At 58.1% G+C, this 56,460-nt stretch carries 57 protein-coding genes (1 of these 57 only partly in view); 27 read left to right on the forward strand and 30 right to left on the reverse strand.

Translation table 11 applies throughout. The annotated features are described in order from the left end of the window. A partial coding sequence (locus AC2FD9_RS19315; protein ID WP_211198660.1) for an EF-Tu C-terminal domain-related protein occupies positions 1–77 on the forward strand: 77 nt, incomplete at its 5' end. A 95-nt stretch (positions 78–172) separates the two neighbouring features. Here the strand turns inward: AC2FD9_RS19315 and AC2FD9_RS19320 are convergent. Beyond that, positions 173–514, reverse strand: coding sequence for a RidA family protein (locus AC2FD9_RS19320; RefSeq protein WP_058273105.1), 342 nt, complete (start codon positions 512–514; stop codon positions 173–175). Between the two features lie 431 nt (positions 515–945). On the opposite strand from AC2FD9_RS19320, the gene AC2FD9_RS19325 reads away from it, so the two are divergent. Beyond that, positions 946–2,298 (forward strand): tetratricopeptide repeat protein, encoded by a 1,353-nt coding sequence (locus tag AC2FD9_RS19325; protein ID WP_496838444.1) that lies wholly within the window; start codon positions 946–948, stop codon positions 2,296–2,298. A 25-nt stretch (positions 2,299–2,323) separates the two neighbouring features. Here the strand turns inward: AC2FD9_RS19325 and rpe are convergent, their stop codons facing one another. Continuing rightward, entirely contained in the window at positions 2,324–3,013 is a 690-nt protein-coding gene (gene rpe / locus AC2FD9_RS19330; protein ID WP_496838445.1) for a ribulose-phosphate 3-epimerase, read from the reverse strand. 164 nt (positions 3,014–3,177) lie between these two features. Between rpe and phnC the strand changes: the two genes are divergently transcribed. The 5 genes from phnC to AC2FD9_RS19355 all read left to right on the forward strand — a co-directional run bounded on the left by phnC (position 3,178) and on the right by AC2FD9_RS19355 (position 7,925). After that, positions 3,178–3,999 (forward strand): phosphonate ABC transporter ATP-binding protein, encoded by an 822-nt coding sequence (phnC, locus tag AC2FD9_RS19335; RefSeq protein WP_496838447.1) that lies wholly within the window; start codon positions 3,178–3,180, stop codon positions 3,997–3,999. 65 nt (positions 4,000–4,064) lie between these two features. Next, entirely contained in the window at positions 4,065–4,967 is a 903-nt protein-coding gene (gene phnD / locus AC2FD9_RS19340; RefSeq protein ID WP_496838449.1) for a phosphonate ABC transporter substrate-binding protein, read from the forward strand. 67 nt (positions 4,968–5,034) lie between these two features. After that, positions 5,035–5,916, forward strand: coding sequence for a phosphonate ABC transporter, permease protein PhnE (gene phnE / locus AC2FD9_RS19345; RefSeq protein ID WP_496838450.1), 882 nt, complete (start codon positions 5,035–5,037; stop codon positions 5,914–5,916). Beyond that, positions 5,913–7,280 carry a phosphonate ABC transporter, permease protein PhnE gene (phnE, locus tag AC2FD9_RS19350; protein WP_496838451.1) on the forward strand — a complete coding sequence of 456 codons (1,368 nt, stop codon included), beginning with the start codon at positions 5,913–5,915 and terminating at the stop codon, positions 7,278–7,280. The genes phnE (AC2FD9_RS19345) and phnE (AC2FD9_RS19350) overlap by 4 nt, the downstream gene beginning before the upstream one ends. Positions 7,281–7,304: 24 nt before the next feature. Further along, complete coding sequence (locus AC2FD9_RS19355) at positions 7,305–7,925, forward strand: LbetaH domain-containing protein (RefSeq protein WP_496838453.1); 621 nt, start codon at positions 7,305–7,307, stop codon at positions 7,923–7,925. Positions 7,926–8,029: 104 nt separating this feature from the next. On the opposite strand, the gene phnF is transcribed toward AC2FD9_RS19355, so the two are convergent. Beyond that, a complete protein-coding gene (gene phnF / locus AC2FD9_RS19360; RefSeq protein ID WP_496838454.1) occupies positions 8,030–8,740 on the reverse strand; it encodes a phosphonate metabolism transcriptional regulator PhnF in 711 nt (236 codons plus the stop codon). Between the two features lie 103 nt (positions 8,741–8,843). Between phnF and phnG the strand changes: the two genes are divergently transcribed. The 8 genes from phnG to AC2FD9_RS19400 are packed head-to-tail and all read left to right on the forward strand — an operon-like array spanning position 8,844 to position 14,150. Beyond that, a complete protein-coding gene (phnG, locus tag AC2FD9_RS19365; protein WP_496838455.1) occupies positions 8,844–9,305 on the forward strand; it encodes a phosphonate C-P lyase system protein PhnG in 462 nt (153 codons plus the stop codon). Next, a complete protein-coding gene (phnH, locus tag AC2FD9_RS19370; RefSeq protein WP_496838456.1) occupies positions 9,302–9,877 on the forward strand; it encodes a phosphonate C-P lyase system protein PhnH in 576 nt (191 codons plus the stop codon). The genes phnG and phnH overlap by 4 nt, the downstream gene beginning before the upstream one ends. Positions 9,878–9,880: 3 nt before the next feature. Continuing rightward, on the forward strand, positions 9,881–10,972 hold the full coding sequence (locus tag AC2FD9_RS19375; protein ID WP_496838458.1) for a carbon-phosphorus lyase complex subunit: 1,092 nt from the start codon (positions 9,881–9,883) through the stop codon (positions 10,970–10,972). 28 nt (positions 10,973–11,000) lie between these two features. After that, on the forward strand, positions 11,001–11,273 hold the full coding sequence (locus AC2FD9_RS19380) for a hypothetical protein (protein WP_496699741.1): 273 nt from the start codon (positions 11,001–11,003) through the stop codon (positions 11,271–11,273). After that, positions 11,270–12,130 carry an alpha-D-ribose 1-methylphosphonate 5-phosphate C-P-lyase PhnJ gene (locus tag AC2FD9_RS19385; RefSeq protein ID WP_058279424.1) on the forward strand — a complete coding sequence of 287 codons (861 nt, stop codon included), beginning with the start codon at positions 11,270–11,272 and terminating at the stop codon, positions 12,128–12,130. Before AC2FD9_RS19380 ends, AC2FD9_RS19385 begins: the two co-directional genes overlap by 4 nt. After that, complete coding sequence (gene phnK, locus AC2FD9_RS19390) at positions 12,127–12,897, forward strand: phosphonate C-P lyase system protein PhnK (protein ID WP_496706870.1); 771 nt, start codon at positions 12,127–12,129, stop codon at positions 12,895–12,897. The genes AC2FD9_RS19385 and phnK overlap by 4 nt, the downstream gene beginning before the upstream one ends. Before the next feature lie 24 nt (positions 12,898–12,921). Next, on the forward strand, positions 12,922–13,605 hold the full coding sequence (phnL, locus tag AC2FD9_RS19395) for a phosphonate C-P lyase system protein PhnL (RefSeq protein WP_496838461.1): 684 nt from the start codon (positions 12,922–12,924) through the stop codon (positions 13,603–13,605). Beyond that, positions 13,602–14,150 (forward strand): ribose 1,5-bisphosphate phosphokinase PhnN, encoded by a 549-nt coding sequence (locus tag AC2FD9_RS19400; protein WP_472724321.1) that lies wholly within the window; start codon positions 13,602–13,604, stop codon positions 14,148–14,150. The genes phnL and AC2FD9_RS19400 overlap by 4 nt, the downstream gene beginning before the upstream one ends. On the opposite strand, the gene AC2FD9_RS19405 is transcribed toward AC2FD9_RS19400, so the two are convergent. Then, positions 14,132–14,815, reverse strand: a complete 684-nt coding sequence (locus AC2FD9_RS19405; protein WP_496838463.1) for a DUF1045 domain-containing protein — start codon at positions 14,813–14,815, stop codon at positions 14,132–14,134. The two genes, AC2FD9_RS19400 and AC2FD9_RS19405, sit on opposite strands and share 19 nt — an antisense overlap. A 52-nt stretch (positions 14,816–14,867) precedes the next feature. Between AC2FD9_RS19405 and AC2FD9_RS19410 the strand changes: the two genes are divergently transcribed. Continuing rightward, complete coding sequence (locus AC2FD9_RS19410) at positions 14,868–16,007, forward strand: alpha-D-ribose 1-methylphosphonate 5-triphosphate diphosphatase (protein ID WP_496838464.1); 1,140 nt, start codon at positions 14,868–14,870, stop codon at positions 16,005–16,007. Here AC2FD9_RS19410 and AC2FD9_RS19415 read toward each other — a convergent pair whose 3' ends face one another. The 7 genes from AC2FD9_RS19415 to AC2FD9_RS19445 are packed head-to-tail and all read right to left on the reverse strand — an operon-like array spanning position 16,008 to position 22,505. Next, positions 16,008–16,484 (reverse strand): class I SAM-dependent methyltransferase, encoded by a 477-nt coding sequence (locus AC2FD9_RS19415; RefSeq protein WP_282152660.1) that lies wholly within the window; start codon positions 16,482–16,484, stop codon positions 16,008–16,010. A 14-nt stretch (positions 16,485–16,498) separates the two neighbouring features. Then, on the reverse strand, positions 16,499–17,254 hold the full coding sequence (locus AC2FD9_RS19420; RefSeq protein WP_496838465.1) for a polysaccharide deacetylase family protein: 756 nt from the start codon (positions 17,252–17,254) through the stop codon (positions 16,499–16,501). Next, complete coding sequence (locus tag AC2FD9_RS19425; RefSeq protein WP_496838467.1) at positions 17,251–18,393, reverse strand: glycosyltransferase family protein; 1,143 nt, start codon at positions 18,391–18,393, stop codon at positions 17,251–17,253. The genes AC2FD9_RS19420 and AC2FD9_RS19425 overlap by 4 nt, the downstream gene beginning before the upstream one ends. Continuing rightward, the gene (locus AC2FD9_RS19430) at positions 18,390–18,974 is read right to left on the reverse strand and encodes a histidine phosphatase family protein (RefSeq protein ID WP_282152657.1); all 585 of its coding nucleotides are present in this window, start codon (positions 18,972–18,974) and stop codon (positions 18,390–18,392) included. Before AC2FD9_RS19430 ends, AC2FD9_RS19425 begins: the two co-directional genes overlap by 4 nt. Further along, positions 18,971–20,047, reverse strand: a complete 1,077-nt coding sequence (locus AC2FD9_RS19435; protein WP_282152656.1) for a glycosyltransferase family 4 protein — start codon at positions 20,045–20,047, stop codon at positions 18,971–18,973. The genes AC2FD9_RS19430 and AC2FD9_RS19435 overlap by 4 nt, the downstream gene beginning before the upstream one ends. After that, positions 20,047–21,294 carry a glycosyltransferase family 4 protein gene (locus AC2FD9_RS19440; RefSeq protein ID WP_282152655.1) on the reverse strand — a complete coding sequence of 416 codons (1,248 nt, stop codon included), beginning with the start codon at positions 21,292–21,294 and terminating at the stop codon, positions 20,047–20,049. Before AC2FD9_RS19440 ends, AC2FD9_RS19435 begins: the two co-directional genes overlap by 1 nt. Then, a complete protein-coding gene (locus AC2FD9_RS19445; RefSeq protein WP_496838471.1) occupies positions 21,291–22,505 on the reverse strand; it encodes a glycosyltransferase family protein in 1,215 nt (404 codons plus the stop codon). The genes AC2FD9_RS19440 and AC2FD9_RS19445 overlap by 4 nt, the downstream gene beginning before the upstream one ends. 357 nt (positions 22,506–22,862) lie before the next feature. On the opposite strand from AC2FD9_RS19445, the gene AC2FD9_RS19450 reads away from it, so the two are divergent. Further along, positions 22,863–25,238, forward strand: coding sequence for a mechanosensitive ion channel domain-containing protein (locus AC2FD9_RS19450; protein WP_496761298.1), 2,376 nt, complete (start codon positions 22,863–22,865; stop codon positions 25,236–25,238). 88 nt (positions 25,239–25,326) lie between these two features. Here the strand turns inward: AC2FD9_RS19450 and AC2FD9_RS19455 are convergent, their stop codons facing one another. Genes AC2FD9_RS19455 through AC2FD9_RS19475 form a run of 5 tightly spaced genes read right to left on the reverse strand, consistent with a single transcriptional unit; the run spans position 25,327 to position 32,548 of the window. Then, a complete protein-coding gene (locus tag AC2FD9_RS19455) occupies positions 25,327–26,682 on the reverse strand; it encodes a CoA transferase (RefSeq protein WP_496838473.1) in 1,356 nt (451 codons plus the stop codon). Next, on the reverse strand, positions 26,679–27,833 hold the full coding sequence (locus AC2FD9_RS19460) for an ABC transporter permease (protein ID WP_058279438.1): 1,155 nt from the start codon (positions 27,831–27,833) through the stop codon (positions 26,679–26,681). The genes AC2FD9_RS19455 and AC2FD9_RS19460 overlap by 4 nt, the downstream gene beginning before the upstream one ends. Next, positions 27,830–28,858: an ABC transporter permease gene (locus AC2FD9_RS19465; protein WP_108860926.1), complete on the reverse strand. Its 1,029-nt coding sequence runs from the start codon at positions 28,856–28,858 to the stop codon at positions 27,830–27,832. The genes AC2FD9_RS19460 and AC2FD9_RS19465 overlap by 4 nt, the downstream gene beginning before the upstream one ends. A 14-nt stretch (positions 28,859–28,872) precedes the next feature. Further along, entirely contained in the window at positions 28,873–30,783 is a 1,911-nt protein-coding gene (locus AC2FD9_RS19470) for an ABC transporter substrate-binding protein (RefSeq protein ID WP_282170719.1), read from the reverse strand. After that, the gene (locus AC2FD9_RS19475) at positions 30,776–32,548 is read right to left on the reverse strand and encodes an ABC transporter ATP-binding protein (RefSeq protein WP_282170720.1); all 1,773 of its coding nucleotides are present in this window, start codon (positions 32,546–32,548) and stop codon (positions 30,776–30,778) included. Before AC2FD9_RS19475 ends, AC2FD9_RS19470 begins: the two co-directional genes overlap by 8 nt. A gap of 233 nt (positions 32,549–32,781) precedes the next feature. On the opposite strand from AC2FD9_RS19475, the gene AC2FD9_RS19480 reads away from it, so the two are divergent. The 7 genes from AC2FD9_RS19480 to AC2FD9_RS19510 all read left to right on the forward strand — a co-directional run bounded on the left by AC2FD9_RS19480 (position 32,782) and on the right by AC2FD9_RS19510 (position 40,759). Beyond that, entirely contained in the window at positions 32,782–33,279 is a 498-nt protein-coding gene (locus AC2FD9_RS19480; protein WP_282170721.1) for a class I SAM-dependent methyltransferase, read from the forward strand. Between the two features lie 17 nt (positions 33,280–33,296). Beyond that, a complete protein-coding gene (locus AC2FD9_RS19485; protein ID WP_282170722.1) occupies positions 33,297–33,926 on the forward strand; it encodes a glutathione S-transferase family protein in 630 nt (209 codons plus the stop codon). Positions 33,927–34,038: 112 nt separating this feature from the next. Next, positions 34,039–36,441 (forward strand): GcvT family protein, encoded by a 2,403-nt coding sequence (locus tag AC2FD9_RS19490; protein WP_496838476.1) that lies wholly within the window; start codon positions 34,039–34,041, stop codon positions 36,439–36,441. Positions 36,442–36,443: 2 nt separating this feature from the next. Continuing rightward, entirely contained in the window at positions 36,444–37,994 is a 1,551-nt protein-coding gene (locus AC2FD9_RS19495) for a trimethylamine methyltransferase family protein (RefSeq protein ID WP_496838477.1), read from the forward strand. Beyond that, positions 37,995–38,669: a TetR/AcrR family transcriptional regulator gene (locus AC2FD9_RS19500; RefSeq protein WP_108860933.1), complete on the forward strand. Its 675-nt coding sequence runs from the start codon at positions 37,995–37,997 to the stop codon at positions 38,667–38,669. Continuing rightward, entirely contained in the window at positions 38,666–39,970 is a 1,305-nt protein-coding gene (locus AC2FD9_RS19505; RefSeq protein WP_282170726.1) for an NAD(P)/FAD-dependent oxidoreductase, read from the forward strand. The genes AC2FD9_RS19500 and AC2FD9_RS19505 overlap by 4 nt, the downstream gene beginning before the upstream one ends. 57 nt (positions 39,971–40,027) lie before the next feature. Next, complete coding sequence (locus AC2FD9_RS19510) at positions 40,028–40,759, forward strand: hypothetical protein (protein ID WP_282170727.1); 732 nt, start codon at positions 40,028–40,030, stop codon at positions 40,757–40,759. Positions 40,760–40,771: 12 nt separating this feature from the next. Here AC2FD9_RS19510 and AC2FD9_RS19515 read toward each other — a convergent pair whose 3' ends face one another. Beyond that, positions 40,772–41,131 carry a DUF3307 domain-containing protein gene (locus AC2FD9_RS19515; protein ID WP_432653534.1) on the reverse strand — a complete coding sequence of 120 codons (360 nt, stop codon included), beginning with the start codon at positions 41,129–41,131 and terminating at the stop codon, positions 40,772–40,774. A 243-nt stretch (positions 41,132–41,374) separates the two neighbouring features. On the opposite strand from AC2FD9_RS19515, the gene AC2FD9_RS19520 reads away from it, so the two are divergent. After that, on the forward strand, positions 41,375–44,371 hold the full coding sequence (locus AC2FD9_RS19520) for a cyclic nucleotide-binding domain-containing protein (RefSeq protein WP_496838562.1): 2,997 nt from the start codon (positions 41,375–41,377) through the stop codon (positions 44,369–44,371). A 3-nt stretch (positions 44,372–44,374) separates the two neighbouring features. Here the strand turns inward: AC2FD9_RS19520 and AC2FD9_RS19525 are convergent, their stop codons facing one another. From AC2FD9_RS19525 to AC2FD9_RS19565, 9 genes are all read right to left on the reverse strand, one after another. Further along, a complete protein-coding gene (locus AC2FD9_RS19525; RefSeq protein ID WP_282170800.1) occupies positions 44,375–44,665 on the reverse strand; it encodes an ArsR/SmtB family transcription factor in 291 nt (96 codons plus the stop codon). A gap of 109 nt (positions 44,666–44,774) precedes the next feature. Then, positions 44,775–46,007 (reverse strand): mandelate racemase/muconate lactonizing enzyme family protein, encoded by a 1,233-nt coding sequence (locus AC2FD9_RS19530; RefSeq protein WP_496838479.1) that lies wholly within the window; start codon positions 46,005–46,007, stop codon positions 44,775–44,777. Between the two features lie 24 nt (positions 46,008–46,031). Further along, positions 46,032–47,126: a Zn-dependent alcohol dehydrogenase gene (locus AC2FD9_RS19535; RefSeq protein WP_058273144.1), complete on the reverse strand. Its 1,095-nt coding sequence runs from the start codon at positions 47,124–47,126 to the stop codon at positions 46,032–46,034. An 81-nt stretch (positions 47,127–47,207) separates the two neighbouring features. Then, entirely contained in the window at positions 47,208–48,407 is a 1,200-nt protein-coding gene (locus AC2FD9_RS19540) for a TCR/Tet family MFS transporter (RefSeq protein WP_058273145.1), read from the reverse strand. A 67-nt stretch (positions 48,408–48,474) separates the two neighbouring features. Beyond that, positions 48,475–49,203, reverse strand: coding sequence for an alpha/beta fold hydrolase (locus AC2FD9_RS19545; protein WP_496838244.1), 729 nt, complete (start codon positions 49,201–49,203; stop codon positions 48,475–48,477). 12 nt (positions 49,204–49,215) lie between these two features. Further along, positions 49,216–50,004: a 3-oxoadipate enol-lactonase gene (pcaD, locus tag AC2FD9_RS19550; RefSeq protein ID WP_496757636.1), complete on the reverse strand. Its 789-nt coding sequence runs from the start codon at positions 50,002–50,004 to the stop codon at positions 49,216–49,218. Positions 50,005–50,063: 59 nt separating this feature from the next. Further along, entirely contained in the window at positions 50,064–51,038 is a 975-nt protein-coding gene (locus AC2FD9_RS19555) for a threonine ammonia-lyase (protein ID WP_496838246.1), read from the reverse strand. After that, on the reverse strand, positions 51,035–51,862 hold the full coding sequence (locus AC2FD9_RS19560; protein WP_496838248.1) for an alpha/beta fold hydrolase: 828 nt from the start codon (positions 51,860–51,862) through the stop codon (positions 51,035–51,037). The genes AC2FD9_RS19555 and AC2FD9_RS19560 overlap by 4 nt, the downstream gene beginning before the upstream one ends. After that, positions 51,862–52,548 carry a haloacid dehalogenase type II gene (locus tag AC2FD9_RS19565; protein WP_496838483.1) on the reverse strand — a complete coding sequence of 229 codons (687 nt, stop codon included), beginning with the start codon at positions 52,546–52,548 and terminating at the stop codon, positions 51,862–51,864. The genes AC2FD9_RS19560 and AC2FD9_RS19565 overlap by 1 nt, the downstream gene beginning before the upstream one ends. Positions 52,549–52,676: 128 nt before the next feature. On the opposite strand from AC2FD9_RS19565, the gene AC2FD9_RS19570 reads away from it, so the two are divergent. After that, positions 52,677–53,105 carry an FKBP-type peptidyl-prolyl cis-trans isomerase gene (locus tag AC2FD9_RS19570; protein WP_058273150.1) on the forward strand — a complete coding sequence of 143 codons (429 nt, stop codon included), beginning with the start codon at positions 52,677–52,679 and terminating at the stop codon, positions 53,103–53,105. 18 nt (positions 53,106–53,123) lie between these two features. On the opposite strand, the gene AC2FD9_RS19575 is transcribed toward AC2FD9_RS19570, so the two are convergent. Genes AC2FD9_RS19575 through fabA form a run of 4 tightly spaced genes read right to left on the reverse strand, consistent with a single transcriptional unit; the run spans position 53,124 to position 55,939 of the window. Next, the gene (locus tag AC2FD9_RS19575; RefSeq protein WP_058273151.1) at positions 53,124–53,312 is read right to left on the reverse strand and encodes a hypothetical protein; all 189 of its coding nucleotides are present in this window, start codon (positions 53,310–53,312) and stop codon (positions 53,124–53,126) included. Positions 53,313–53,371: 59 nt separating this feature from the next. After that, the gene (locus AC2FD9_RS19580; RefSeq protein ID WP_282120727.1) at positions 53,372–54,163 is read right to left on the reverse strand and encodes an enoyl-ACP reductase FabI; all 792 of its coding nucleotides are present in this window, start codon (positions 54,161–54,163) and stop codon (positions 53,372–53,374) included. A 5-nt stretch (positions 54,164–54,168) separates the two neighbouring features. Next, positions 54,169–55,398, reverse strand: coding sequence for a beta-ketoacyl-ACP synthase I (gene fabB / locus AC2FD9_RS19585; protein ID WP_496838486.1), 1,230 nt, complete (start codon positions 55,396–55,398; stop codon positions 54,169–54,171). A gap of 31 nt (positions 55,399–55,429) precedes the next feature. Further along, a complete protein-coding gene (gene fabA, locus AC2FD9_RS19590) occupies positions 55,430–55,939 on the reverse strand; it encodes a bifunctional 3-hydroxydecanoyl-ACP dehydratase/trans-2-decenoyl-ACP isomerase (RefSeq protein WP_058279458.1) in 510 nt (169 codons plus the stop codon). A 188-nt stretch (positions 55,940–56,127) separates the two neighbouring features. Here fabA and irrA point away from each other — a divergent pair, with 188 nt between their 5' ends. After that, a protein-coding gene (irrA, locus tag AC2FD9_RS19595) for an iron response transcriptional regulator IrrA (protein WP_058273233.1) crosses the window boundary here: on the forward strand, positions 56,128–56,460 show its 5' portion. It continues 84 nt past the right edge of the window; only the first 333 of its 417 coding nucleotides appear in the window; the start codon lies at positions 56,128–56,130; its stop codon lies beyond the right edge, outside the window.

The following is a 56,460-nucleotide window of genomic DNA, read 5'->3' on the forward strand; positions in this document are numbered from 1 at the left end:
AAAACGGCCTGCGTTTCGCCATCCGCGAAGGCGGCCGCACCGTCGGCGCCGGCGTCGTGTCGAAAATCGTCGAGTAATCGCTCTCGAGATATCAAACGAAAAGGGCGTCCCTCGGGACGCCCTTTCTTGTTTGCATTCCTGCTGTGGTCAGCACGCGTTGCGCAGAAAGGAATTAATCGTAGGCCGCGTCGACGATGAATTCCACCTTCAGCTCGGCGCGTGCCAATTTGGCTTCGCCGCAAGCCCGCGCGGGGGCATGGCCCTTTGGAACCCAGGCATTCCAGACCTCGTTCAATCCGGCAAAATCCTTCATGTCCGCTAGCCAGATCGTCACGCGCAACATCTTTTCGCGTGATGAGCCAGCCTGTTTGAGAAGGGCGTCAATTTTTTCGAGGCAAATCCGGACCTGTTCCTGAATTGTCTCGCCCTCGGCGACTTGCCCGGTCAGATAGGCCACGCCGTTGTGTTTTACAATTTTTGAGGACCGTTCGCCGGTATCTATGCGTTCAATCATGGGGGTATTCTCGTTTTTTGGTGTCGGATACGTTCGTTCATGGTCACAATCCACCAGTATGGCAAACGGAAACCGTTTGAGTGCGTTTCAGAGAAATTTAATACACAGGAAACAAACGTGATCTGAAAGCGCGTGGATCTATCACGCAGTCGTACCGGCTCGATTGCTTGTTTTTGCCACCTTCCGTTCAAACGCGAACGGGCTTTTCCATCCCGGCGCTGAGTGGCCTCGGCGTGGATTGTAGGAGCTGTTGATACCTACAACAAAACAGCCACCGCCAACCCCACAGCCCATCCGTAAAATCTCTGAAAGATTTGCAGCGGGGTTTCTTCCGGCACACAGGCGAATTATTTGGCCGCTTCAATTGGGGCGGTCTTTTTCTTTTCACAATTGTCAGTATTCTTGCGGCAGACATTCAGGTTTTCGGCAGCATGATCAAATTGTTAACTAAATTATCGGGAATTTCCCTAACGGCAGCGATTGCGGTGGCTGGCGTAGGACAAGCCAAGCCTCTCCTTACGAACTCTCAGGAAACCTATGTTTCCGCCTGTTTGGATCAGAGCGACACCCCAGAGCGTATCATCGAAATCTGCCAGCACGGGCTGGGTGATGTCGGCGCGTCTGATCGGCAGCGTATTGAGATGTTGGATAAGCTGGCATGGGCCTATTATGATCTCGATGATATGGATCAGGCCGATGACGCATTTGCCGAAATTCTGGCCTTGAATCCCGACGCCGAGCTTGGGCTGCAGGGGCGGGCGTGGGTTCATTATCATCGTGACGAGTATGAAGCCGCGACCGGGTTGTTTCGGCAGGCCGTGTCTCGCAAACCGAATGCCAGCAACATGGCCGGTCTGGCCGCCAGCGCGCGCCGGGCCGGAGAGATCGATTTTGCCGAATTCGAAGAGATGATGCAAACCGCTTTGGCCCTGAACCCTGAATACACTTGGGCGATGCGGGAGCTTGCCTGGATATTGGAGGATCATAACCGGCAGGACGAAGCGCTTAGCCTGTTCAGAGCCGCCAGCGAACTCGATCCATATGATCCATATGCGGAATACGGTGTCGGCTTTCTGTTGTCCGAGCAGAACGATTGGGAAGCCGCGTTTGACCACGTAAGCAGGGCGTTGGAACTGAAGCCTGATTTCGTGACCGCATTGTCGCGCCGGTCCCTTATCCTGCTGATGCTGGATCGGCCCAAACAGGCATTGAAAGATGCCGAAGCGGTGATTGAGGCCGAACCTGATGACACGGACGGCTACGTGCGAAAGGCGCGGGCGCTGTCAGACTTAGGCCAAAGATCACAGGCGCATGAGGTATTGGAGCTGGCGGAAAGCCGGGTGGGGCCGGGCAGCTATCTGCTTTATTGGCGGGCCAGTCTGTTGGCGGACGACCTCGAGTATGAAGCCGCTCTTTTCCACATTCGACGCAGTGTTGCGCTTGAGGGTGCCGACCGCTTTGACCACCGCCTGCATGCGGATATCGCGTTAGGGCTGGGGTACACGGATGAAGCCCGTGATGCCATTGATCAGGCGCTTGGTCTCTATCCCGATGGAGAGTTTGAGCGGTATACGAATGCGCTGGTGCTGCTGGCCGAGGACAGGTTCGATGCAGCAGAAAGCATGTTCGATTCTGCCACCGCCGCAGGCCTGCACCAGGACTATCTTGGCGACTTTCTGGCCGCTTTGGTGGCCGAGGGGCGGTTCATGCAAGCGATCAAGATGCGTGCTCGGTACAAAAACCGTCAACCGGATGCGGCAAGTGACGCGCAAGTTTCGAACTAGCGCGTCACTTCGAATGCAGTGATATTTACGACGTCGCCGATTCCGCCGCGCTACGCACCGCTTTGATGTTTGCGCCGTAGACGTCCGGGTTATCGACCGAACCGCCCTTGAATACGGCTGAACCTGCGACCAGTACATCCGCACCGGCTGCGGCCACCAACGGGGCCGTCTTGGGGTCGACGCCACCGTCAATCTCGATATGGATTGGACGGTCTCCGATCATCGACCGCAGTTTGCGAATCTTGTTGGTCATGTCGATGAATTTCTGGCCGCCAAAACCGGGGTTCACTGTCATGACGCAAACCAGATCGGTCAGGTCCAGCAAGTGTTCAACCGCGTCGGTCGGGGTGCCGGGGTTCAACGCAACGCCCGCCTTCATGCCAGCGGCGCGAATCGCCTGCAAAGTACGGTGGGTATGGGCCCCAGCCTCGACATGTGCAGTCAGGATATCGGCGCCTGCATCCGCGTAGGCCTGAATGTAGGGATCAACCGGCGTGATCATCAGATGCACGTCCATGACCGTTTTGACATGGGGGCGGAACGCTTTGACGGCGGGCGGGCCAAAGGTCAGGTTGGGCACAAAATGGCCGTCCATTACGTCGATATGGACCCAATCCGCCCCCTGGGCTTCGATGGCCTGAATCTCGGCACCGAAATTGGCGAAATCTGCGGACAGGATCGACGGGGCGATCTTGATGCTGCGGTCAAAGCTCATGAATGGCCTCATATGGATAGCGTGTTGGCACAGCGTATAGCGGCGATATGCGCCAATGGGTAGGCCCTCGGTGCGCAGGGGTGTTTACAAAACTTTCACTGTGCCGACACAAAGCCGTTGAATCCCGCCTGTAGCTGGTCGCCAACACGAATTGGGGGTGGCACGTGCTGCGGATAGAAAAACTGACCAAGCGCTTTGGCGACAACGTGGCCGTTGATGCAGCGACGCTGGATGTAGACAAGCCATGCATGATTGGCATCATCGGGCGGTCCGGCGCGGGCAAGTCGACGTTGTTGCGGATGATCAATCGTCTGACGGATGCAAGCGACGGCGAGATCCTGTTTCAAGGTCGTGATATCACCAAGCTGAAAGGCCGTGATAAACGCGCATGGCAGGCTGATTGCGCGATGATCTTTCAGCAGTTCAATCTGGTGCCGCGCATGGATGTGGTGTCGAACGTGCTTCATGGCACGTTAAACCGCCACTCGACGCTGGCGACCATGTTTAACCTGTTCCCGATGGAAGACATCCACCGGGCGATTGATATTCTGGATCGCCTCGGCATCGCCGCGCACGCGCCCAAACGCGCCGAAGCGCTGTCGGGCGGTCAGCAACAGCGCGTTGCCATAGCGCGCGCGCTGATGCAGGACCCTAAGATCATTCTGGCCGACGAACCCATCGCCTCGCTGGACCCGATGAATGCTCAGGTCGTGATGCAGGCGCTGCGGCGCATCCATGAAGAAGACGGCCGTACCGTCATCGCCAACCTGCACACGCTGGATACCGCCCGCCGTTATTGTGACCGCGTCGTCGGTATGCGCGATGGACGTATCGTTTTCGACGGGTTACCCGAGCAACTGACAACTGGCGTGGCCCGCGAAATTTACGGTGCCGACGCCAGCTTCTCGGAAGAGGCAACTTCGACTGAGATTGAAACACTCGACGCGACCCAAATTGCGCTGATGGAAGCCGAGGCGACCATCTAAGCCAGACCCAACCCTTTCATCGACCGGCCGATGAAAGGCCGGCATATCAAACCGGAGAGAGACAGATGAAAAAACTGATTGCCGCCTTGGTGGCCACAACTGCGATAGCCGCGCCAGCCATGGCGCAAGAGATTTCTGAATTCCGCATTGGTATTCTTGGTGGAGAAAACGCACAGGACCGTCTGAGCAAGCAGGAATGCCTGCGCGAGCAGACCCAGGAATTGCTGGGCGTTGAAACCAAACTGTTTGCACCGGCGGACTATAACGGCGTCATTCAAGGGCTGCTCGGCGGCACCATCGACATGGCCTGGCTGGGTGCATCAGGGTACGCCAAAACCTACCTGAGCGATCCTGAGGCGGTCGAGCCTGTTCTGGTCAAGGTCAACACCGATGGCAGCTATGGCTACTATTCGATTGGATTTGCCCGCAAGGACAGTGGCATTGCCTCGTTGGAAGACATGAAGGACAAGACCTTTGGCTTCGGCGATCCCAACTCGACCTCAGGCTTCCTGATCCCGTCAATCGAAATTCCGCAGGCCACCGGTGCAACCATGACCTCGGGTGACTATTTTGGTGAAGTCAAATTCACCGGTGGTCATGAGCAGACCATTGTGGCCGTAAACAACGGTGACGTCGACGGTGGCGTGACATGGGCCGACGGCCTTGGGGACTGGGAAGACGGCTATCAGTCCGGCGCGCTGCGCCGTGCCGTGGATGCTGGCCTGGTCGACATGAACGATCTGGTCGAGATTTGGAAATCCGCTCCGATCCCTGAAGGCCCGTTTGTTCTGCGCACCGAACTGCCCGAGGATGTCAAAATCAAGATGACCGGTATGCTGGCCTCGATGAATTCGATTGATCCGGACTGCATGTACAACGTTCTGGGCGGTGAATCCAAAGGCCTTATGCCGATCACCCACGACGCCTACGAAATCATTATCGAAGCGCGCAAGCTGAAGTCCAACTAAGTCCGTAAGCACAATGATCGGGGTCCGGCGCACAACCGGACCCCGTTTTTCCACTCAGGAGCATTCCATGACAGACCTGACCGTAGGGTCCCCCAGCGTCGACCAGATCCGGGCCGACTATTCTGAGATGACACGACGCAAGCGGGTCTATGGTGGTATCCTTCTGATCGTATTCGTGGCCATGATGGCTGCGGGTTTTCGCACTGCCGACGACCGAAATGCCGGCAGCTTTGTCGACGGCTGGCACCGTATCCTCGACTACCCGACCGAGGTTCTGTCGGAAGCATGGGAAAAGATCGGCGCGATGCCGGAGAACCTTGTGAAGTTTTTCCCGGCTTTGGTCGAGACACTCAATATCGCTGCGGCTTCGACGTTGATAGGGGCCATCGCCGGGACGTTTCTGGCGCTGATGTCCACGCGTGGCATGGCATTGTGGCCCTCGCTTATCCCGCTGTTTCGTCGCATCTCTGATATCTTTCGCGCTGTGCCTGAAATCGTTATCGCCTTGGTTTTGATCTTTGTGTTGGGCGGTGGTCCGGTGCCCGCAATGATTGCCATTGCCATTCATACGGCGGGTGCGCTTGGCAAGCTGTTCTCGGAAGTGAACGAAAATGCCTCGCTGAAACCGGTCGAAGGGCTGCATTCGGTCGGCGCAAACTGGTCTCAGCGGATGTATCTGGGCGTGATCCCGCAGGTCGGACCGAACTATGTCAGCTATGCGCTGCTGCGGTTCGAGATCAACATTCGCGCCTCGGCCATTCTTGGTTTTGTTGGCGCCGGCGGCTTGGGTTACGAGCTGCGCAACGCGATGTCCTGGGGGCAGGGGCGTTATGACGAAGCTGCTGCTATTTTCCTTCTGCTGTTCGTCACGATTGTTGTTGTCGATCAGATGTCGGGTCTGTTGCGTGCGCGTCTGACCCACGGTTCCGAGAAAGGAGCGCGGGCATGAGCACTTTTGCCACCGACCTGACCATCGATGAGTTGAAGGCCGAGGCTGATCGTTTGTTCAACCGCAAACGGCTGACCAACTTTGGATTGCCCGCGCTTGTTTTTGTCTATCTGATTTACGTGTTCTTTGCTTTCGACGTGTCTGGAATGGCCGAGCGTGCGAACTGGGAGAACGGCAAAACGCTGATTGCAGACAGCTACAGCTACAAAACGCATGTTTCGCGTGACAATCGCACCGGTGAGGTTTCCACCGCCATCGAAGGTGAACGCAAGGGCCGCTACCCCGACGGTGAGGCTCCGGGCTGGGTGAGTTTAGGCGAGACTACGGTCATTGATCTGGAAGACGGCCACATCGTCCGCTTTGGTCCCGAGACAGTGGAATACGATATCCCCGGCTATGGCATCGTCCGCGCGACACCGACCCGCTCTGCTGGTGTTCAGGCTGAACTGCCCGCGGGCGAGGCGCCGGATTGGATCAACGTTTCAAAAAACCGCATGGCGATTACAACGGATGCGGGGCGCCTGACCGTGACCCGCAACCGGTCCGAGGTCTTCCGCTATTTCAATGGGTGGGAGCTGTTCTGGTTCACGCTTGATAGCCCTTACTATGGTAAGTCGTTCCCTGAATTGGCCGGTCTGGCTGCGCAAGGCGAGGCCAGAGCGATCTTGAATGACTTCTGGACCAACAAGATGTGGCGGCATCAGGATGTTGTCTGGGCCATTTTTGAAACCATCCTGATGGCATTTCTCGGCACGTTAGGCGCAGGTATGATCGCATTGCCTTTGGCGTTTCTCGCCACGCGAAATTTCAACCCGCTCAAATCCGTCCGGTTTCTGACACGGCGTATGTTCGACTTTGTACGCGGCGTAGACGCGCTGATCTGGACGGTTGTTCTGGCTCGCGCTTTTGGACCCGGCCCGCTGACGGGAGCGCTGGCAATTCTGGTGACCGATACCGGCACGTTCGGCAAGATCTTCTCGGAAGCGCTAGAAAACGTCGACGAAAAGCAGATCGAAGGTGTGCAATCCACCGGGGCGAATGCACCGCAACGCTATCGCTATGGTGTGATCCCACAGGTGACGCCGGTGCTGCTAAGTCAGTTGCTCTACTTCCTTGAATCAAACACCCGCAGCGCAACTGTGATCGGTGCGATCACCGGCGGTGGCATCGGTCTGTTGCTGACCCAAGCGATCATCACCCAGAAGGATTGGGAAGAGGTCGCCTATTACATCGTTCTGATCATTCTGATGGTGATGCTGATGGACTGGTTCTCGGGCTGGCTGCGCCGCCGGCTTATCCAGGGTGAGACAGGCAAGATACGCAAAGCCAGGGACACAAAGGCAAAGTCGTTCTTTTTGCCGTGACTCATGACTAAGGACTACAAAACAATGGCACGACTGCGTTCCGACCAACCGTTTATCCATCCTGATTGCCAAATCTCGGGTAGTTCCTTCGGCGAATTTGTCGAAATTGGTGCGGGAAGCCGCGTTGTGAATTCTGCTTTCGGCGACTATTCGTATTGCGACCGGACCTGTGACATTGCGAATGCCGAGATCGGGAAGTTCGCCAATATCGCCAGTTTCACTCGGATCGGCGCGACAGATCATCCGATGGAGAAGGCTTCATTGCATCACTTCCTGTATCGTTCGGCAGATTACTGGGATGATGCCGAGGATGACGCGGATTGGTTCAAACATCGCGCCAGTCGCGTCGCCCAGATCGGCCATGATACTTGGATTGGGCATGCGGCAATTATCAAACCTGAAGTGACCATCGGGCACGGCGCGGTGGTTGCCTCGGGGTCTGTCGTCACTAAGGATGTAGCGCCCTATACAATTGTAGGCGGCGTGACCGCCAAACCGATCCGTACCCGGTATCCGGTTGGCGTGGCCGAGCGCATGATGGACCTGGCCTGGTGGGATTGGGACAATGCCCGTCTACGTGCGGCTCTGCCGGATTTCCGAACATTGGGCGCCGAGGCATTCCTGGAAAAATACGAGCCGACTTAAATAGGCATGAACCGAAACCTCCTGTGCCCGCACCCGCATCGGCTATGACCAACGGGATGAGACCTCAGTCAGGAGATCGAGACGGGCGGGAGGGTCGTTACGGATTAGTCCTCGTTCAGGGTCAGGGTGACCCGATCTCCGGCAAATACGGTTCGCCCGAATTCAATCGGCAGACCATTAGGATCTGCGTTTATGCCGACGGAATACAGTACAGGCGCACCTTCTGTCAGTCGCAGGTGCAGGGCCTGTGTTGCCGTCGCCGCGCGCGCATTCAGGCGGGTTGAGATGCGGGTGTAATCCTTAACACCGCAGTGCTGCAAAGCCTTCGTTACCGATTCTGTCTCGGATAGCGCCTCAAGAATGCCGGGCAAGCGGTCCGCGGGAAAGACACTTTGGAACAGCCCGATTGGCTGCCCATCCGCCAGAGACAGTCCGTCATATACGTGTACCTGGTCGCCTGAAGCGATCTCCAAGGCCTCTGCTTCTGTTTCATCTGCGGCGCGCGTTGTGAGCGTAAGTATCTTTTTGCCGGGAATCTTACCGCTGGCCGAGATGCTCTTGTGGTATCGGACGCGCTTGCCGATGGCATAATCGGTCGGACGGGCCGCGACAAAGACACCGGCGCCGCGACGGGCATGCACCAGACCTTGTTCCGCCAGATCCGACAACGCGCGCCGTACCGTATGGCGGTTGACCCCGTGTTTTGCGGCCAGTTGTGCCTCGGTCGGCAGCCGGTCGCCGGTGTTGTACCGACCTTCCGCAATGTCAGATGTCAGGTTCAGGGCGATGCTTTTCCAGACAGGTGTTTTTCTCATGTCATCAAATCTTCACAAGGTTGCGGATTGCCAGCTACAGCAGCGGGATGTAGTATTTGTCTAGTTGTATAGATCACGTAGACAACCCGGCCAAGAGGCTTTGATGACAGATCAATCATATAATTCTAAGGCAACGCGACAGGACTGGATGGGCCTGCTGGCGCGTGCGCCTGAAAGCGCGCTGATGCCCCTTTGGGACAAGTACGAATTACGCCCGAATTTTGAATGGCTGCGCAGCCCCGAAGTGGGCGGCGTCATGGTGCGCGGGCGCACTGGTGGCACTGGCGCTCGGTTCAACCTTGGCGAAATGACCGTCACGCGGTGTTCTCTGGTGCTGCAGGATGGAACGGTTGGGCATGGATACGTGCAGGGCCGGTCCAAGCCCAAGGCCCAGGCGGCCGCGTTGATTGATGCCTTGATGCAGACCTCGGCTGCGGGTGCGGTTCATGACCAAGTGATCGCGCCGCTCAAGGGTCAGATGCAGTCCGCCAGAACAGATCGCGCCTCCAAAGCCGCAGCGACGAAGGTTGAGTTTTTCACCATGGTAAGGGGAGAGGACACATGACGGCGCAGACCCAATTTTCCGGGGGTTTTCAGAATGCACCGGTCCAGGCCGCGCATGCATTCCGCGCCGCCATGACCGTAATGGCCCGACCCGGAGAAATCCGTGACCTGAAGGGTTCGCAACCGCCAAAGCCCCTGTCGACCGCAGCAGGAACCTTGCTGCTGACTTTGTGTGACCCCGAGACAAAGGTCCACCTGGCGGGTGCGTTCAACACCAATGCAGTACGCGAGTGGCTGACCTTTCACACAGGTGCGCCCATTTCACAGGCTACCGTCGCAGATTTCGCCGTAGGGAGTTGGGCCGAGCTCAGCCCACTGGGATCATTTCGTATCGGTACCGCAGAATACCCAGATCGCTCGGCCACCTTGATTGTTGAATGTGACGCGCTGCAACAAGCAGGTGCTATTCTAAGTGGTCCGGGGATCAAAGACACTGCGCGGCTATCCTTACCGGACGCCCCGGCATTGCAGGCCAACGCGGCTTTGTACCCGTTTGGATGTGACTTCTTTTTTACCTGCGGCGACCGGGTGGCGGCCCTGCCTCGCAGTACCCAAATCAGTGTGGAGGCCTAGGCAATGTATGTTGCAGTCAAGGGTGGCGAGACGGCCATCGAAAACGCACATGCCTGGTTGGCGGAAGAAAGACGCGGCGCAACCGACATTGACGAACTGAGCATCGCCCAAATCCGGGAACAGCTGGGTCTGGCGGTCAATCGGGTGATGGCCGAGGGGTCCTTGTACGACCCCGATTTGGCGGCCCTGGCCATCAAGCAGTCGCGCGGTGATTTGATCGAAGCGATCTTTCTGATCCGAGCCTACCGGACGACATTGCCGCGATTTGGCTATTCGAACCCCGTCAAGACTGATGAGATGGCGTGTGATCGCCGGATTTCGGCCACGTTCAAGGATGCGCCGGGCGGGCAGGTGCTGGGGCCAACCTTTGATTACACACACCGCTTGCTGGACTTCAAACTGGCCGCAGAAGGTGAGGTTCCGGCTGCGCCTACGGCGCAACCCCGCACCGAGGCGACGCCGCATATCACTGAGTTCCTGAAGGGCGAGGACATCATTCAGGATGAACCCGCCAGTGACACCACCCCGGGTGATCTGACCCGCGAACCGATGGAGTTTCCGTCGAACCGCCCCCTGCGTCTGCAATCCCTGACCCGCGGGGATGAGGGGTTTGTACTGGGCATGGCCTATTCAACGCAACGCGGTTACGCCCGTAACCACGCATTCGTCGGTGAGTTGCGGATCGGTAAGGTCGCAGTGGAAATGGACATCCCGGAACTGGGTTTCGCCATCGACATCGGCGAAATCGAATTGACCGAATGCGAGACGGTGAACCAGTTCAAAGGTTCCAAGACGGAACCCCCGCAATTCACCCGTGGCTATGGTTTGGTGTTTGGTCAGTCTGAACGGAAATCCATCGCGATGGCTTTGGTGGATCGCGCCCTGCGTTGGGAAGAGTTGGGCGAAGACAATCTGGGCGCACCCGCGCAGGACGAGGAATTCGTGCTCAGCCACGCGGACAACATTCAGGCGACGGGTTTCCTCGAGCATATCAAGCTGCCGCACTACGTGGATTTCCAGTCCGAGCTGGAACTGGTTCGCAAACTACGACGCGAAGCCGAAGAACGGATGCAGCCGAAAGAAGCTGCGGAATGAAGGTCGAGCCAAAGGAAAGGGGGCATCAATGAACTGGATAGCGCCCGCATATGCGCGGCGACAAGCCAAGCTGGGGATTTTACCAACCTGCCTTATTGGCGTCGCAGGTTTCTACCGGGTGGCGAGTCCGTGCGCGCGCCAACCGAACTCCATTCGCCATTTGGATCCCTCTTTTGCGCACGACGTCGTCGCTTCGCATGACGAGAGTGAAAGAAAAGATACACCAATAGCGCCAATAACAATGCGCCCAACAGAAATACGTCCACAAAAACACCAAAAACAAAGTGATACATCAAAATGAATGAGTATAACTTCGCATATTTGGACGAACAAACCAAGCGAATGATCCGGCGCGCCATTCTGAAAGGTCTGGCTGTGCCCGGTTATCAGGTGCCATTCGCCAGCCGTGAAATGCCGATGCCATATGGCTGGGGCACCGGTGGCGTGCAGGTTTCAGCTGCTACATTGACGCCCGAGGACACGTTTAAAGTGATCGATCAGGGTGCCGATGACACCACCAACGCCGTGTCGATCCGCAAGTTTTTTGAGAACACGGCAGGTGTGGAAACGACCGAGGAAACCGAAAAGGCCACAGTCATCCAGACCCGCCACCGCATCCCCGAGGCGAAGCTGCGCAAGGACCAGATCATCGTTTATCAGGTGCCGATCCCGGAACCTCTGCGCTTTCTGGAACCGCGTGAGACCGAGACCCGCAAGATGCACAGCCTCGAAGAATATGGGCTGATGCATGTGAAGCTTTACGAGGACATCAGCCAGCACGGGGCGATTTCGACCGCATATGCCTATCCGGTGAAAGTGTCGGACCGCTACGTGATGGATCCGTCGCCGATCCCGAAATTCGACAATCCAAAACTTGAGATGGACGCGATCCAGCTGTTTGGTGCGGGACGTGAACAGCGGATTTACGCGGTTCCGCCGCATACCAAGGTCGTCAGTCTGGATTTCGAGGATTACCCGTTTGAGGCCACCAAGGCCGATCACCCATGCGATCTTTGTGGGGCAGAGGATAGCTATCTCGACGAAGTGATCATGGATGATGCAGGCAACCGGATGTTCGTCTGTTCCGACACCGATTATTGCCGGTCACGCCGCGAAGCGGGCCACAAGGGCCGATTGGCCGAGGAGAATGCGGCATGACCCCCTTATTGCAGGTCAAAGGCATCGAAAAGCGCTATGGCGCGCGGATCGGGTGCTCGGATGTGAGTTTTGATCTCTTCCCTGGAGAAGTAATGGGGATCGTGGGTGAAAGCGGATCGGGCAAGTCGACGCTGTTGAATTGCATGGCCGGTCATCTGGAACCCGATGCGGGGCAGGTGATTTTTGACACACGCGCTGATGGTCCAGTGGATACGGTCACCATGTCCGAACCGGAACGTCGGATGCTAAGCCGTACGGACTGGGCCTTTGTACATCAGCATGCGCGCGATGGCCTGCGGATGTCGGTCAGTGCTGGCGGCAATATTGGTGAGCGTCTGATGGCGGTGGGGGATCGCCACTATGGCGACATCCGGGACCGTGCGATCGACTGGCTGGGCCGGGTTGAGATTGAGGAATCTCGTGTGGATGACCGTCCGTCCGCCTTTTCTGGCGGGATGCAGCAGCGATTGCAGATTGCCCGCAATCTGGTCACAGGGCCGCGCCTCGTGTTCATGGATGAACCAACGGGCGGGCTGGATGTTTCCGTTCAGGCGCGTCTGCTGGATCTGCTGCGCGGGTTGGTGCGTGAGATGGGGTTGAGCGCGATCATCGTCACCCATGACCTCGCCGTCGTGCGCCTGCTGGCGGATCGACTGATGGTGATGAAAAGCGGTCAAGTGGTTGAGGCCGGGTTGACCGATCAGGTTCTGGACGATCCGCAACATGCCTACACGCAGTTGCTCGTGTCCAGCGTTCTGCAGGTTTGAGTATTTGGAAAAAGATGAAGTGCTATGATTGAGCTTATCAATGTCAGCAAGAGCTTTACCCTGCACAATCAGGGTAGTGCCGTAATTCCGGTGATGCAGGGTGCATCTCTGAATGTCGCCGCAGGTGAATGCGTCGCCCTGACCGGGGCTTCAGGCGCAGGGAAATCAACACTGATGCGGGTGGTCTATGGAAATTATCTGGCCGCATCAGGCCGGGTCCTTGTCGGTGGTCTGGACGTCGCCAAGGCCGAACCGCGCGAAATTCTGGCTTTGCGGCGCGAGACGCTCGGCTATGTCAGTCAGTTTTTGCGCGTGGTCCCCAGGGTTCCGACGGTTGAGGTGGTGGCCGAACCGCTGTTGGCCGTCGGATGTGCCCGGCAGGCAGCGCTGGATAAGGCGGCGGGTTTGTTGGGGCGGTTGAACATTCCCGAAAGACTGTGGAGCCTGAGCCCGACCACTTTTTCGGGTGGTGAGCAGCAACGGGTGAACATCGCACGTGGATTTGCGCATGATTACCCTGCGATGCTGTTGGACGAACCGACTGCCTCACTGGATGCGCAAAATCGCGAAACGGTGCTGTCTTTGATCGAAGAGGCCAAAGCACGCGGCGCGGCGATTGTTGGCATTTTCCACGATATCGAAGCGCGCAGCCGGGTCTGTGATCGCGAGATCAACTTGTCTGAATTCACCCCGGGGATGGTCGCGTGAGCCTTGCGCCGGTCATAGCCGTTGTTGGTCCGTCAGGTGTCGGCAAAGACAGCGTCATGGAGGCGTTGGTCGCGGCGTCGCCAGGTATCCTGCGGGTTCGCCGGGTGATAACCCGCCCCGAAGGCGAAGAAGGCGAAGATTTTGATCGCGTTTCGATTGAAATCTTCGAGCAGATGGTGCTGGACGGAGCCTTTGCGTTGCACTGGAACGCGCATGGGCTGCACTACGGCATCCCGATTGAAATCGAAGACCAACGGCAAACGGCGAATGCGCTGTTGGTCAATCTATCCCGTTCGGTTTTGTTGAACGCGCAGGTGGTTTTTGGCGACCTGATCGTGATTTCGCTGACAGCGGACCCTGAGGTGCTGGCGCAGCGCCTCTTTGTACGCGGGCGGGAAAGCACCTCTGATCAGGCGCGTCGTTTGGGACGGGCTGGTATGCCCTTGCCCGACGGGCTGAACCGCGTGATCGAAATTGATAACTCCGGGCCGCTGGAAGTCACGATTGATGCGATCCTTGCCGGGCTTCAACCGGAAAGGGCGTAGCGATGAATCAGATGAAACCTCCCATCTTCGGCTTCGCCCATAAGCGCCAGATCCTTGATCTGACAGGGGGCGGGCAGCAGGGGAACCAGATGGTTCTCCAATACGACCTGCACGGTTTTCAGCGTTGGTTTGTCCAGTTTTCCGCTGAGGGTGATGTGAAAGCGAAACGTGTCCAACACGTAAGGGTAACCCCAACGCAGCAGGTTGGCGTCCTGTTTCGGCGTCAGACCCGAGGCACGTCGGCGGTCCAGTTCCGCGGCGGACGCGGGGGCGCGAAAGCTGTCAAGTTCGCGGACGCAAGCCGCTGCAAGCGCGTTCAGCGAGTCGGTATTACCTACCGGCCGCAGGGCCAGAAAACGACCCAGCCGGGCGATCTCGAACCCGTCCAGCGTGACGGGCGGTTGCGTTCCGGCCAACCGTTTGCAGGCATCTTGCAAGTCGGTCAGAGATTGCCCCTTGTTCAGGCGAAACGGCGGCTTCAACGTCGCGTGAAGACCGTATTTGCGCGGAACATCGGTCGAGGCTGCGACGTCCACGCCGTCAATGACAGGATGCGCAACTTCAGTTCCGGCTTCCATGTCCCAGCCCAACCATTGGGTCGCAAAGATTGTCCATTCGGCCTGAGCCGGTGGCGCAAAATAGATCGCGTATCGCGTGAATGTCACATTGGCCTCCTATGCGTGGCCTTTCCAATAGCTCAAACCTTGTGAAGTTCAGATGACAGAAGAAATGATACTTGCCAATGCCACGCTTGTTCTTCCCGATGAGACGGTTGTGGGCAGCCTTCGGATTGTGGGGGATACGATTGCTGAGGTCGCGACCGGCGCAACTGTTCCCGCTGGCGCAATTGACTGCGAAGGGGATTATGTCTGCCCTGGTCTGGTCGAACTTCACACGGACAACCTTGAGCGCCACATCCAGCCGCGGCCCAAGGTCGACTGGCCTCATGCAGCCGCTATTCTGGCCCATGATGCCGAACTGGCCAGTACCGGGATCACGACCGTGTTCGACGCGATGCGGATAGGCTCGATCCCGTCCGGGCAACGCTATGTCAAATACGCGCGCGGTCTGTCGCGTGAACTGTGGCAATTGCGGGAACAGGATGCGCTGAAGATCAGCCATTTTCTGCATTTGCGGGCCGAGGTCTGCTCGGAAACCCTGGCCGAAGAATTAAACGAATTTGGGCCCGAAGACCGTGTTGGCCTAGTCTCACTCATGGACCACACGCCCGGACAACGGCAGTTCCGCGATTTGTCGAAACTGGAAGCGTATCTGAAAGGCAAGCTGGGGCTGGAGGGCGATGGATTTCTGCAACATGTGGCCGACCTTAAGGCGATGCGCGACCGCTATGGTGATCTGCACGAGGTTGAGACGGTAAAAGCAGCCAAACGGTTTGGTGCGATGCTGGCCAGCCATGATGACACGACGGACGAACAGGTGCGCGTATCGGCCGGTCACGGGATCACCCTTGCCGAGTTCCCGACTACGGTCGAGGCTGCGCAGTCCTGTCATGATCATGGTATCAAGGTGATGATGGGCGCACCCAATGTGATCCGAGGCGGGTCGCATTCCGGCAATGTCGCTGCGCATGAATTGGCGCAGCTGGGTCATCTCGACATACTGTCCTCGGACTATGTGCCATCCGCATTGTTGCTGTCTGCTGTGAAACTGGGCGAGATGTGGGGTGATTTTGCCCGCGGATTGAAAACCGTGACAAAGACACCGGCAGAGGTCGTTGGGCTGGATGATCGTGGTGAGCTGCGGGCGGGCACCCGGGCGGACGTCATCCGGTTCCAGATGCGCGAAGGAACCCCTGCATTGAATGGTGTTTGGTCGCGCGGACGACGCGTGGCCTGATCAGGCCCTGTAGAACAAGTATCGGTCCGGCGCGATGGTGTCCGGGCCGCTTATCTGTTCAAAGCCAACCAAAGGTTGGCCCGAGATTAGCAGACCACCGGGCAACATCACCTGCGCAATCAGTGGGCTAAGGCGCGCCGCTTCGGCAACGTCCTCTTCCTTGACACCCCGCCCGAAATCGTAGTGACCGAAAGCGATCCTGGGTCCACCTTCTGCCAGCTTCTGCAGCATCGGCTCGGCCTCACCCTGCAAAAAATCTTCCGCTGGCGGTGTGCTGGACGGATGGCACTGCAGCACGCGGTCCATGACCCAGATCCTCCGATCCGGCAGAATTTCCCGCAGGTGATCATAAGTGCGCCCGTTTCCAAGGCCCATATCCAGCACGTCGCCTGCCATACCCGAGATCTGATCTACCGCCCAATTCAAACCGTCACGTTGTGCGGTCAGGCGGCGCAGCATGGAATCCAGTCGGCTCATTCAGATCTCCGTTTTCAATCGGCTTGGGGGGCTGACCAGACAAAGCCCGGCCCGTTCAGCAGCCGGTTTAGCAGGTCGTGGGTAAAGGCCCAGATGTCCTCATCATGAACCAGATGGTGGGTCAAGATGCCAAAGGGCTCGGTGTTGTCTGCGCGACCTTCGCGGCGATTTTGCAGCAGCTGAGTGGTCTTTGTGATCAACATGTCCGGGTCGGCCAGTCCGCGTGATCCGCGCCAGTCTATTGGATCCAGATGCGTGTTGATCTGAGCCAATCCGGGCGCTGCCTGCGGGCTGGACCGTGGCGTGGCGGTCGATAAGATGCGATACCCCGCTGCGGGCAATTCCTGCACCACCTCTGGCGCTATGCGGTTCCATGGCGGCACGAACATCGGGCACAATTGATCTGCAAACAGGGTGCGCAGCCGCGATATCCCCGAGCCGATATCCCCAGTGATATCGTCCATGGGCCGGTGCAGGCGGAATTCGGATTTCTTTTCATCCGGTGGTGCTTGGTTCTGATGGGCCCAACCGTGCACGACCGGGATCAGGTTTGGCTGGGCAGTTACATACTCGATCAGCGTGTCTTGGACATCACGGGGGATGATGGCCAGATGAACAGGCACCCCAAGGTGGTCTGACATCGCGGTCAAGCGATCAAGCTGCGGCGTTGTGGAAACCGCATCATCGTCGCGCCACCACAAAGGCAGCGCCAGTTCTTGTTGACGCCAGAGTTCCAGCTCATCCGTCAAAACGCGCCAGTCGACACTCATCCGCGGCGCTCCAAAAGTTCTTTGGCGATTCGTACGGATTGCGCAGCGCCGTCGAACCCCTGATCTGAGACCGGACGAGGTTCCGATGAAATCACACGGCCCACGGCATGGGCCAGCAGATCTCCGTTCAAATCTTTGCTTGGGATGACATCTATGGCTGGCATTTCCGCAAGGGTGCGGGCGCGCAGGCTCTGCTCGACCTCATTTCCATCATCAAATGGAATGAACACGGCAGGGGTTCCTGCTTGCAGAATATCCAATGCTGTATTGTAGCCACACATGCTGACCGAAGCCGCCGCGTGGGGCAGCATCTGGCGAAAATCGGGCCGCACCGCTTCCAGAGTGACAGGGGCGCCCTCCACATGCTTCCGCAATTCTGCAATGCGCGCCTTTGCGTCTTGCCCGCCGACCAACAGGCGCCAGCGCCTGTTCGGCATCTTTCGGGCGGCCTCGATGGCCGCGCGAAAGATCGGTTGCCCAACCGAACCGCCGCCTGCGCTGACAAGCACTTCGCCTTTGCCGATTGCATCCTTGTGCGGTATTGGGGCCAGTGGAGCCACGAAACCCGTGTAAAACAGGCGGCCCTCCAGCAGCTCAGACACAGGCCAACTGACGTTCAAGGGCACAACGTTCTGATCCGAATGGACAAGGATGCCGTCGTAATGCTCTGCGACAATCTGCTCTGCCCGCTCGGCCTTTGAGGGTTTTGAGGGCGGCGCCAGAATGTCCCGGATCGATCCCAGAATTATCGGGCGCGGGTGCATATCACGGGCCGCCTCTAGCGCGGCCGAAAATTCACCTGTCAGGGATCGGCGGCCAAACGGATAAAGCTCGGTGATCAAAACATCCGGTGCAAAGCTGCGAATTGCTTCAACCAGAGCAGTTTTGCGCGCCGCGAAAAACCCGACATCCGCTACCGTTCCGGCTTGTGTCAAAAGGCGGGTGAAATCAGTGCCATCCGAGCGCAAAGGGGGCAGGCCCAACAGCGTCATTCCGGCCGTGTCCAACTGAGGAGCGGGCATCCCACCAGAGACCACGAAGGTATCATGCCCATCCGCGACAAAGGCACGGCCCAGCGTCAACGCGCGGCTCAGGTGCCCGGTGCCCAACAGGTGGGTGACAACAATCATGACTTTCATTCGCGGGGGCCTTGTCGCAGCAGTCGAACTGGTTCGGGTTGCGGCTGAAAACTATCCAGATCAATGACATAAAGTCGGTTGCGCTTGATCTTGAACGGGGCGGTGCCGTCAAAGTTCCATCCCCAGGCCGAGGCCAGAATGACGCGCATGATCCCGATGTGACACACGGCGACGGTGTCGCCCTGCAATCCGTCCAGCCAGGGTTGCAATCGCGCCCGCACGTCCGCCGGGCTTTCGCCGTTTGGTGGGCAATAGTCCCAACCCCAATCCTCGATATGGCGATATCCGCTGTCGTCGTCTGCAATCAGGTCGACGCCGCGCTTTCCTTCCCAGTCGCCCCAGTTCATCTCGGTCAGGGCTTCGGACACCATGGGCTCTCGCCCCGCGACCAATGCGGCGGTTTCGCTGGCGCGCTGCAGGGGGCTGGACCAGAGCGCTGCCTTGTTCCATGACTCTGGCAATTCATATCCGGCCAGTTCGGTGCGCGCGTCATCGTCCAGCGGGATGTCACTGCGGCCCTGAATACGGCCAGCGCGGTTCCAATGGGTGTGGCCGTGGCGCAAAAGAGCAAGTTGGCTCATGCGGTGCCTCCGATCAAAGGCCGCGCAGCCTGCCAGAACCGTTCGGTTGCTGCGGGCATCAGGTGGCGGTTGGACACGTATTCCCGGGCTGTCGTACCAAGCGAACGGCGCAGGGCAGGGTCTCCAAGCAGCGTCTGTAGCCTGGCGGCAAGCGCTTCGGGTCCTGCTTCGACCTCGGGGTAGTCGGCCGGCGCCAGAACATCGCGGACACCGGGCCTGTTCTGCGCAACAACCGGAACTCCGCTGGCCTGAGCCTCAAGGTAAATCATGCCAAATGCCTCATTCACGCCGGGCCACACCAAGATGGACGCATTTGCGTATAAGTTTTGCAGGGCGTCACGATCCAGTTGCCCCAGAAACCGGACCTTGGAGCCAAACGGTGTCATAAGGTCTTCGATCTCAGCCCGCGCAGGTCCATCCCCTGCAATATCCAAAGCCCAATCCCCGTTCAAATGCGACAGCGCCTGCGCCAGCAGTTGGTACGACGCCAGTTTGTCACCATGCCGCATCATTCCCACCGTCAGCATCGGCCCGTCACATGAGGAAGCGGGCGGCAGGCTCGAGATTGGCAAAAAGGGCGGCAATTCGACCAGACGCTGATCCTCGAATTTTTCACGTTCCAGCGTGATTAGATCGTTGGCCGTGTGGTAAAAAATGACGTTCGCCGCGTCGCAGGCATCATGTGCGGCTTGCGCAAAGCCGGACCATGGGCCGCGTAACCTGCTGGTCGCACGGGTACTTTCCAATTGCACATAGGGGATGCCCCGAGCGGCGCACACTTTAGGGCCCAGCAGATCGGGGGCCTTGTAGTAGTTGTGATACGTCACCCACAAATCCGTGTCGTGGGTCATGTCCGCGATCAGTCGCCGGGCTTCGGCATCGGCGTCAGAACAGAGACGTTGTTGAACCGCCGGATCGCCCGTTTTGTCGTAAATGCGCAAGTCCGATACGAGATCGACCTCGTCGCCCTGCGCCCCGATCGCCCTGATCAGATTGCGCGCCATTTCCCTGTCACCCGATGGCACCGGGCTGTCCGGAGATTTCATCGGTGAGAAAAAGGCGACGCGGGCCATCAGTCTTTGCCCGCGCCCAATGCGCTGAGCCGTTTGGACAACAGGGCAATGCCGGGGTCCATGCGGAACTCGGCAATCAGGCGGGAATAGGCAGCGTTGGCCATAGATGCAGTACGCTCAGGAGCGGCGGCCATTTCGGTGATCGCGCTGGCAAGTGCGGACGGGTTGTCGTCGGACAAAACGCCATGCGTTCCGGTTTTTATGAATTCCGGAATGGCGGAAACCGGTGTCGACAGGATCGGCAACAGTTGAGACGCAGCCTCCATCAGAACATTTGGCAACCCGTCGCGATCTCCGTCAGCCGCGATCCGGCTGGGCAACACGAACAGATCAGAGCCGCGCATCGCCTCGATCACTTCGGGCTGGTCACAGGCGCCCTTCCAGGTGATCCGGTCCGCGATACCTTGGGCCTCAGCCCGTTCGCGCAGCGCATCACCAAGCGCACCGCCACCAATATGTGTCCAGTGCCAGTCCAGCGAATTGGGTAGCGTGGCGAACGCATCGATCAGGCGATCAAAGCCCTTTTTCTCGACCAGACGACCGACTGAGAGCATGTGAAACCGCCCATCCGGTGCCCGAGCTGCGCGGGTCGGTGGGTCGGGAAAACGGTTCAGGTCCAAGCCATGATAGATCAGATCGACCCGCGCCGGATCATCGGCCAAACTGCGCAAGTGTTCCGCCCCAATGGCAGTACAGGTTGCGCCAAAAGCGGCCCCATGCGTGCTGGCCTGCAGTTTTTCGGCTTTCTCCCAATCGGGTGACGTCCAGATGTCTTTGGCGTGTGCCGAAAAGCTCCAGGGCAGGCCGCGCATGATGGCGGCGTAGCGTGCGACCGACGACGGCGTGTGCATGAAATGCGCATACATCACCTGCGTTTCCCCGGGCAACTCGGCGGCCAGAACACAGGCCTGCCCGAAACGCCGGATGCGGTTCTGTGTCGGGTCGCGCCGCAGATCAGAGCGCCAGACCTTATAAGCCTCGGTATAGCCGGGCAGGGTCTGCGCGATGTGGCGCGCGGCCCAAACGCGATCAGGTTCTTCATACAGGTACTCGGGCAGGTAGTGGACTTGTCCCTTGAACCGATCATGCAGTGGATGACGTTTGGTGTCGGTCGGGTGGCGCAGGGACCAGATGTCAAAGCTGTGGCCTGCGTCCTGCAAGGCGACCAGTTCCTGTGCGATAAACGTCTCGGAAAGGCGCGGCCATCCTTTGACCAGCACCGCGAGCTTGGGTTTTCCTGAAGTCATCCGGTGGCTCGTTCCCGTTCCCCACCAAGCAGCGCGTCCACGCGGCTTGTGACATAGTCCAGACCATCCAGCAGGCCGTCGCGGATTGCCTGAGAAGGCAAGGGCTGATCGGGCAGATTGCGAATAGCCTCAATCATCGCGTCCGCCGTTAACCCGTCACGGTTTTCGTCCAGCATTCTGACAAGTCCCAGACCTTCGGCGCGTGAGGCGCGGATCCACTGTTCCAGCCGCGGTGTCGTGCGTGGAACGATGACGGCGCGTTTGTCGAACGAGAGCACCTCGCAGAACGTATTGTAACCGCCCATGCAGACCACACCTGCAGCGCCGGCAAACAGCGTTTCGATCTGCGATTCAAAGCCAACAGCCGTGACCCGACCATTCAGCGCAGCAACGCGGGTCTCGAAATCGTCCCGCAGCTCGCCCGACAGGAAGGGGCCGTAGACAAGGACAGCGCGTGGTGACAGGTTGGAGTCTTTTTCGTAGGCGCACAAAACTTGGTTCACCATAGCCTTGCCGTCGCCGCCGCCTCCCGGCGTAATCAGGATGTAGGGCTGTTCAGGCGGATCGCCTATCGGCCCGAGATCGCGGCGCAGATAACCAGTCCAATGGATACGCGACTGCGCGGCAGCGCTGAGCGGCAGGCCCTCGGTCGGATCATAGATTGAGCGCAGTCCGTACACCCAGATTTCGTCGTAGAACCTTTCGGTCGCCGCAATGGCTTCTTTCCGCTCCCACTCGGCGGCCAACACTTCGGGTTCATCCAAAACGTCACGCAGGCCCAGGACCATTTTGGTGCGGCGGTACCGCAGCAAATTTTCTAGGGTGGGTAACAGCTCGCTGCGGAAACCAGTTGGTTCCTTGTCGACGATAAGGACGTCAGGATCGAATTGCTGAACCGCCGTCTGGATAAGACCCGCCCGCAGCTCAGTCACTTCCTCGATGCCCATTCCAATTGTCTGGGATGCATAAGATCCATCGGCGCGTTTGGTCACTCCTGGCAAACGCACGTGGTCGACGCGACGCGGAAAGGTGAACCGCCCGGCCACGGGTGACCCGGTCAGGATCAGCGCTGATGCCGATGGGTCAGCCTGCGTCATCGCACCAGCCAGTGCACGGGATCGGCGCAAGTGACCCAACCCGAACGTATCGTGGCTGTAGAACAAGATGCGCGGCGCACGGCCGGTTGTATCGTTTTGTCTTCCTAGGCTCATGCCTTTGCCCAATTCAGTGTTCTGGTGCAACTCCGCGCGCTTGCACCCGTATCGTATATATTTTTTTTAGCCGCGTGCAAAATCACTGATCCTACCAGTCGTTACCGGCTTGTTTCGATTTTAGCCGTGGGTTTCGCATCTGCGCCCTGTTCTATATCAAATTTCCTGCCCATCCGTCATGATGGCAGCGTCAGGTTGGTCATATTCAGTTTTTTCCGGGTTGCAAACACTTCTGTTCACAGCATGGTGCGGGGAACACGGCTTGATACGATGTTGAGGCTGCGGGGGTTGAATATTTGAACCCGCCACCGGGCTTCGATAACCTGTGTTACGAATGGCGAACTGGAAAAATATCCGATGACACGAACATTGCTGGCTGGGTTAACGGTTGTAATCTGGTCCCTTACTCTGGCGCTGGTCACCGGTGCAGTTGCGCAGACCTCTCTGATACCGGGGTATCCCTCAGCCGGCGGCAGCAGCTCGGAAACAGCCAGCGACAGCGATCTGGCTACGGCGATCCGCTCCGCGACCGAAGCCGGGGCCAGTGTGATCGTCATCGACAGCGCCGGGCAAATCGTGTCTTCCGGCCAGCAAAACAGTGTCACCCCCGAGGCTGTACCCGGGGATCCGATGGGCGATGGTTCGCAGCTTATGAAAGCGCAGGAGCGGTTTTCGAAGTTTCGCGACTCGATGAATTCACGGCTTCAGGCGCTGCCTTATTCGATCTTCGAGGTGCAATACATCCTGCGTCAGACCAGCCCGGATGGCCGAATACAGACCTACGTCGAGGTCCTGTTCTGGAACGTTCTTTTCCTTTTGATCGGACGATGGTTGTCGATTGAAATCTACGGAAAGCGTATCGCAAAGCGAATCGTCGTCGCGCGATCCAAGGAAGATCCGCAAGGCTATCGCGAGAAGATGCCGTTTTTGGTGTTCCGGTTCCTGATGGGGATAGGCGCCACGATTTTTGCCATGGTGATGGCGCTTATCGTCGGTTTCGTGTTTTTCGGCGAGGCTGAGGACATCTCGATCCAGTTCACGGTCACAGCAATTTTTACCGCCTTCTTCCTGTCGCGTACGGTGTCTGATCTGTGGCGCATGGTTCTATCCCCGTATCTGAGCCAATATCGCTTGCCGCCTTTCTCGGATCGTGACGCAAAACGCCTGTATATCTGGGCTTCGGCGCTGGCGACCTACGACATTACCGTGGTGCTTTTTGCCACTTGGGTCGCTGATTTTGGGCTGAACTATAACGTCTACGCCTTGGTCTATGGCGGCCTGACCATGTTTGGTGCGATCGGCAATGTCCTGATGATCCTGTTCAACGCCCGCGCCATCTCGAACGCTATCCGCGGCGGGCGATCACCGGATCAGGTGTCGTGGATTCTGCGCCTAATCTCGTTCGCATGGGCGCCGGTGCTGATCCTTTACATGGTGTTCAGCTGGTTCAAACTGGCCGTCGACCTGGTGCTGGAAAATCAAAACTCGATCCCAATCGTAGCCAGCAGCTATGCTATCTTTATGTCGGTCGTGGTTGCCTATGGGGCCATGAACTATCTTCTGGAACGGTATTTCAATCGCAACAACCAGCTTGACGCAATGAATGCCGATGCTGATGAGGCGGATGCCGAGGTTGAAGTGATCGAAACGCCGCAGGCCGAGATGCGCAAGCACTCGATCTTGACCTACGAAGATCTGGCGCGGCGGGTTGCCGGTATTCTGGCTTTTGTCGTCGGTCTATATGCGCTGGTGGTCATCTGGAATCCGGATGCCAGCTGGAGCGAGGACCTGCCGATCGAGCGGGCGCTGGACGTGATGGTGATCCTCTTCATGGGTTACATCCTGTTCCATTTCTTCCGCATTGGGATCGACTCGAAGATCGCGCAGGAGATTGACGACGGCGGTGGTGAGGCTGAGCTGGGCGATGAAGGCGGAGAAGGTGGGCAAAGCCGCCTTGCAACATTGTTGCCCTTGTTCCGCGGGGCCATTCTGGCCGTAGTTGTTGTGACCATAGCGCTGATTGCCCTGATGGAATTGGGTATCAATGTCAGTCCGCTATTCGCGGGTGCTGGTGTCGTGGGCCTGGCCGTGGGCTTTGGGTCGCAGACATTGGTCCGCGATATCTTTTCGGGGGCGTTCTTCCTGATGGATGACGCATTCCGCAAGGGTGAATATATCGACATCGGCGACGTGAAGGGGACGGTCGAAAAGATCTCGGTCCGGTCGTTTCAGCTGCGTCACCATCTGGGCGCGCTGAACACCATCCCCTTTGGTGAGATCAAGGTTCTGACCAACTATTCCCGCGACTGGGTGATCATGAAACTGCCGTTACGGGTGACGTATGACACCGATGTCGAGAAGGTGCGTAAGTTGATCAAAAAGTTGGGTCAAGAGTTGTTGAGCGACCCGGTGATCGGCGACAACTTTATCCAACCGCTGAAGTCGCAAGGCGTGATCGAAATGCAGGACTCTGCGATGATCATTCGGGTCAAGTTCATGACCAAGCCGGGGGATCAATGGTTGGTGCGCAAGAAAGTCTATCAGGACATCCGCGAATTGTTCGCCCGCGAAGGCATCAAGTTCGCACACCGTGAGGTCACTGTGCGCCTGGCCGAGGGCAAGGACCCCGAGGATCTGACGCCCAAACAGCGCGAAGCTGTGACGGGTGCGGTGCAGGCGGCGATTGACGAGGATTACCTGGACGATATCGGTCCGGGTGGGGACGATCGCTGAGGAGGTCTCCCGCCCCTTTGGGTGACGTCTCTGGCAAGACGAGACCCAAAGCGTTGGGCCGGGCCGCGCGTACCGCGTGGCGATTGGCTCAGGTGATGGCCGTGGCCCAGACCGGAGCCGACGTGCCTAGTTTAGGTGCAGGCTTGTCCCAGAACATCTTGGCGTCGCCAACGGTCAGAGCGGGTTTCAGGCGGTGACCGGAGCCCCAGCCTGATTCTTCTAGAGCTTGGCTGTAGTCTGACGGACTGGCGCCGGTGATGACCTCTTTCGTGTCGGACTTGCCGAGAATGGCCAACAACTCGGCCGTGCGTGCGAGAGAGAGTTGACCCAGCATGATCGCGTTCCCCGCGGCGGCCTCGGCCAAGGCGGACAGCACGGCGGCGGCCATCAGATAGCCGGTTGCATGATCCAGCGCCTGAACCGGCAATGGTGTTGGTTTATCCGCATTTGCCCAGTCACGGCCTGCATCCGCTATACCCGCGCTCATTTGAACGAGGCTGTCGAACCCGCGCCGCGCGGCCCATGGGCCTTGCCAGCCATAAGCGTCTAATGTGACTTCGACCCGGTTTGGGGCCAATTCATCGCGCTTGGCCCTTGTCAGGCCGAGCGCATCCAAAGCACCGGGGCGATACCCGTGGACGAACACATCGGCCTGAGAAAATAACTCTTGCAGCTTTTCCAAACCAGACGGCGATTTCAGATCGAGGTAAGTGCAGGATTTACCCAATGAGATGTCGGGTATGACACCGGGCTCGTCCCAACCGAGCGGGTCGACACGCAGAACGTCAGCACCAAAACCGGCGAGGGTTCGCGTTGAAACCGGCCCAGCCAGCACGCGCGTCAGGTCGAGGACGCGCAGCCCTGCCAAAGGGCGCTCAGCCGTGGCCTCGGATCGATCTCGTAGTTTGATCTGTCGCGGGCTGTGCCAACCGATCAGTGGATCGCGGGACACGGCCCGACCTTGCGGATGCTCTAACCACACTGCCCGGCTGCGCATGGCTGCGGAAACGCCACCCTGGGCCACGATTGCCGATTCCAGCTCGCTGGCGGACCATCGCCGCACCGCCTGAGAGACCGCGTCCCGATCTGCTTTGACTTCAAGAACTTTTAGTGCCGCCGCCCGGTGGCGAGGCAGGTTGGTGTGCAGCCTGATCCAACCATCTGCAGTCTGGTAATCCCCCGCGACCGCATCCCAGAGACTAGGCATCTCCCAACCATTGGGCTTGAAGGAATATTGATACCAAAGCGAGGCCAGCCGGTGATCCACAGACACATCCGGCGCACTGGGCGACAGGTTCAGCGCCGTCATCAGACGAGCCAGTTCCTGACCCACCGCGCCAAATGTTGCTGTCGCCAGTTCAGATACCGCGTAGACGCTGGACCAAGCCCCGGTGCCCGTTTTGCGGTATCCGTCGGTTGCAGGAAGGGCTGAAATCAAGCTCATTGCTGGTATGGATCCAGACTGTCACGCAGCCCGTCACCCAGGAAATTGAAGGCCAGCACAATAACAATGATCGGCAGCATCGGGATTGCCGTCCAGGGGTAGATCTCGATCGAGGCCAGGTTCTGCGCGTCGTTCAGCATTACACCCCAGCTGACGGCCGGGGCCCGCAAGCCAAGGCCCAGGAAGCTGAGCGCGGTTTCCCCGAGGATCATGGCCGGTATCGACAATGTGGCCGAGGCGATCAGGTGAGACATGAAGTTCGGCAGCAGGTGCTTGCGAATGACACGACCCGAGCTTGCGCCCATCATCTCGGCGGCGCGGACGTATTCCTCTTCCCTTAGGGACAGGAATTTCGCGCGTACCGAACGGGCGAGGCCGGGCCAATCGAGAATCCCGAGGATGATCGAGATGATGAAGAAAACAGCAACCGGGCTCCAGTTTGAGGGCACCGCCGCCGATAGGGCAAGCCAGAGCGGCAGTTCAGGTAGCGAGCGCAAGACCTCGATCACGCGGTTGATGACCCAATCGATCTTGCCGCCGAAATACCCGGCGATTGATCCAAAAAAGATGCCAAGGGTGAACGATACCGAAATCCCGATCAGGCCGACCGTCAGCGACAGCTGCGCGCCATATAGAATGCGGCTGAACACATCGCGGCCCAAACGATCGGATCCCCATAGGAACAGCGTTGCGCCCTCTGGCGCGCAGAACAGGTGGGTGTCTGATTTCACAAGACCTGCAAGCCTGTACTCGGTCCCCTCGCAGAAAAAGCGGATCGGGCGAGGGTCTTCCGTGTCGGGCACAAATTTCCATTGAAAGGTCTCAAGATCAGCTTCGGCCACGATCGGATAGACATACGGGCCAATGAAGGAGCCATCGTGGAACCAATTGATGCTTTGTGGTGGGGCGTAAAGGTGTTCGCCGTTTCGTTCATTCGGGCCATAGGGGGCGATGAAACCAGCGAAGGGCAGCATCAGGTAGCAGAACAGTAGGAAAACGCCTGAAATCAAACCCAGCTTATGGGTTTTGAACTTGCGCCAGACCAGAACCCAGTTGGGTGCGTCCAGATCTGCGCGCTCTAACTGTTGCAGAGCGGCATCCGCGTCGAAAGGTGCATCGTCGACAAAGCGACCGTCGGTGTGTTTGGTCACGCTTCACGCCCCTCGTACCGAATGCGCGGGTCCAACATGACCAGCAAGATATCAGAGATCATGGTGCCGATCAGGGTCAGCAAGGCCACGAACATCAGAATGAAGGCGGACAGAAATTGGTCCTGGGTTTTGAGTGCGGTCAGCAAGGTCGGGCCGATGGTTTGCAGACCAAGCACGACTGAGACCAGTACCGACCCGGATACCATCGACGGCAGCAAGTTCCCGATATCTGCAACAAATGGGTTGAACGCCACGCGCAGCGGGTACTTTGTCAGCATTCGCGATGGTGCCATACCCTTGGCAATGGCCGTTTCCACATAAGGTTTGCCCAGTTCATCCAGCATGTTCGCACGCAGGCGCTGCATCATGGCAGAGGCGCCAGATGTGCCAATGACGAAAGTCGGCACGATCAGGTGGACAAGAATGGACTTCAGCTTTTCCCAGCTCATCGGCTGACCTTCGAAGGATGGGTCCATCAGGCCGCCGATGGGCAGGTTGAAGTAGCGGTGTCCGTAATAGAACAGGATCAGTGCCAGCAGGAAGTTGGGCGTCGCCAAACCAAGATAGCCAACAAAGGCCGACGTATAGTCAATCCAGGTTCGCGATTTTGCTGCGGCGAGGACGCCCAGCGGCAGGGCAACGGCATAAACGAACAGGATAGCGGCCAGGTTGACCACAACAGTCAGCCATAGGGTATCGCCAACGATCTCGGCCACAGGACGGTCGAATTCAAAAGACCAGCCGTAGTTGCCCTGAAGAAGGCCCTCAAACCCGTGCGGTCCGGGCCAGAAGCCCATCCAGACCAGGTACTGTTCCCATATGGGGCGATCCAGGGCGTATTCCGCGCGCAGGAATTCAGCCTTGGCGACCCCGGCAGATTGGCCCGAGGCCTGCAATTCCGCGATCTGATTGCTCAGATAATCGCCGGGGGGCAGGTTGATGATCACGAAGATCAGAACCGACACCACCAGCAAAGTCAGCAGCATCGTGAAAAAGCGATACACCGCATAGCGCAGCATTACCATTTAGCTGCTCCTGATTAGTCGGCGAAAAAGAATTCGTCGGGGCGGTGAATGCCAAAATGTGCGCCGGGCTCCCACGCCCACATGCCCTGCTCGGGCACGTTGCGCAGACGGTTGGACACTACGATGGGCTGCGGCGCGCCGTTCAGAATTCCGATGGCGAAAAGCTGATCAGCGTGGATGTTCAGCATTTCTGACCAGACTGCCGAACGCTCTTCGTCGGTGGTAGCTACCTCCCAATCATGGGCCAGCTGCATTAGACGTTCAGCCTCGGGCATGTCAGGCGCTTCACCAACATCGCCGCCGGTTTGGTAAAATTGTCCCCATTTGGGCCAGGCCAGAAACACCTGATCCGTAGGTGCCAAATAAGCAGGGGAAGTGTGCGCCTGCGGGATACCGTCATCCCAGCCAAACCAAACTGAGGCCATGGTGTTACCTGCAAAAACGCGGTTGCGCAGAATGTCCCGGTCCAGTGGGCGCATGATCAGGTCCACACCAATTTCGCGCCACGTATCCGTGACGATCTGAAGCGCGTTCTCAACCTCTTGCCGCTCTCCTGCGGTTTCGATGATCAGTTCCATCGGGCGCCCATCCGGCAGCAGGCGAATGCCGTTTTTATCGCGCTCGGCCAGGCCAGCTTCGTCCAGGAGGGCGTTGGCCATCTCAACGTCATACTGCGCCCAGGCTTTTGCGTTTTCCTCGTCATAGAACGGAGACGCGGGTAAAACGGACATCGCACCGGGATGGGCCAGTTTGAAATAGAGCGCTTGATTGATGGTTTTGCGGTCGATGGCCAGGGACAGCGCCCGGCGAACACGAACATCGCGCAGAACGTCGCGCCAAACTTCATCCGAGTAGTTCAGGTTCGGGTAGATCGCGATTTGCGATGCGACACCGGTCTTCCACAGCAGAGTTTTGTAGTCTCCACCGGCTTCGCCCTTTTTCAAGATAGATGCATCGCGAAACGCCAGACCGCGCCCCTGCAGATCAGTTTCGCCAGCATTGGTCTTGGCCGCGACCAAGCCAGCAGCGACGATTTCCATCTCGACGATGTCGATATAGGGCAACTGAACGCCGTTGGAATCGATGCGGTGATAATAAGGGTTGCGAACGAAATTGTGGCGGATCTTCTTGCCCGAACTTGCATTCAGCCAAGGCTGCAGCGTCGGGAGTTCGTGGTTGTCGAACTTGTAGAGGTTGTCCAGCTTGTTGTGCAGCGCCGCCCAGCTTTTGACCCGTGCGTCTTCAACCTGAAAGGCGAGGTCTTCAGCATCTGCGAACTTCTCGTGATACTGTTTGAGGAATTCAGACGGCCGGTAGATGAATGGCGGGCGCGCTTGGGCCAGCGACTGCAGGAAATCAGGATTTGGGTTTTCCCACTCAAAGACAATAGTTGTCTCATCCGGGAAGGTCACGGTTGGCGTTTTACCTTCAACAATCAGGAAGTCAGGTGGGCCAGAAGGGCTGAGCATTTCATTGTTGGCAACGTCTTCCCACCAATAACGAAAGTCTTCGGATGTGAACGGCGATCCATCGGACCACTTGTGGCCGTCACGCAGATGCAGTGTGAACTTTCGATTACCTTCGTTTTCATAGGACTCCAGAAGATCAGGGACGATGTCGTAGTTTTCGTCAAACCCAACCAATCGCGCATACCCGTAGACGACCATCTGGCGGATGTCTTTTGACCGGGTCACCATGGTGCGCAGGGTACCACCGGGGGCACCAAACTCGCGGCCTTTGGCTGCCAGATCCACGATCAAAGGTTCGGCCGGTAGGCGCTCTGCGACCGGCGGCAGATTCCCGGCGCTGACCTCGGCTTGCCAGAATTCGCTTTCCTGAGGGGTCGGTGTTCCTGCAGTGGCGGGCAGGACCAAAGTGGCGACCAACGTGGCAGCCAGAATGAGCGGGCGAGTGGTTTTAAACATGGCATCGTACCTTATGGCCGGGCTCCATCTCTACCAGTGAGGGTATCACGGAGTCCGTAAATCGGAAGGTGTCATCCCAACTGTCTGGTGAACCAGCGCCCAACGCAACCAGTTTAAGGTCGATGGGCCGGTTGATGTCGGGTTCTGGTTGGGCGGCAATCAGCGCCTTGGTGTAAGGGTGTCGGGGGTTATAAAACAGTGTCTCGGGCGGGGCCTGTTCGACGACAAGACCCCGGCGCATCACGGCCACTTCGTCGGCAATGCGCGCCACAACCGCAAGGTCGTGCGAGATGAACAGGTAGGACAGGTTCAACCGGTCCTGCAGGTTTTCCAGCAAGGTCAGGATCTGTTCCTGAACCGATACATCCAGTGCCGATGTCGGCTCGTCACAGACAATCAGCTGCGGGTCCAGCATCATCGCCCGCGCAATCGACAGGCGTTGCCGCTGTCCGCCGGAAAAGGCATGGGGATAGCGTTTGAGCATATCACCATTCAGTCCGACGCGCTGCAGCATCTCGACCGCTTTGTCCCGCTGTTCGGCGGTCGAACCAATGGAGTGGATTTCCAATGGTTCGGTCAGAGCGTCCTGAATGCGCATCCGTGGGCTGAGAGAGCTGTACGGATCCTGAAACACCATCTGCGCCTTGCGTTGAAAGGCCGTGCGCTGAGAGCGGTTCATGTGGTGCACGGTGATCGGGTCTTCGCCTGGCGAGGTGCGAAACAGAACCTCGCCACCCGGATCGGGCAGTTCCGCGCCAAGGGCGATCCGCGCGGCCGTTGTTTTGCCCGAGCCACTTTCGCCGACGATTGCCAGTGTTTTGCCGCGGGCTAATTTCAGATCCACACCTCGGCAGGCATGGATCAGCTTGTCCCCCTGCCAGCCCCTGCTGGACCGCATAGTGTAAGTCTTGGACACCCCCTTCATCTGTAGAATGAGGTCATCATCCGGCATAGGCAGCCCGACCGAATCTTCGTCGGGAATTGCAGGGGCCGCGTTGAACAATTGTTGTGTGTAGGGGTGCGCCGGGGCGCTTAGGATCGGGGCGGCTGCCCCTGCCTCCATCACGCGACCCTTGTGCATAACAACGACCTGTTCTGCCATATTGGCAACCACACCAAGATCGTGCGTCACAAGGATCAGAGCCATTCCTGTCTCGCGCTGTAGTTCTTTGATCAGACCAAGCACTTGCGCTTGTGTCGTTACGTCCAGCGCGGTCGTTGGCTCATCCGCGATCAGCAGTTCCGGCTTGGAAACCATTGCCATCGCAATCATGGCGCGCTGGCGCATGCCGCCCGACAACTCGAACGGGTAAGAATCATAAGCGCGCTGCGGATCAGGAAAGCCCACGCGTTCGAATTGGGTCAGGACCTCTTTGCGGGCTTGCGCCTCGGACGCGCTCCGATGCAGCCACAAGACCTCGCTGACCTGATTGCCGATCTTGTGCAACGGGGATAGTGATCGCATCGGTTCTTGAAAAATCATCGAAACCCGATTGCCGCGAATGTCGCGCATCTGGCGTTCGCTGATCTTGGTCAGATCCTCGAAGCCTTTTGAATCGTTCAGGGTTATCGTGCCACTGCGGATTTGCGCGGCACGTGGCAGAATACGCAAGGCCGCCCGGCACGAGATGGTTTTTCCCGATCCGGATTCACCGACCAGAGCCAATGTCTGCCCAGCCTCGACATCAAAGTTGACACCTTTGACGACTGAGTCGCCCGCACCAAAACCGATGCTGAGGTCTCTGACGGACAACAACGCAGTCATGCGGGTTTTCCACCCGTTCGTCCGTGGTTCGACATCGGCGTATTCAACTCCCTGTGTTTTTTGACTTAGTCTCGCGCGGTTGTGCCTGTGTAGTCAAACCCGTTCTTGGGCCGAATTGTCGCGAAAATGTGAAACTTAGGCCAATTTACCTACACAAATCCTTGAGGATTTGTCATCACATGCGGTGTCGGCCCCAAATCATGAGCTGACTGATATCAAGGAGAGATTTCCCCGTGCCCGACAACCAAAGCCGCCTGGATCTGTTCATCGACCGTATGGTGTCCCAACGGGCCTGTCTGGATTTCGCCATCTCTGAAACCAAAGGAATGCCTGGGCCAGTGTTCGAACTGGGGTTGGGCAACGGGCGCACCTATCATCACATGGTGCAGTATATTTCAGGTCGACCTGTTTATGTGTTCGAGCGCGCCGTGGCGTCGCATCCGGATTCCACGCCGCCCGCAGATCGGGTGATTTTGGGGGATGTGCGAGAAACACTACCGGCCTCGGTGGATCGGTTCGGAGCCACGGCCAGTCTGATCCACGCGGATCTGGGCGGCCACAACCGCAAAAAGAACGACGACTTCGCCAGATTTGTCTCACCATTGATCGAGCCGCTATTGGCCGACGGTGGTTTGATGGTGTCCAGCGACCGGATGTATTTCGATACCTTGACCGAAGTTTCCCTTCCTGAAGGGGCCGTCGAGGGGCGCTGTTTCATCTACCGCCGCTGATCAGACAGGAGAGTCCGATGCTTTTTTATGATTGTTCCACGGCCCCCAACCCGCGGCGGGCGCGCATGTTCATTGCCGAAAAGGGTTTGGATATCGAAACCCGAGAAATATCGATCGGCAAAGGTGAACAACTCAGTGACGACTTTCGCGCGGTGAACCCCAATGCAACGGTTCCGGTGCTGGTGACGGATGAGGGCAGCACGCTAACCGAGAATCTCGGGATCGCCGCCTATCTTGAGGCGCGGTTTCCTGAGCCACCTTTGATGGGCCGCACTCCGGATGAAAAGGGGCAGGTTCTGATGTGGAACAGCATCGTTGAGCAACAGGGCGGCGCGCCTGTGGCCGAAGCGTTGCGCAATACTCATCCAGCCTTTGCCGACAGGGCGATTCCGGGGCCGGTGAACCACCCGCAAGTCCCGGAACTGGCTCAGCGAGGGTCCGCGCGGGTTGATCATTTCTTTTCGCTGCTCGAACAGCGGCTGGGCGAAAGCGCGTTTATCGCAGGTGCCGACTTCACTCTGGCGGACATCTCCACATTTGTTTTTGTGGATTTTGCCCGCGTGATCAAGAAGCGGATTCCACAAGAAAATACCGCCACTTTGGCATGGTTCGACAAGGTCGCATCCCGTCCCAGCGCACAGCTCTAGAAACTGCTGATCCGAGGCCGTTTCTTCGCTAGCGCAGAACTGTACAGAAATGTCTAGACAGAAGTGAACAGTGCCGCTAGCGTCCTTCCTTAATCATGCAGGGGAGCGCAGGATGAAATCTCAGTATCGCGTTGTGGTTATCGGGGGCGGCGTAGTGGGTGCCTCGGTTCTGTATCATCTGGCCAAGTTTGGCTGGTCGGATGTGGTTATGCTGGAACGGCGGCGGCTGGCGTCTGGCTCGTCCTGGCACGCGGCCGGCGGTATCCATGCGCTGAATGCCGACCCGAACATGGCATCCCTGCAAGCCTATACTATCGACCTGCTCAGCGAGATAGAAAAGGAATCGGGTCAGAATATCGGCTTGCACATGACCGGTGGCCTGACGTTGGCCGGAACGCCCGAACGGTGGGAATGGCTGCAGGCGAATTACCGCATCTTCCAGTCTATCGGCATTGATGACTGCGAATTGCTGAGCCCGGAGGAGGCGCAACGGCGCTGCCCGATCATGTCGACCGACGGCGTTTTGGGCGCGATGTGGGCAGACCGCGAGGGGTATATCGACACGACTGGCACGGTACAGGCCTATGCGACAGCGGCGAAAAAGCGGGGCGCGGAGTATTACGAAGAAACTAAGGTCGAAGAACTGATCCAGACCGATGATGGCTGGCAGGTCATTACCGACAAGGGCACGATCACTTGCGAACACGTGGTTAACGCCGCTGGCCTTTGGGCCAAGCAAGTAGGGCGTATGGCGGGGGTGGAGTTGCCGGTGTCTCCTCTGAAACACCACTACCTGATCACCGACACAGTCCCCGAGGTCGCTGAAGCCGAATTCGAAATGCCGATGACCGTCGACCTCGAAGGGTTCACCTATATGCGGCAGGATCAGAAAGGCGTTCTGGTTGGCATTTATGAGGTCGATCACGAACACTGGGCCATGGACGGTGCGCCTTGGAATTATGGTGAGGAGCTGTTTCAGGAACAGCTCGACCGGATCGAGAATGAGCTGACGCTTGGCTTTGAACGCTATCCGTCGATCCAGAACGTAGGCATCAAGACATGGGTAAACGGTGCTTTCACCTTTGCGCCCGACGGAAACCCGTTGGTCGGCCCGGTTCCCGGCAAGCGCGGCTATTGGTCAGCCTGTGCTGTCATGGCAGGCTTTCTGCAGGGCGGCGGTGTCGGCAAGACGCTGGCTGAATGGATGATCCATGGCGAGCCCGAGGCGGATGCTTGGCCGATGGACGTGGCGCGCTTTGGCGATTTTGCGCAGAACAAGCGGTATATCCGTGAAACCACGGGCCAGTTTTATTCCCGCCGCTTTGTAATGACCTACCCGAACGAGCAACTGCCCGCGGGGCGGCCGCTAAAAATGGCCCCAGCGCATGACGCGATGACGGATGCGGGATGTAAATGGGGCGTCAGCTGGGATCTTGAAGTGCCGCTGTATTTTGCACCGAAAGGGTTCGAGGAAACACCGACGCTCAAGCGGTCGAATGCGCACGATATCGTAGCTGACGAATGCAAGGTAATCCGCGAAGGCGTCGGCTTGATGGATATCTCGGGATTCTCCCGGTTTGAGGTCAGTGGCCCGAATGCTGAGGTTTGGCTGGACAAAGTCATGGCCTCAAAACTGCCAGCGCCCGGTCGGGCGAAGCTGGCGCCGATGCTGGGTGAGAACGGGCGGCTCAAAGGAGATCTTACGGTGCTCAACTGGGGCTACGGAACCTGGTGGATCATGGGCAGCTACTACTTGCGGGCGTGGCACATGCGCTGGTTTGACGATCACATGATCGACGGCGTTAATGTCCGGGATCTGGGCGAGGAATATTGCGGGTTCGCGGTGGTTGGTCCCAAGTCGCAAGCCGTGGTCGAAAAGTTAGCTGAACAGGACATCTCGGGTCTGAAATTCATGGGCTGTGGAGATTTTGACATCGGGTTGGTCCGCGCGCGCGTCGCCCGTATGTCGGTGACCGGCGAGAAAGGGTATGAGATCAACTGCCGCTACGGTGACCACATCAAGCTGCGCCGCATGTTGCTGGAGGCCGGTGCCGAAGAGGGCATTCGCGAGTGCGGTTTCAACGCGATGCTGTCAACGCGGCTTGAAAAGAGTTTTGGCATCTGGTCGGCAGAGTTCACGCAGCTTTACACGCCGGGAATGACAGGCATGGATCGATGGATCGATTGGGACAAGAATTTTGTCGGCAAAGAGGCCGCTGTGGCCGAGCGCGACGGAAACGGTCCGGCGCAGATACAGGTGACACTGGAAGTGGACGCCGATGACGCGGACGCAAGCGGTTACGAACCCGTTTGGGCGGGCGGTGAGCGCGTGGGCTTTGTAACGTCGGGAGGGTACGGGCACTACACTGGGAAGTCACTGGCAATGGCGTTGGTCAACCGCGACAAGGCCGCGCCCGGAACAGAGCTTTCGGTCCACGTGGTTGGTGTTGAGAGGCCCGCGCGGGTAGTCGCGCCTTCACCTTACGACCCGCAGGGCAAAGCGATGAGGGGCTAAGCATGATCGGACAAACATCCGAACGCGGGCGACGACGGCGCGGGCGAAGCGCCGAGGCCGCCTCTGCGCCCAGTCGGGACGTGAATTATCGCCAGTTAAAGAATCCCTTCCCATTGATGGAGGTGTTCCCGGCTGACCAGATTGCGGATATGCACGAAACGGCCTTGCGAGCACTTCAGGAGTTGGGCGTCAAATGCCTGCTTCCGGAAGCCCGGCGTCTCTTTGCGAAAGCGGGCGCGCGGGTGGATGAAGATACCGAGATGGTCTTCATCGGCCGCGACATTGTTGAAGCCGCCGTCGCATCAGCACCAAAGTCGATAGCGTGCCATGCAGGCGCGCGACGCAGAGACTTCACCCTTGAGCTAGGTAGTCTGGTGTTTCAACCGGGGGCAGGGGCACCGAACGCGACAGATCTTGAACGCGGCCGCCGTCCCGCCACAGGGCAGGATTATCTGGAGTTCCTAAAGCTTACGCATCATTTTGATGTGTTCCAGATGATCTCGCCTCAGGTCGAACCGCAGGACGTGCCGACCCATCTGCGCCACTATTTCACGACGAAGGCGCAGATGGAACTTACGGACAAGTTCCCGTTTTTCTTCTCTCGCGGAACGCCGCAGGTGATGGATTGCTTTGAAATGCTGTCCATCGCGCGGGGCCTGTCAGATGATGCATTTCAGGCGGGCGCACATTGCTACACGATCATCAATACGAACAGCCCGCGCACGCTGGACATACCGATGGCGCAAGGGCTGATAGATTTCGCCCGCAATGGACAGATGTCGATCATCACGCCGTTCACCCTGATGGGCGCGATGGCCCCGATTACAGTGGCCGGGGCAATAACGCTTTCACATGCTGAGGCGTTAGCGGCGCTGACGCTGACACAGCTGACCAAGCCGGGTGCGCCGGTGTGTTATGGCACGTTCACCAGCAACGTGGACATGAAATCGGGTGCGCCTGCATTTGGTACGCCGTCACATTTCCAAGCCTCGCTTGCCGCAGGCCAGTTGGCGCGGCACCTTGGGCTGCCTTGGCGGTCAGCTGCCGGATCAGCGTCGAACATCAACGATGTACAGGCGGCGAATGAAAACCAGTTTGGTCTTTGGGGCTGTCTGATGGCAGGGGCGACGGTAATCATTCACTCGGCCGGTTGGCTGGAGGGTGGCTTGACCGTTTCTTTTGAGAAAATGATCTGTGACGCCGAGGTCCTGAACATGGTCGCCGAACTGTGCGCGGGGGCGCAGGCGGGCAAAGTTGAGATCGGTTTCGACACCGCGCTGAGCGAAGTCGAACCCAGCGGGCACTTCTTTGCCTCAAGCCAGACGATGGAGCGGTACAACACCGAATTCTACGAACCGCATCTGCATGATTATGCCAATTTCGGAACCTGGACAGAGCGCGGATCGATGGATGCCAATCATCGCGCGACCGCAGTTTGGAAGAGTATTCTGTCTGACTTCAAAGCGCCTTCATGTGACAGCGCCCGCATGGGTGCCTTGCACGAGTTCGTTGCGCGCCGCACCGCTGCGGGCGGCGCTCCGCCGGAGAGTTGAATGAGTACCAAGCCCATCCTGCACAGGGACGACCCCGAAGCCGAGCCTTTGGTCGGCAATATCAAGGTCACGCGTGACGACTGGCTGAACGTGGCTATGGATGTCCTGATCTCGGACGGTGTGGACCAAATCAAGGTCCTGAACCTGGCTGAACGAATGGCCGTGTCGCGGTCGTCCTTCTATTGGTATTTCAAATCCCGGCAAGAGCTTTTGGACGCCCTGCTGGCGCGCTGGCATGCGACGAATACAGCGGCTTTGGTCGCGCAGGCCAAGGCCCCGGCGGATACGATAACCGCAGCCGTTTGCAACGTGCATCGTTGCGTGGTGAATACTGAACTGTTCGATACCGCGTTGGATTTTGCCGTCCGGGATTGGGCGCGCAAGTCGGGGAAAGTACGCCGGGCGCTTGATCAATCGGATGCGCGCAGGCTCGAAGCGCTTCACGCCATGTTCGCGCGGTACGGCTATTCCGAGGTCGAAGCCGAAACGCGTGCCCGCGTGCTGTATTATATGCAAATCGGTTATGATCTGGCGCAGCTGAACGAGCCAATGTCCACGCGGATCGCAATGGTTCCGCATTACCTTTATGTCTTCACCGGGGTTGAGCCCAAGCCCGAAGAAGTCGAAGAATTCAGCGCCTATTCAATGCGCTATTGGAAGGGAGAAGCCTCATGAGTCAACCTGACGCAATCATCATCGGAACAGGTGTGATCGGCGCGGCCATCGCCTTTGAAATGGCCAAAGCAGGCTGGAAAACCCTGTCGCTGGACCGAAACAGTCAGGTTGGCCACGGTTCGACCGCGGGGTCATGTGCTATTATTCGGATGCACTATTCGACCTTCGATGGAACGGCGTTTGCGTGGGAAGGTTACCACTATTGGCGCGATTGGGCCGACTACCTCGGCCTGCCCGAGGATGCTAATCTGGCGCAATTTCGCGAGACCGGCTGTCTGGTGATGAAGACCGATGCCAATGGCTTGCTTGACAAGCACATGAAGAACAGCGCCGATCTGGATTGCCCGTTCGAAGAATGGTCACCTGATAAAGTCAGTGAGCGCCTGCCGATCTACTCGCAGGACAGTTTCGCGCCGGCGCGCAGTATGGATGATCCGGAATTCGGGCACCCGAACGGGCGCAAGATGCAAGGCGGTGTGTTCTGGCCGCAGGCGGGATACGTCACCGACCCGGCTTTGTCCGCGCAGAACTTGATGGATGCTGCCAAGCTGCATGGCGCAGAAGTGCGCACTGGTGCCGAAGTGGTCGAGATATTGTCCAGCGACGGTCGGGTTTCGGGTGTCAAACTTGCCTCGGGCGAAGAAATCCACGCAAAAGTCGTCGTGAACGTCGCGGGCCCCGGCTCGGCGATCATCAACAAGATGGCGGGTGTTCTGGACGACATGACGATCGAAACCCGCCCCTTGCGGCAAGAGGTTGTGCACGTCCCCGCACCCGAGGGGTTTGATTTCGAAAACGACGGAACGATTGTCTCGGACAGCGATATTGCCTGCTACTGTCGACCCGAGCACGGCAACCACATTCTGGTTGGCTCGGAAGATCCGGAATGTGACCCGCATCAGTGGTGCGAGGATGATGTGGATTACAACCACGACTTCACCGACCAGTGGACAACGCAGGCCATGCGATACGCGCAGCGCGTCCCAAGTCTTGGCATCCCGTCCAAAACGCGCGGAGTTGTGGACCTGTATGACGCATCCACAGACTGGATTCCGATCTATGACAAATCCAGCCTGCCGGGGTTCTACATGGCCTGCGGGACCAGTGGGAACCAGTACAAGAACGCGCCGATCGCAGGCAAGATGATGACGGCCCTGATCGCGTATTGTGAAGGGGGCGCGGATCACGATGCGCAGCCGCTGCAATACGAACTTCCCTATATCGGGCGGAGCATTGATGTGGGGTTCTATTCCCGCAAGCGCCCGATCAACGAAGAAAGCAGTTTTTCTGTACTGGGGTAGTTAAGGAAAAAAAACGCTCTATCCTTCCGGGGAACTGGAAAAAGGGCAGGGCCCAGAATGGCCGAACCGATGCATCGCGTTTTGATACTTGGAAGTGCACCGGCCGCCGCTGCAGCTCGGGAGTGGTCGCGGGATCCGTTTACCCACATCGTTGCAATCAACAACGCCTGGCGTATCCGCGACGATTGGGATTTCCTCATCCATCCCGAGGACTTCCCTATCTGCAATCGCCCGGACGAACTGGTCCGCAGCCAAAGCATCGTCGAGGCGGATGAATACGTTCCGCATCAAAACAAGTTTGGCGGATTTGTTTATGCCGGTGGCACGATGGCGTTTACGGCGGGCTACTGGGCCTTGGCCGCGCTGCAGCCAGCCGTCTTGGCCTTTTTTGGCTGTGACATGATTTACCCGAGTTCCGGCAAGACCCATTTTTACGGCAACGGAGCAGCCGACCCTTTGCGCGCTGATGTGACGCTGCGATCGCTCGAGGCAAAATCCGCCCGGTTGGCTTTGTTCGGTGCCGCGCAGAACTGCCGCGTGGTTCGACTGTCGCAGGGTGAAAGCCGGCTGGTCTTTCCTTCGGTGACGACTGACACCCTAATGTCTGACAGGCTGCTTTCGACAAAGGGTATGCAAGCGGCACTGCAGGCAGAGGCACAGTTGAATTACTTCGTTTCGTCTGGTCGCTATTGGGAGGAAGAAGAACGTTTCGACGCCGCTAGAATCGACCAATTGGATCGAATGTGGCTAGACGCGTATTGTCCGCAATCCCTGGAAAATGTCGCCTGAGGCAATCGCTGATCAGGTCGCGAATTCAGCCCAGGCCCAGACCATGGCGATGTATGTCAGGTTGTGCAGGCACTGGTCCAGACCCGCAGCCCGCCAAAACGCGGCTTGCGTCGGCATCAGTTGCTTTTTGTCCGAATAGCTGGCTTTGGCGAAATCAATATTGAAGTGAATAACCCATTCCAGTGCAGCAATGATCAAAATAAACGACCACGGCGCGCCAAAAATCAAAAAGACAATCACTGACCCGATGACATGCACGCCCGCATGCTGCGCACGGCCCACGTGAAAATACTCACCGCGCCCTGCCAACATTTTCGGAGTCTGGAGAAAAAAATCCGCAAACATATGTTTGATCTGCAACAAGCAGAGCATCAATAGCACTGCGCCTATACTGGCAGTCAAATGAGTCCTCCCGATATCGTCCCAGACAGAGTCTAGGCACTAATCTGTGGTTGCGCAAATGAACTTGTTCACACTCGGCAATTAACTGATCAAATTGGAAACTATTTGCCTCTTTTGGCTGGACTAAGGTAAATTCAGAGTGTTGGGTTTACGACACTTTCGTCAAGATCGTTTCAGTGATCCTTAGTAGGGGCAGGTTCCATAGAACGTTCAATTTTCCAGTTTATTTGGAAATACTCGAAACGCGACCAGTTGATTCTGCTGGCCGTGACCTCGACGTTGTTTCCACTACTTTATCTGACGCTCGAATTGCCCAAACGCATCATCAACGATGCGATTGGCGCGGCCAGCCCGGTTGTAGATGTCTGGGGTCATAGCCTACCTCAGACGACATTCCTCATCATTCTGTGTATCGCGTTTCTGATCGCGGTGCTGGCGCATGGCCTGATGAAAATGCGCATCAACACAATGAAAGGCGTGCTGAGCGAGCGTATGTTGCGCCGGTTCCGGTACGTGCTGATCAGCCGCGCGTTGCGTTTCCCGCAACCCTATTTCGAACGCGTCAGCCAAGGTGAGCTGGTGTCGATGGTCACCGCCGAAAGCGAGCCGATGGGCGGGCTCATGGGGGACGCGATCAGCCAACCGGTTTTGCAGGCGGGTCAGATGATCACCATCCTGTCCTTCCTTTTTCTGCAAAGCTTCTGGTTTGGGCTGGCGGCAGTCGCGCTGATCCCTCTGCAAGCCTGGCTGATTCCGAAACTGCAGCGTCAGATCAACCTTCTGAACAAAAAACGCATTCAAGAGGTTCGCCTGCTGGCCGCCCAAATCGGCGAGAACGCGGCGGGCGCGTCTACGTTGCGTGCCAATGGTGGGTGGCGATACCGCCGGGCGATGGTGTCTGAGCAGCTGGGGCGCCTTTTTGGTATCCGGTTCGAGATCTACCAGAAGAAGTTCTTTATGAAATTCATAAACAACTTCATCTCGCAGATGACACCGTTCCTGTTCTATTTGGTTGGCGGTCTTCTGGTCCTGCAGGGGTCGGTTTCGCTTGGTGCGCTGGTTGCGGCCCTGGCTGCGTATAAGGATCTCAGCTCACCGTGGAAGGAACTGCTGACCTATTATAACCAGACACAGGACATGTCGCTGCGCTGGGACGTGGTGACGGAACGGTTTGCACCTTCCGGAATGCATGACGAAAAACTGTTCGATGGCGAACCCGAGGCCACGCCAAGGCTGAACGGTGACATCGTGCTCGACCATGTCTCGGTCCGCGATATGGACGGTAACCAGGTTCTGGATGATTTGGACCTGTCCTTTCCCAGCGGGAAAATCATCGGGATCGCGGCCCCCAGCGAAGAAGATCGCCGCGCTATGGCAGAGTTGCTGACGCGGGAAATTCTGCCCAGCTCGGGCCGGGTTCGGATCGGTGAAATCCGTTTGTCAGAGCTGCATCAAAGCGTTGTGGCCGCCCGTATTGGGTATGCTTCGTCACGACCCGTAATGTTCCAGGGTACGCTGGGCGACAACGTCATGATGCCGATGCGGTTCAAGCCACAGACATCCGAAACAAACGACCCCGGATATGATGAGACGTTGCGGGCCGGCAATAGCCCGGACCCCTTCAAGGCAAACTGGCTGGACCCGACGACTGCGGGATTAGACAGCGCTGAAGAGGTGCGCGACTGGTGGTTGAAACTGATTGACGGGATGGGTTCCGGCGCGACACTGTTTTTGCGCGGGGCCGAACAGGTCTTCGATGCCGCCGAGCATCCCGAGCTGGCCGACAAACTGGTCGAACTGCGACCTTTGGTTCAGGATGCGGTGAAAGCAACAGGGCTAGAGCAACAGGCCCTGATCTTTGACCGCAATCGCTATAACCCTGCCTTGCCGGTTGCGGAGAACTTGTTGTTTGCCACCCCCAAAGTCCCCGTCACACAAGAGCTTTTGGCGCAGCAGACCGTGTTCCTTGAGCAGTTGCGCGAATTTGGTTTGGACGAGACACTGGTGAGCCTGACACGCGATGTGATTGAGATGCTGCGCCAGATTTTCGGCCTGGACGGCACCGATCACCCGCTGTTTCGCAAACTGGGACTAGAGGCGCAAACGTACGAGGCTGCGGTCGAGCTTGTCGAAAAGACCCGGAACGAGGGCGTATCGGGGCTGAATGATGAACAGTTGGCAAACCTGCTGGCCGTTCCGTTTGTGATTTCGGCGGAACAGATCGGACCAGCCTTCACCGACGACCTCAAGGACCGCATCCTTGAGCTGCGACATAGCCATTCCGAAAAGCTGCTGGAGCGGTTGCTGGATGTATTTGTGCCCTTGGACAAATCAAAATTCGCGCCCGGATTGACAGTTCTTGAGAACGCCCTGTTTGGAAAGGTCAGTCAGATCGGCGGCGCCCGTTCGGACGAGGCGCGCAAACTGATCGTGGATGTATTGAGCGAAAACGGTGCGCGCCCGTTGGTGGTTGAGCTGATCTATGACGTGCCGGTGGCGCTGGGTGGTCAAAACCTGCCAGCGGTCTTTGCTGAACCTCTGTCTTTTACGCGCGCGACGATCAAGAAACCGGATATTCTGATTCTTGAGGACGCGTTGGCCAGTTATGACATGGCCTCGAAAGTGGCCGTGTACAAAAATCTACGCGCTCTGCTGCCGGATACCACGGTGATCTACCTGAACGACCAGTTCGAAAACCCGAGCGTGTTCGACATGTATGTGGAAATCAGGCAAGGTCGGGTCGTCTCGGATGAAGGACCTGCGGACGTGGAAGAAGACAGTGCCGCCTCGGCTGACCTTTCGCGCAAGCTGCGCGCGCTGGAACAGACACCGCTGTTTTCCGGGCTGGACCGCCGACAGCTGCGCCTGCTGGCCTTTGGCGCGCGCTGGTTCGATGCCAAAGCAGGAGAGGTTGTTTTCCTTAAAGACGATCAGCCAACCGACGGTGCCTATGTGGTGCTGGACGGGGAGGCCGGGTTGTACCTTCCGCAAACTGACGGAGTGGATCAGTTGATTGCCACGGTCGGCCCCGGTGCCCTGGTCGGAGAGTTGGGCCTGATCCGCAAGGAACCTCGAGCGCTGAGCATGATCGCCGAGACGGAACTGTCGTGCCTGCGTATTGGTGAAGAGGAATTCCTGGCCGTGGTCGAAAACGACGCCGCAACCGCGTTCAAACTGTTGCAGGTGATCGCGGGCTATGTATCGAACTAAGGGTTATTCGCTTTCGGGGCTGCAGAACATGTCGTAAAGTACAGCGATCACCTGCGCCGCGCCGTCGTTGTTCAGCGAGTAATAGATGGATTTTCCGTCCCTGCGCGTTGCAACAATGTTTTCAGCGCGCAGGCGCGCCAGCATCTGACTGACCGCAGCCTGACGGATACGCAACAAGGCCTCCAATTCACCCACGGATTTTTCGCCGTCGGCCAGATGGCACAAAATCATCAACCGACCCTCATGCGCGAGCGTTTTCAGAAACGCAGAGGCTCGAGCCGCGCTTTCTTTCATTTCAGATAGCGCAGCTTCGGTTTGTTCGGTTTGGTCGTCTTCAAGTGTCACGCGTTGCCTGTTTAACACCTATGGGTTGGGTCAATGTGCCCCAAGACCTATTGAGTTGTCACCCCTCGGTTGCAGGGGCACCACCTTGAAAGGCGTTTCCGTTCACGTAATCACAGGGCTCTTCCTGCATCTGCAGATGCAGGCCATCACCGTTAAAAGGGTGCGCCCGTGCAAGGTCTTCGTTCACCTCAATCCCCAGGCCCGGTGCGGTCGGCGCGGGGACAAATCCGGCCTCAACCTGCAATGAGCCGTTGATGAGTTGATCGTGAAACGGCGTGTCTATGGTCTCAAGCAGCAGCAGGTTGGGGATGGACGCGGCCAGATGGATATTCGCGGCCCATTCAACCGGACCCGCGTACAAATGTGGGGCCATCTGGGCGTTGAAGACTTCGGCGATGGCCGCGACTTTCTTCATCTCCCAAATTCCGCCAGCACGACCCAGCGCCGGTTGGAGGATTTCCGCCGCCCTAGCCCGTAAAACGGCCGCGAATTCGGCTTTGGTGGTCATGCGTTCACCGGTCGCGACCGGGATCCGAACGTTCCGCGCGACACGAGCCATATCTTCAATCATGTCCGGAGGTGTCGGTTCTTCGAACCAAAGCGGTGAATAGGGTTCAAGCGCCTGACCCAATCGGATTGCGCCCGCGGTGTTGAACTGGCCGTGGGTGCCGAACAGCAGATCGGCTTTGTCGCCCACGGCCTCTCGGATCGCTTTGCAGAACGCAACAGACATCGAGATATCGGACATCGCAGGCATGTGCCCGCCCCGAACAGTGTAGGGCCCGGCGGGGTCAAACTTGACGGCTGTGAACCCGCGCTGGACCATTTCGGCGGCACATTCGCCCGCTTGTTCAGGCGACGTCCAGAAATCGTTCAGGTTATGTTGGGGCAGGGGGTACAGATAGGTGTAGGCCCTTATGCGTTCGTTCACCAATCCGCCCAGCAAGGCGTAGACCGGGCGATCGCGATCTTTGCCCAGAATATCCCAACACGCGATTTCCAATCCGGAAAAGGCGCCCATCACCGTCAGATCGGGACGCTGTGTAAATCCGCTGGAGTAGGCGCGGCGGAACATCAGCTCAACGTTTTCGGGGTTCTCGCCCAGCATGTGCCGTTCAAACACGTCCCGAATGACATGGCGCATCGCCTCGGGGCCAACTGAGGATGCATAACATTCACCCCAGCCCGTGATCCCAGTATCGGTCGTGACTTTGACCAGAATCCAATACCGCCCGCCCCATCCGGGCGCAGGAGGGGCGGTGACAATGATATCGAGGTCTTGCAGCTTCATCAGGTGGTCTCCTGTCCTGCCGGGTTAATCCCTGTCGAAAACGATCACGTTACGCTTGGCGGATCCGGTTTTGGTGTCTTCGATCGCTTCGTTGATCTGCGACAGCGACCACCGGCCCGAGATCAGTTCATCCAGTTTCAGCCGTCCCTGATCATAAAGGTCGATCATCCACGGAATATCCCGCTGGATGACAACATCGCCCATTTTTGATCCGATCAAACCCTGACCCAGCGCGGCCAGAACTACCGGCTCGTAGCTTGCCATATCCCCGGAGTGCGGCATCCCGATCATTACCGCCTTACCACCCGGACCCAAGTAACGAGGGGCTTGGTCGTAGGCAGGAATCGCGCCGACGGTGATCAAAACGGCATCTGCGCCGCGACCCCCAAGCGCCTTGTAGGCGGCCTTCCAGGGCGCTTTCTGATCGGCTAAAACGCCGTGGGTCGCGCCGAATTCCTTGGCAATGGTCAGCTTCTCTTCGGTCATGTCCACGGCCACAATACGGCGTGCACCGGCGATGCGGGCGCCCTGAATTGCGTTCAGCCCGACACCTCCGGCACCGATCACCACCACGTCCTGTCCGGGCCGCAGCCCGGCGGCATTGACGGCGGCGCCGACGCCCGTGATCACTCCGCAGGACAGCAGGCTGGCGACGTCTTTGGGCATCGACGGCGGAATTTTGACGATCTGTCGGTGGCTGACCACAACCTTTTCGGCAAAGGCACCACAGGCCATAGCCTGCTCCAGTGGTCCACCATCTGCTGTGCGCAACGGCCCGTTGACCTTGTCATAAGGCGTTTCGCAAACAGTTGGTTTCCCCCCCGCGCAAGAGGGGCACGAGCCACATGCCCGGATCAGGGTAACGACAACCGGGTCCCCAACCTGAAACTCACCTGCCGAGTCGCCGACCGCAGTGATAATGCCCGCAGCTTCGTGCCCGTAGACAGCAGGAAGATGCCCGCCCCACGCACCACCGGCAAATGAAATGTCCGAATGGCAAATTGCCACCGCATCCAGTGTCACCTCGACCTCATCTGATTTGGGCGGCGCGATCTGAATATCTTCGATGACCAGAGGTTCACCGAACGCCCGGCAAACGGCGGCTTTGATGGTTTGCATGCTGTCCCTCACTCGCTTTGCGCTACGGTGGCGCGCTTATGGGGACGCTGCAAGGCGGAATCCGTCAAAGGGATGTCGTAGTTATGCCATGACCCCACGTGAACGGGAAAACACAAGAAGACAGATCACCATCATGACGAATGCCAAGAGGAATGGTGCGCCTGGCAAGTAGATCGCCGCGTCGGGCTTGATGAACTGAGCGAACACGCTGGTCATGAGCAACGGTGCGATGACCATCGACAAAGCGTGCAAGGATGTCAGTACACCCTGCAGTTCACCCTGTTGCGAGTCGGGCGTCTTGCGCGACATCAGGGCCTGCAGGGCAGGGGTCACAACCGCTCCGATGGCGGTGATCGGGATCAGCATCAAGGCAATGATCCCATTGGTCAGGAAGGCCAGAAGAAAAAAGCTAAACAGCTCGAACCCCATGCCGTAGATGATTGTGACGCGTTCCCCCAAATACTTGGTTGCGGGACGGATCAGGCCGCCCTGAACGGCCGCCATGCCGATCCCGTAGACGCCTAGTGACAGGCCGATCATTTGTGGTGACCAGCCGAACCGTTCGGTTGTGAAATACGCCCAAATTGCCGGGTAGACATAGATCGATATTGAGTACAGGAGATAGACCCACAGCATCGGCCGGATCCCGGGCAACGCGGCAATCGCGCGCAACGAGTTCACTGGGTTTGCCCGCCTCAGGCTGAAGGCCCGGCGCGTCTTGTCGGTGACCGTCTCGGGCATGACACATACACCGATGACGAAGGCCAGTGCAGACAAGCCCGCCGCAGCCCAAAATGGTGCACGTGTGCCATATTCGCTCAGCAGCCCACCTAGTACCGGGCCAAAGACAAACCCGACGCCAAATGCTGCGCCCAATAGACCAAAGTTTGCAGCCTTTTCGTGGGGTTTCGACACATCCGCCATGAAGGCCGCCGCCGTTGCATGCGTGGCAGCCGTAATGCCTCCGACGATGCGTCCGGCCAACAGCAACCAGATGCTGCCCGCAAGCGCCATGACAACATAGTCCAGTGACATGACGAACAGCGAGACCAGCAATACCACCCGTCGCCCGTAAGCATCCGAAAGGTTACCCAGAACCGGTCCGAACACAAATTGCATGGCGGCAAACGCGGTGCTGAGGATGCCACCCCAGATCGCAGCTGTCGCCAATGTGCCGCCCTGAACTTCGACGATCAGTTCCGGCATGATAGGCAGGACAAGGCCGATGCCCATGGCGTCGATCATGACCGTGAGAAGGACGAAGAAAAAGGGAAGGCGCATTTGAACCGCAAGGATGATAATTTGGGCGGACCTTATCCGCAGACGATGCGGGTTGAAAGGGATGTGCTCAGACTTGTGACCCTGGCAGGTTTTTTGCGATTTTGTCCAACAAATCAGCGAGTTTTTGGGGTTGCGCAAAAAACGGGGAATGCGACGTGGCAATCGTATGCCGCATAGCTTCGGGTGCTTTATGGCTCATCTGTTCCTGGTATTCAGTCGGAATTGTCCGGTCCTTGGTTGTCCGAATATAAGCCTTAGGAACCCGGTCGAATTTGTCGCTCAGGGACAGGGGGGTGTCCTGTGGTGCGATGGCTTGAGGGCACAAGCGTGCAAACGCGTACGGCACCGTTTTGGGTGGGCAGTCATGATAGAACAGATCGTGCATTTTGTCCGGCTTAAACATGTACGACTGACCGTCGGTTGATTTTTCGACGGCATCATGGATTGTCTGCCGGGGTGCTCGTCTGCGCATTTCTACCATCGACAGGCCATCCTGCGGGACGTAGGCGGCAAGGTAGACAAGGGCGCGCATGGCCTCCGGCGTGGCTTCAGCCGCGGCACTGATCGGGTAGCCACCCCAGGAATGACCGACAATGATTGTATTGGGCGAGGTCGCATCCAAAATCGTGTCCCGACAGCTGTCCAACGTCACATCGGCAACAGGCGTCGGATCCGATCCGTGGCTGGGCAGGTCAATGGCGCGTACCTCGTGCCCCAGCGCTTCCAACGCCGGGATAAGGTCGCGCCAACACCAGGCACCGTGGCAGGACCCATGGACTAATAGAAGATCGGCCAAACCAAGGCTCCTTCAAACATGTCCGATTTCGGTCAGAAAGCTGTGCAGCAATGCCGCGTATTCTGCCGGCTGTTCCACACAAGGCAAGTGCCCAGCGCGTCGCATCAGCTCGAACCGAGAGCCGGGGATCAAGTCAACGGTTTCCCGCACAAGATCCGGTGGGGTCGATCCGTCCTCGCTGCCGGCGATGCCAAGGGTCGGCAGGCGTAGGCCACTGGTGGGGGTGTAGAAGTCTGTGCCAGAGATTGCCGCGCAGCAGCCCAGATAGCCATCCACTGGCTGGCGCACCATCATGTTGCGCCAAAGCAGATGCTCGGGCGATGCGCGGAATGCCTTGGAAAACCAGCGCTCCATGGTTGCATCAGCCAGGGCCTCGATCCCGCCCTTTTGTACCGCGTCCATGCGGTCCTGCCAGATCGAAGGGATGCCGATCTTGGCTGCGGTGTTGGACAGCACCAAGGCGCGGACCTGATCCAGACGTTTGACGGCCAGCCCTTGTCCGATCAGTCCGCCGATCGACAGGCCGACAAACACGCAATCGCGCACCTTCAGGAAATCAAGTAGACCTTCCGTATCGCGCACGAGGGCACCCATCGAATAAGGTGCCGGGGGTTGAGAGGACAGGCCGTGCCCGCGCTTGTCAAATCGGATGATACGCAGCCCGGCAGGCAGGTGCAGCAGCAAATCGTCCCACAGCCGCAGGTCGGTTCCCAATGAATTGGCAAACACAATCGGCGCGCCGTCTGGATCACCATCGATCCGATAGTGGATTTGCACGTTTCCAATGTCTGCAATTTGCACGACTCAATCCCCTGGCGTCATACGCACGATAGTAAGGTTGCCTCAGCCCAAACGGCTTGTCAGGTCAGGTATTCCAGCGCTTTTCCAAAGACTTCGGGGTCGGCGTTGCCGCCCGATGCCACAACGATCACTGCATCGCCTTCGATTTCGTCCGCGCGATACAGGGCCGAGGCCAGCGACACCGCTCCGCCTGGTTCCAGCACGATCTTGAGGCGCAAAAACGCATGCGCCATGGCGCGCAGCGCGTCTTCCTCGGACACCGACAGGCCCGGACCGCACAGCCTTTTCAGAATCGGAAAGGTGATCTGGCCCGGTTCCGGCGTCAGGATCGCATCGCAAATGTTGCCCGATGCAGCGTTGTTGCTTTGAATATGCCCTGTTGCCAAAGACCGTTTGACGTCGTCGAACCCCTGGGGCTCGCACGGGCGGGCTCGCAGCCCCGGCGCGTGGCCTTCCAGCGCCAGCGCAATGCCCGAGGTCAACCCGCCGCCGCCGCAGCACACCAGAACATCCGCCTTCTCGATACCCAAATCGGCCGTCTGCCGCGCCAGTTCCAGCCCGACGGTGCCTTGACCTGCGATGACCTGAGGTTCGTCGTAAGGCCGGATCAGGGTCAGACTGCGTTGGGACGCCAGTGCCTCGCCAATTTCTTCGCGGCTTTCGTTCGCGCGGTCATACAGAACGACCTCTCCCCCCAGCGCGCGGGTGTTGTTGATCTTTAGCTGCGGTGCGTCAGAGGGCATGACAATGACCGATGAAATCCCATGCTGAGCTGCAGCAAAGGCCACGCCCTGCGCGTGATTGCCCGAAGAATAGGCAATCACGCCGCGTTGTCGTTGCGCGTCGCTGAGCGCCGAAATGGCCGACCAAGCGCCGCGAAACTTGAAGCTGCCGGTGTGTTGCAGGCATTCGGGTTTCACCAGCACGCGGCGGCCAGCGATTTCGTCCAGAAACGGCGAGGTTAGAATCGGTGTCTCGCGAACATGCCCTCTAAGGCGCTCGGCGGCGGCCTCGATCATTTCTAGTGTGCTCATGCGGTGACCAGTACCTTGCGAATGAGTTCTACCGACTGTGGTTCATCCAGAAACGGGGGATGACCACGGTCGGGTATTTCTGCTGATATAAGATCAGGGTGGCGGTTGTGCATTTCGGTCAGCGTGTCTTTGCCCAAAATATCCGAATTTGCGCCGCGAATGACGCCGGTTGGAATGCTCTGCAGTGCTTCAAACAGGGGCCACAGATCAGGGGCGGGCCCTGCAGCGGCCTGTTCCAGAAGCGCTGTACGCAGTGCAGGATCATAGCTGAGGGTCAGACCATCAGGCGTTTCGTCGAATTGGACTTCCGCCTGCTGCCGCCAACGCGCTAGTGACACGCCGGGAAATTGGGGCCCCAAGACGTGCTGCAACGCCCGAGCCGCCAAATCATGTGTTTTGGAAACGGGCTGCTTGCCGACAAATTCCATGATCTTGGCGATACCCGATGGTTCCAGCACCGGGCCGACATCGTTCAGGACAACACCCAACAGCCGTTCGTGATGGCTGGCGGCAAGCGCCATGGCAATCAGTCCCCCACGCGAGGTGCCTATGACATTCACACGGTCCAAACCAAGATGGTCCAGCAACTCGATCGCGTCTTGAGATTCGCGAACGACGTTGTAGTTCATGAAGTCCGGGTCATGGTCCGAGCGTCCGCGACCACGGTAATCCATCGCAATTACCCGCATGTCGCCCAGATGCGGCGTGAGGAACGAAAAATCCTTGCTGTTGCGGGTCAACCCAGCAAGGCAAAGGACAGGTGCACCAGAGCCGGTGTCCTCGAAAAAAAGACGCCTGTTATCTGACGAAGTGAAAAATACCATTAAAGTCCAGCCAGTTGCGGAATCGTCGTTAGGTCGGACAGTACATGCGCAGGTTTCCATGGCAAGCGGTCCATCGGCTCCCCGGCGCGATTGACCCAGGCGGTTACAAAGCCATACCCGCTGGCACCAGCCGCGTCCCAGCCGTTTGAACTGACGAACAGCACCTCGTCACGGGCGCAGCCGAAACGCTCTTGCACAAGGTCATAGACACGCGAGTCCGGTTTGAACACGCCGACGCTTTCCACCGACAACACATCGTTCAAAACTTCTCCGATACCCGCAGACTGGACCGCGCCGTCCAGCATCGGAGGTGAACCGTTCGACAAAATCGCTGTTTGCAATCCACCCGATTTCAATGCGCGCAGCATTTCCGGAACTTCCGGGTAAGCCTGCAATTCCCAGTAGAGATCCAGCAACCGCTGCCGCAGGGTGGCGTCGCCGTGCAGCTCAGTCGCCTCAAGCGCCCAGTCGAGTCCATCCTGAGTGACATCCCAGAAATCCGCGTGCGCGTCCGTGACCGCGCGCAGCCAAGTGTATTGCAGTTGCTTCAGTCGCCAATGATTGGCCAGTTCGGGCCACTTTTGTTGCAGTTTCTCAAAGCCCGGCTCTCTGGCTGCTTGCCGCGCGGCGGCGGCCACATCAAACAGCGTTCCATACGCATCGAAAATGCAGGTTGTGATTGGCATCCGGTCCCCTCCTGATCGTCCGGCGCAGGTTTGCACAACAATAACGGGCATGAAAGAGGCCGGGGTTTACAATGTCGTGTTACCTCCTAGGCTTGGCCGCTAAACCCCAAAAGAGGCCGGAGACCAATATGACCGAAATCAAACAAGGCGACACGGTTCGCATCCACTACACAGGAACGCTGTTGGACGGAAACGTCTTTGACAGTTCCGAAGGACGTGACCCACTGGAATTCGTCGTTGGTACGGGCCAGATTATCCCGGGTTTGGATTCGGCGATGCCGGGTTTGAACATTGGCGACAAAAAGCGGGTCGAGATCGCCTGCGTGGACGCCTATGGCCCGATCAACCCCGCGGCGCGCCAGCAAATCCCGCGCGAAGGCATTCCGGACGATATTCCGCTGGATCCCGGCACCCAATTGCAGATGCAAACGCCGGACGGACAGGCCGTTCCGGTAACGGTGGTAGAGGTCGATGAAGCAACCGTCACGCTGGATGCCAACCATCCATTGGCCGGCCAGGATCTGATATTTGATATCGAGGTCGTTTCGATCAACTGATCTAGGAAACGAGTCGGATCAGCCTGTTATGAGGCTGATCCAGGCTTTGACGGTTTCCCGCATCTGCGGCTGTGTGAAAAACACAAACAACAATAGGGTGGTCAGGGCCAATAACGCGACAATGCCACGCGTGCCCAGAAATCCGGATCTGCGGCGCGACCGGATGCTGCGAGTGTTGCTGGAAAGGATATGTTCGGCTTTGCTCATGCCGATATCCCTGCCCGTGAAAGATGGTGAAATCTTGGCGCGGGCAGGGAAAGATCAGGTCACATGTGATCAGGTTGCGGCATGCCCAGAACGTGGAAGCCGCCATCGACGCGAATGATCTCACCCGACGTGCATGCTCCCGCATCTGAAGTGAGGTAAACGGCCGTGCCGCCAACAGCCTCGAGTGTTGCGTTCGAGCGCATGGGCGCGTTCTGATCGCAGAATTTGTAGGTCTTGCGGGCACCGCCGATTGCTGCACCGGCCAGTGTCTTCATCGGGCCGGGAGAGATCGCGTTGACGCGAATGCCTTCCGGGCCCAGATCGTTGGCCAGATAGCGGGTCGCCGATTCCAGCGCGGCCTTGGCCACACCCATGACGTTATAGTTCGGAACAACCTTGTTCGATCCCTGATACGTCAGGGTCAGCAGCGTCCCGCCATTCTCTTGCATCAGCGGATAGGCGCGGCGCGCAACCTCGATGAAGGAATAGGCGGAAACATCCATCGAGTGTTTGAAGTTGGCCCGCGTTGTGTTCAGAAAACGCCCTGTCAGTTCGGATTTGTCCGAATAGGCAATGGCATGAACCACGAAGTCGATGGTGGGCCAGCGCGCGCCAAGCTCTTCGAATGCGCGATCCAGTGAGGCGTCATCCGTGACGTCCGCGTCCACCATGAAATCACTGCCCAGGCTTTGGGCCAACGGCTCAAGGCGCTTTCCGAAGGCTTCGCCCTGATAGGTGAATGCCAGTTCAGCACCGGCCTCATGCATGGCCTTGGCAATGCCCCACGCGATCGAGCGGTCATTGGCCACGCCCATGATCAGGCCGCGTTTACCTTTTAGAAGATCCGACATTACATTCACCCGTTATACTTCGACAGAATCATGGAGCCGTTGGTGCCGCCAAAGCCGAAGCTGTTGGTCATCACACTGTCCAATCCTGCGTTTTCAACTACTTGAGTTGCAATTTCACCGGGCAAGATGCCTTTGGCAAGCGTATCGACATTGATCGACGGCGTAATAAAATCATTTTCCAGCATCAGCAGGCAGAAGATCGCCTCAAGCGCGCCTGCGGCGCCCTGTGCGTGTCCGGTCATCGACTTGGTCGATGAAATCGGGGGCACATTGCCTTCGCCAAAGATGCGGCGCACAGCTTCAACTTCGCCTACATCTCCGACCGGGGTCGAGGTGCCGTGGGCGTTGATATAGCCGACTTTGCGCCCTTCGGGCATGGTCGACAGAGCCAGACGCATCGCGCGCTCGCCACCTTCACCGGACGGAGCCACCATGTCGTGGCCATCAGACGTGGCCGCATACCCGGTCACTTCGGCATAAATCTTTGCGCCGCGGGCCAACGCGTGTTCCAGATCCTCTAGAACGACGATCCCGCCACCGCCTGAGATGACGAATCCATCACGGTCCTGGTCAAACGCACGCGAGGCTTTGTCCGGCGTGTCATTGTATTTCGACGACATCGCGCCCATCGCGTCGAACAGGCAGGACAGTGTCCAGTCCAGCTCTTCTCCACCGCCAGCGAACATCACGTCCTGTTTGCCGAGCATGATCTGTTCGGCTGCGTTGCCGATGCAATGCAGCGAGGTCGAGCAAGCCGAGGTGATCGAGTAGTTGATACCCTTGATCTTGAACGCGGTCGCAAGGTTGGCCGAAATCGTCGAACACATGCATTTTGGCACGGCGAACGGGCCGATACGCTTAGTCGCACCAGTTTTCAGGACTGTCTGATGCGCTGTCAGCATCGCGCTGGTTGACGGACCGCCGGAACCGGCCACCAAACCGGTGCGCGGGTTCACGACCTGGTCTTCGGTCAGGCCCGCGTCGGCGATTGCCTGGTTCATGGCGATATGTGCGTATGCTGCACCGGGACCCATGAAGCGAAGGGTACGCTTGTCTACATGCTCAGCCGGATCAATCTTGAGCGTTCCGGCGATTTGGCTGCGAAAGCCGTGTTCGACCATCTGCTCGTTGGCCTCGATGCCGGACTTTCCGGCCTTGAGAGAGGCCATTACTTCCTGGGCATTGTTCCCGATGGAGGACACAACCCCCAAACCGGTGACAACTACTCGACGCATGTGCGTGCTCCTTATTTCGGGCCGGTCAGGCTCAGGCTTCGGACAGAACGACTTTCATGTCTTTGACATCGTAAATCATTTCACCGTCCGCTTCGACGATACCATCCGCCACACCCATGGTCAGACGGCGGGTCTGGATCGCTTTTTTGAAGTCGATCTTGTAGGTCAGCATCTTGCGGTCGGGGCGGACCATGCCGGTCAGCTTGACCTCGCCGACACCTACGGCCATGCCGCGTCCCTGCCAGCCACGCCAGCCCAGGTTGAAACCGGTCAGCTGCCACAGGCCATCCAGCCCCAGACAGCCGGGCATGATCGGGTTGCCGGGGAAGTGGCAATCAAAGAACCACAGGTCAGGGGTGATGTCGAATTCAGCCAGAATATGGCCTTTGCCATGCGCGCCACCATCGGCCGAGATGTCGGTGATCCGATCCATCATCAGCATCGGAGGTGCAGGCAATTGCGCATTGCCCGGGCCGAATAATTCGCCACGGGCGCATTTCAGCAGATCGTCCTTGTCAAAGCTGCTCGGGAATTGGGCCATTCTGCCGCCTCTCCTGCCAGGGGTCCGTTCGTTATATCTGGCCTCGTCTAGCACCCGCATGCAAGGTCCTGCAAGAGCAGCACGTCACATCCTGTTGTGCAGACGGCATTCTTTGCGAATGAATTTCATTTGAAATTACCCGAACACAGCACCTATATATGGTTCAGCAACAATTGGGTTTCGGATTGATGACACCTCAGAGCCAGAACAGAGCTACAGATTGGTTGGTTGACGCGGGGCTGCGCCCAACGCGCCAGCGTGTCGCTTTGGCCGAGCTTTTAGTCGGCGATGGACGCCATCGGCACGTCACTGCCGAAAGCCTGTTTGAGGCGGCCAAAAAGAATGGGGACGCGGTATCTCTGGCAACGGTCTACAACACGCTGCGCGCGTTTTGTGATGCCGGAGTTCTGCAGGAGATTACGGTTGATGGTTCGAAAAGCTATTTCGATACCAATACCCACGATCATCCGCACTTTTTCTGGGAAGACGAAAGCCGCCTGAGCGATGCGCCGTCGGATCAA

Source organism: Ruegeria sp. YTSC230, from assembly GCF_059609665.1.

Coding starts and splice junctions, on each gene's coding strand:
- AC2FD9_RS19540 (WP_058273145.1), bottom strand. CDS start 48,407: ATGCGCCTTCCCTTTTTCTTCGTCCTTCTCACGGTCATGATCGACGCC.
- phnF (WP_496838454.1), bottom strand. CDS start 8,740: ATGAGAAAAACACCTGTCTGGAAAAGCATCGCCCTGAACCTGACATCT.
- AC2FD9_RS19385 (WP_058279424.1), top strand. CDS start 11,270: ATGAATGAGTATAACTTCGCATATTTGGACGAACAAACCAAGCGAATG.
- AC2FD9_RS19435 (WP_282152656.1), bottom strand. CDS start 20,047: ATGGCCCGCGTCGCCTTTTTCTCACCGATGAAATCTCCGGACAGCCCG.
- AC2FD9_RS19410 (WP_496838464.1), top strand. CDS start 14,868: ATGACAGAAGAAATGATACTTGCCAATGCCACGCTTGTTCTTCCCGAT.
- phnG (WP_496838455.1), top strand. CDS start 8,844: ATGACAGATCAATCATATAATTCTAAGGCAACGCGACAGGACTGGATG.
- fabA (WP_058279458.1), bottom strand. CDS start 55,939: ATGGCCCAATTCCCGAGCAGCTTTGACAAGGACGATCTGCTGAAATGC.
- phnE (WP_496838451.1), top strand. CDS start 5,913: ATGAGCACTTTTGCCACCGACCTGACCATCGATGAGTTGAAGGCCGAG.
- AC2FD9_RS19500 (WP_108860933.1), top strand. CDS start 37,995: ATGAGTACCAAGCCCATCCTGCACAGGGACGACCCCGAAGCCGAGCCT.
- fabB (WP_496838486.1), bottom strand. CDS start 55,398: ATGCGTCGAGTAGTTGTCACCGGTTTGGGGGTTGTGTCCTCCATCGGG.
- AC2FD9_RS19465 (WP_108860926.1), bottom strand. CDS start 28,858: ATGGTAATGCTGCGCTATGCGGTGTATCGCTTTTTCACGATGCTGCTG.
- AC2FD9_RS19455 (WP_496838473.1), bottom strand. CDS start 26,682: ATGAGCTTGATTTCAGCCCTTCCTGCAACCGACGGATACCGCAAAACG.
- AC2FD9_RS19425 (WP_496838467.1), bottom strand. CDS start 18,393: ATGAAAGTCATGATTGTTGTCACCCACCTGTTGGGCACCGGGCACCTG.
- AC2FD9_RS19530 (WP_496838479.1), bottom strand. CDS start 46,007: ATGAAGCTGCAAGACCTCGATATCATTGTCACCGCCCCTCCTGCGCCC.
- AC2FD9_RS19570 (WP_058273150.1), top strand. CDS start 52,677: ATGACCGAAATCAAACAAGGCGACACGGTTCGCATCCACTACACAGGA.
- AC2FD9_RS19555 (WP_496838246.1), bottom strand. CDS start 51,038: ATGAGCACACTAGAAATGATCGAGGCCGCCGCCGAGCGCCTTAGAGGG.
- AC2FD9_RS19510 (WP_282170727.1), top strand. CDS start 40,028: ATGGCCGAACCGATGCATCGCGTTTTGATACTTGGAAGTGCACCGGCC.
- AC2FD9_RS19535 (WP_058273144.1), bottom strand. CDS start 47,126: ATGCAAACCATCAAAGCCGCCGTTTGCCGGGCGTTCGGTGAACCTCTG.
- AC2FD9_RS19490 (WP_496838476.1), top strand. CDS start 34,039: ATGAAATCTCAGTATCGCGTTGTGGTTATCGGGGGCGGCGTAGTGGGT.
- AC2FD9_RS19470 (WP_282170719.1), bottom strand. CDS start 30,783: ATGTTTAAAACCACTCGCCCGCTCATTCTGGCTGCCACGTTGGTCGCC.
- AC2FD9_RS19450 (WP_496761298.1), top strand. CDS start 22,863: ATGACACGAACATTGCTGGCTGGGTTAACGGTTGTAATCTGGTCCCTT.
- AC2FD9_RS19560 (WP_496838248.1), bottom strand. CDS start 51,862: ATGGTATTTTTCACTTCGTCAGATAACAGGCGTCTTTTTTTCGAGGAC.
- AC2FD9_RS19440 (WP_282152655.1), bottom strand. CDS start 21,294: ATGACTTCAGGAAAACCCAAGCTCGCGGTGCTGGTCAAAGGATGGCCG.
- rpe (WP_496838445.1), bottom strand. CDS start 3,013: ATGAGCTTTGACCGCAGCATCAAGATCGCCCCGTCGATCCTGTCCGCA.
- AC2FD9_RS19380 (WP_496699741.1), top strand. CDS start 11,001: ATGAACTGGATAGCGCCCGCATATGCGCGGCGACAAGCCAAGCTGGGG.
- AC2FD9_RS19505 (WP_282170726.1), top strand. CDS start 38,666: ATGAGTCAACCTGACGCAATCATCATCGGAACAGGTGTGATCGGCGCG.
- AC2FD9_RS19495 (WP_496838477.1), top strand. CDS start 36,444: ATGATCGGACAAACATCCGAACGCGGGCGACGACGGCGCGGGCGAAGC.
- phnK (WP_496706870.1), top strand. CDS start 12,127: ATGACCCCCTTATTGCAGGTCAAAGGCATCGAAAAGCGCTATGGCGCG.
- AC2FD9_RS19515 (WP_432653534.1), bottom strand. CDS start 41,131: ATGCTCTGCTTGTTGCAGATCAAACATATGTTTGCGGATTTTTTTCTC.
- AC2FD9_RS19420 (WP_496838465.1), bottom strand. CDS start 17,254: ATGAGTGTCGACTGGCGCGTTTTGACGGATGAGCTGGAACTCTGGCGT.
- AC2FD9_RS19415 (WP_282152660.1), bottom strand. CDS start 16,484: ATGAGCCGACTGGATTCCATGCTGCGCCGCCTGACCGCACAACGTGAC.
- AC2FD9_RS19485 (WP_282170722.1), top strand. CDS start 33,297: ATGCTTTTTTATGATTGTTCCACGGCCCCCAACCCGCGGCGGGCGCGC.
- AC2FD9_RS19475 (WP_282170720.1), bottom strand. CDS start 32,548: ATGACTGCGTTGTTGTCCGTCAGAGACCTCAGCATCGGTTTTGGTGCG.
- phnL (WP_496838461.1), top strand. CDS start 12,922: ATGATTGAGCTTATCAATGTCAGCAAGAGCTTTACCCTGCACAATCAG.
- AC2FD9_RS19325 (WP_496838444.1), top strand. CDS start 946: ATGATCAAATTGTTAACTAAATTATCGGGAATTTCCCTAACGGCAGCG.
- AC2FD9_RS19525 (WP_282170800.1), bottom strand. CDS start 44,665: ATGAAAGAAAGCGCGGCTCGAGCCTCTGCGTTTCTGAAAACGCTCGCG.
- AC2FD9_RS19445 (WP_496838471.1), bottom strand. CDS start 22,505: ATGAGCCTAGGAAGACAAAACGATACAACCGGCCGTGCGCCGCGCATC.
- AC2FD9_RS19580 (WP_282120727.1), bottom strand. CDS start 54,163: ATGTCGGATCTTCTAAAAGGTAAACGCGGCCTGATCATGGGCGTGGCC.
- AC2FD9_RS19320 (WP_058273105.1), bottom strand. CDS start 514: ATGATTGAACGCATAGATACCGGCGAACGGTCCTCAAAAATTGTAAAA.
- phnE (WP_496838450.1), top strand. CDS start 5,035: ATGACAGACCTGACCGTAGGGTCCCCCAGCGTCGACCAGATCCGGGCC.
- phnH (WP_496838456.1), top strand. CDS start 9,302: ATGACGGCGCAGACCCAATTTTCCGGGGGTTTTCAGAATGCACCGGTC.
- AC2FD9_RS19430 (WP_282152657.1), bottom strand. CDS start 18,974: ATGAGCCAACTTGCTCTTTTGCGCCACGGCCACACCCATTGGAACCGC.
- phnD (WP_496838449.1), top strand. CDS start 4,065: ATGAAAAAACTGATTGCCGCCTTGGTGGCCACAACTGCGATAGCCGCG.
- AC2FD9_RS19375 (WP_496838458.1), top strand. CDS start 9,881: ATGTATGTTGCAGTCAAGGGTGGCGAGACGGCCATCGAAAACGCACAT.
- AC2FD9_RS19565 (WP_496838483.1), bottom strand. CDS start 52,548: ATGCCAATCACAACCTGCATTTTCGATGCGTATGGAACGCTGTTTGAT.
- AC2FD9_RS19575 (WP_058273151.1), bottom strand. CDS start 53,312: ATGAGCAAAGCCGAACATATCCTTTCCAGCAACACTCGCAGCATCCGG.
- AC2FD9_RS19355 (WP_496838453.1), top strand. CDS start 7,305: ATGGCACGACTGCGTTCCGACCAACCGTTTATCCATCCTGATTGCCAA.